This window comes from Xanthomonas sp. NCPPB 4037, from assembly GCF_041475695.2.
Taxonomy (GTDB): Bacteria; Pseudomonadota; Gammaproteobacteria; order Xanthomonadales; family Xanthomonadaceae; genus Xanthomonas; species Xanthomonas campestris.
On sequence record NZ_CM191261.1, the window covers coordinates 4,006,238 to 4,063,740 of the forward strand.

49 protein-coding genes and 2 other RNA genes (2 of these 51 running past the window's edge) are annotated in these 57,503 nt (G+C 66.0%); 19 read left to right on the forward strand and 32 right to left on the reverse strand.

Annotated elements, in window-relative coordinates:
• A protein-coding gene (locus ACCQ01_RS17740; RefSeq protein ID WP_225042471.1) for an SDR family NAD(P)-dependent oxidoreductase crosses the window boundary here: on the reverse strand, positions 1-661 show its 5' portion. The gene continues 101 nt to the left of window position 1, outside the view; 661 of the gene's 762 nt are visible here — the first part of the coding sequence; the start codon lies at positions 659-661; its stop codon lies off the left edge, out of view.
• Between the two features lie 103 nt (positions 662-764).
• On the opposite strand from ACCQ01_RS17740, the gene ACCQ01_RS17745 reads away from it, so the two are divergent.
• Complete coding sequence (locus ACCQ01_RS17745) at positions 765-1,676, forward strand: LysR family transcriptional regulator (protein WP_228431129.1); 912 nt, start codon at positions 765-767, stop codon at positions 1,674-1,676.
• Positions 1,677-1,968: 292 nt separating this feature from the next.
• Here the strand turns inward: ACCQ01_RS17745 and fhuE are convergent, their stop codons facing one another.
• The 14 genes from fhuE to ACCQ01_RS17815 form a co-directional block, all read right to left on the reverse strand.
• On the reverse strand, positions 1,969-4,161 hold the full coding sequence (gene fhuE, locus ACCQ01_RS17750) for a ferric-rhodotorulic acid/ferric-coprogen receptor FhuE (protein ID WP_228431131.1): 2,193 nt from the start codon (positions 4,159-4,161) through the stop codon (positions 1,969-1,971).
• A 653-nt stretch (positions 4,162-4,814) separates the two neighbouring features.
• Complete coding sequence (gene tkt, locus ACCQ01_RS17755) at positions 4,815-6,815, reverse strand: transketolase (RefSeq protein WP_014508806.1); 2,001 nt, start codon at positions 6,813-6,815, stop codon at positions 4,815-4,817.
• Between the two features lie 238 nt (positions 6,816-7,053).
• Positions 7,054-8,334: a dicarboxylate/amino acid:cation symporter gene (locus ACCQ01_RS17760; RefSeq protein ID WP_170873886.1), complete on the reverse strand. Its 1,281-nt coding sequence runs from the start codon at positions 8,332-8,334 to the stop codon at positions 7,054-7,056.
• A 566-nt stretch (positions 8,335-8,900) separates the two neighbouring features.
• Entirely contained in the window at positions 8,901-10,640 is a 1,740-nt protein-coding gene (locus ACCQ01_RS17765) for a BatD family protein (protein ID WP_228431133.1), read from the reverse strand.
• Complete coding sequence (locus ACCQ01_RS17770; RefSeq protein ID WP_228431134.1) at positions 10,637-12,451, reverse strand: VWA domain-containing protein; 1,815 nt, start codon at positions 12,449-12,451, stop codon at positions 10,637-10,639. The genes ACCQ01_RS17765 and ACCQ01_RS17770 overlap by 4 nt, the downstream gene beginning before the upstream one ends.
• The gene (locus ACCQ01_RS17775) at positions 12,442-13,449 is read right to left on the reverse strand and encodes a vWA domain-containing protein (RefSeq protein ID WP_011038327.1); all 1,008 of its coding nucleotides are present in this window, start codon (positions 13,447-13,449) and stop codon (positions 12,442-12,444) included. The genes ACCQ01_RS17770 and ACCQ01_RS17775 overlap by 10 nt, the downstream gene beginning before the upstream one ends.
• Positions 13,446-13,901 (reverse strand): DUF4381 domain-containing protein, encoded by a 456-nt coding sequence (locus tag ACCQ01_RS17780; RefSeq protein ID WP_040940739.1) that lies wholly within the window; start codon positions 13,899-13,901, stop codon positions 13,446-13,448. Before ACCQ01_RS17780 ends, ACCQ01_RS17775 begins: the two co-directional genes overlap by 4 nt.
• The gene (locus ACCQ01_RS17785; RefSeq protein ID WP_019237289.1) at positions 13,898-14,869 is read right to left on the reverse strand and encodes a DUF58 domain-containing protein; all 972 of its coding nucleotides are present in this window, start codon (positions 14,867-14,869) and stop codon (positions 13,898-13,900) included. Before ACCQ01_RS17785 ends, ACCQ01_RS17780 begins: the two co-directional genes overlap by 4 nt.
• Positions 14,870-14,889: 20 nt before the next feature.
• Entirely contained in the window at positions 14,890-15,909 is a 1,020-nt protein-coding gene (locus ACCQ01_RS17790) for an AAA family ATPase (protein WP_011038330.1), read from the reverse strand.
• A gap of 152 nt (positions 15,910-16,061) precedes the next feature.
• Positions 16,062-17,933: a type IV pilus secretin PilQ gene (locus ACCQ01_RS17795; protein ID WP_228431136.1), complete on the reverse strand. Its 1,872-nt coding sequence runs from the start codon at positions 17,931-17,933 to the stop codon at positions 16,062-16,064.
• 19 nt (positions 17,934-17,952) lie between these two features.
• The gene (locus tag ACCQ01_RS17800) at positions 17,953-18,486 is read right to left on the reverse strand and encodes a pilus assembly protein PilP (RefSeq protein WP_011038332.1); all 534 of its coding nucleotides are present in this window, start codon (positions 18,484-18,486) and stop codon (positions 17,953-17,955) included.
• The gene (locus ACCQ01_RS17805) at positions 18,483-19,148 is read right to left on the reverse strand and encodes a type IV pilus inner membrane component PilO (protein WP_011038333.1); all 666 of its coding nucleotides are present in this window, start codon (positions 19,146-19,148) and stop codon (positions 18,483-18,485) included. The genes ACCQ01_RS17800 and ACCQ01_RS17805 overlap by 4 nt, the downstream gene beginning before the upstream one ends.
• On the reverse strand, positions 19,145-19,939 hold the full coding sequence (locus ACCQ01_RS17810; RefSeq protein ID WP_228418379.1) for a PilN domain-containing protein: 795 nt from the start codon (positions 19,937-19,939) through the stop codon (positions 19,145-19,147). Before ACCQ01_RS17810 ends, ACCQ01_RS17805 begins: the two co-directional genes overlap by 4 nt.
• Positions 19,939-20,997, reverse strand: coding sequence for a pilus assembly protein PilM (locus tag ACCQ01_RS17815; protein ID WP_016944654.1), 1,059 nt, complete (start codon positions 20,995-20,997; stop codon positions 19,939-19,941). Before ACCQ01_RS17815 ends, ACCQ01_RS17810 begins: the two co-directional genes overlap by 1 nt.
• Positions 20,998-21,212: 215 nt before the next feature.
• Between ACCQ01_RS17815 and ACCQ01_RS17820 the strand changes: the two genes are divergently transcribed.
• Both ACCQ01_RS17820 and ACCQ01_RS17825 read left to right on the forward strand, forming a co-directional pair.
• Positions 21,213-23,639 carry a penicillin-binding protein 1A gene (locus tag ACCQ01_RS17820; protein WP_228431138.1) on the forward strand — a complete coding sequence of 809 codons (2,427 nt, stop codon included), beginning with the start codon at positions 21,213-21,215 and terminating at the stop codon, positions 23,637-23,639.
• 434 nt (positions 23,640-24,073) lie between these two features.
• Complete coding sequence (locus tag ACCQ01_RS17825; protein ID WP_012437499.1) at positions 24,074-24,724, forward strand: hypothetical protein; 651 nt, start codon at positions 24,074-24,076, stop codon at positions 24,722-24,724.
• Between the two features lie 122 nt (positions 24,725-24,846).
• Here ACCQ01_RS17825 and ACCQ01_RS17830 read toward each other — a convergent pair whose 3' ends face one another.
• The 11 genes from ACCQ01_RS17830 to kdgD form a co-directional block, all read right to left on the reverse strand.
• Positions 24,847-26,136 (reverse strand): citrate synthase, encoded by a 1,290-nt coding sequence (locus ACCQ01_RS17830; RefSeq protein ID WP_016944651.1) that lies wholly within the window; start codon positions 26,134-26,136, stop codon positions 24,847-24,849.
• A 229-nt stretch (positions 26,137-26,365) separates the two neighbouring features.
• Entirely contained in the window at positions 26,366-26,608 is a 243-nt protein-coding gene (locus tag ACCQ01_RS17835; RefSeq protein WP_011038339.1) for a type B 50S ribosomal protein L31, read from the reverse strand.
• 72 nt (positions 26,609-26,680) lie between these two features.
• A complete protein-coding gene (locus ACCQ01_RS17840) occupies positions 26,681-27,619 on the reverse strand; it encodes a nucleoside hydrolase (protein WP_228431140.1) in 939 nt (312 codons plus the stop codon).
• Positions 27,620-27,747: 128 nt separating this feature from the next.
• Entirely contained in the window at positions 27,748-29,889 is a 2,142-nt protein-coding gene (recG, locus tag ACCQ01_RS17845) for an ATP-dependent DNA helicase RecG (protein ID WP_228431143.1), read from the reverse strand.
• Positions 29,890-29,907: 18 nt separating this feature from the next.
• Positions 29,908-30,288, reverse strand: coding sequence for a RidA family protein (locus tag ACCQ01_RS17850; RefSeq protein WP_011038342.1), 381 nt, complete (start codon positions 30,286-30,288; stop codon positions 29,908-29,910).
• A 137-nt stretch (positions 30,289-30,425) separates the two neighbouring features.
• On the reverse strand, positions 30,426-31,967 hold the full coding sequence (gene garD / locus ACCQ01_RS17855; protein WP_228431145.1) for a galactarate dehydratase: 1,542 nt from the start codon (positions 31,965-31,967) through the stop codon (positions 30,426-30,428).
• A 33-nt stretch (positions 31,968-32,000) separates the two neighbouring features.
• Complete coding sequence (locus tag ACCQ01_RS17860; protein WP_228431147.1) at positions 32,001-33,272, reverse strand: OprD family porin; 1,272 nt, start codon at positions 33,270-33,272, stop codon at positions 32,001-32,003.
• A 77-nt stretch (positions 33,273-33,349) separates the two neighbouring features.
• Positions 33,350-34,705 carry a glucarate dehydratase gene (gudD, locus tag ACCQ01_RS17865; protein ID WP_228431149.1) on the reverse strand — a complete coding sequence of 452 codons (1,356 nt, stop codon included), beginning with the start codon at positions 34,703-34,705 and terminating at the stop codon, positions 33,350-33,352.
• Between the two features lie 19 nt (positions 34,706-34,724).
• Positions 34,725-36,089 (reverse strand): MFS transporter, encoded by a 1,365-nt coding sequence (locus tag ACCQ01_RS17870; RefSeq protein ID WP_228431151.1) that lies wholly within the window; start codon positions 36,087-36,089, stop codon positions 34,725-34,727.
• A gap of 114 nt (positions 36,090-36,203) precedes the next feature.
• The gene (locus ACCQ01_RS17875; RefSeq protein ID WP_228431153.1) at positions 36,204-37,784 is read right to left on the reverse strand and encodes an aldehyde dehydrogenase (NADP(+)); all 1,581 of its coding nucleotides are present in this window, start codon (positions 37,782-37,784) and stop codon (positions 36,204-36,206) included.
• Positions 37,784-38,701, reverse strand: a complete 918-nt coding sequence (gene kdgD, locus ACCQ01_RS17880; RefSeq protein ID WP_042597610.1) for a 5-dehydro-4-deoxyglucarate dehydratase — start codon at positions 38,699-38,701, stop codon at positions 37,784-37,786. Before kdgD ends, ACCQ01_RS17875 begins: the two co-directional genes overlap by 1 nt.
• Before the next feature lie 296 nt (positions 38,702-38,997).
• Here kdgD and ACCQ01_RS17885 point away from each other — a divergent pair, with 296 nt between their 5' ends.
• Entirely contained in the window at positions 38,998-39,867 is an 870-nt protein-coding gene (locus ACCQ01_RS17885; protein WP_012437489.1) for a LysR family transcriptional regulator, read from the forward strand.
• A 61-nt stretch (positions 39,868-39,928) separates the two neighbouring features.
• Positions 39,929-40,003, forward strand: a non-coding RNA gene (locus ACCQ01_RS17890) — sX9 sRNA.
• Positions 40,004-40,058: 55 nt separating this feature from the next.
• Here ACCQ01_RS17890 and ACCQ01_RS17895 read toward each other — a convergent pair.
• The 4 genes from ACCQ01_RS17895 to ACCQ01_RS17910 all read right to left on the reverse strand — a co-directional run bounded on the left by ACCQ01_RS17895 (position 40,059) and on the right by ACCQ01_RS17910 (position 44,540).
• A complete protein-coding gene (locus ACCQ01_RS17895) occupies positions 40,059-42,230 on the reverse strand; it encodes a RelA/SpoT family protein (RefSeq protein ID WP_050911301.1) in 2,172 nt (723 codons plus the stop codon).
• A 141-nt stretch (positions 42,231-42,371) separates the two neighbouring features.
• A complete protein-coding gene (gene rpoZ / locus ACCQ01_RS17900; protein WP_002812428.1) occupies positions 42,372-42,671 on the reverse strand; it encodes a DNA-directed RNA polymerase subunit omega in 300 nt (99 codons plus the stop codon).
• Between the two features lie 244 nt (positions 42,672-42,915).
• Positions 42,916-43,527, reverse strand: coding sequence for a guanylate kinase (gene gmk / locus ACCQ01_RS17905; protein ID WP_011038351.1), 612 nt, complete (start codon positions 43,525-43,527; stop codon positions 42,916-42,918).
• Between the two features lie 152 nt (positions 43,528-43,679).
• Positions 43,680-44,540, reverse strand: coding sequence for a YicC/YloC family endoribonuclease (locus tag ACCQ01_RS17910; RefSeq protein WP_228422779.1), 861 nt, complete (start codon positions 44,538-44,540; stop codon positions 43,680-43,682).
• A 112-nt stretch (positions 44,541-44,652) separates the two neighbouring features.
• Here ACCQ01_RS17910 and rph point away from each other — a divergent pair, with 112 nt between their 5' ends.
• The 8 genes from rph to ACCQ01_RS17950 all read left to right on the forward strand — a co-directional run bounded on the left by rph (position 44,653) and on the right by ACCQ01_RS17950 (position 52,339).
• Positions 44,653-45,378: a ribonuclease PH gene (gene rph / locus ACCQ01_RS17915; protein WP_011038353.1), complete on the forward strand. Its 726-nt coding sequence runs from the start codon at positions 44,653-44,655 to the stop codon at positions 45,376-45,378.
• Positions 45,375-45,767 carry a VOC family protein gene (locus tag ACCQ01_RS17920; RefSeq protein ID WP_228431155.1) on the forward strand — a complete coding sequence of 131 codons (393 nt, stop codon included), beginning with the start codon at positions 45,375-45,377 and terminating at the stop codon, positions 45,765-45,767. Before rph ends, ACCQ01_RS17920 begins: the two co-directional genes overlap by 4 nt.
• Complete coding sequence (rdgB, locus tag ACCQ01_RS17925; RefSeq protein ID WP_040940726.1) at positions 45,764-46,363, forward strand: RdgB/HAM1 family non-canonical purine NTP pyrophosphatase; 600 nt, start codon at positions 45,764-45,766, stop codon at positions 46,361-46,363. Before ACCQ01_RS17920 ends, rdgB begins: the two co-directional genes overlap by 4 nt.
• A gap of 16 nt (positions 46,364-46,379) precedes the next feature.
• Positions 46,380-47,537: a radical SAM family heme chaperone HemW gene (hemW, locus tag ACCQ01_RS17930; protein WP_228431157.1), complete on the forward strand. Its 1,158-nt coding sequence runs from the start codon at positions 46,380-46,382 to the stop codon at positions 47,535-47,537.
• A 67-nt stretch (positions 47,538-47,604) separates the two neighbouring features.
• Positions 47,605-50,034 carry a DUF1631 domain-containing protein gene (locus ACCQ01_RS17935; protein WP_228431159.1) on the forward strand — a complete coding sequence of 810 codons (2,430 nt, stop codon included), beginning with the start codon at positions 47,605-47,607 and terminating at the stop codon, positions 50,032-50,034.
• A complete protein-coding gene (locus ACCQ01_RS17940) occupies positions 50,031-50,375 on the forward strand; it encodes a PilZ domain-containing protein (RefSeq protein WP_042597600.1) in 345 nt (114 codons plus the stop codon). The genes ACCQ01_RS17935 and ACCQ01_RS17940 overlap by 4 nt, the downstream gene beginning before the upstream one ends.
• 211 nt (positions 50,376-50,586) lie before the next feature.
• On the forward strand, positions 50,587-51,912 hold the full coding sequence (pepQ, locus tag ACCQ01_RS17945) for a Xaa-Pro dipeptidase (protein ID WP_228431161.1): 1,326 nt from the start codon (positions 50,587-50,589) through the stop codon (positions 51,910-51,912).
• A 28-nt stretch (positions 51,913-51,940) separates the two neighbouring features.
• On the forward strand, positions 51,941-52,339 hold the full coding sequence (locus tag ACCQ01_RS17950; protein WP_014508836.1) for an XVIPCD domain-containing protein: 399 nt from the start codon (positions 51,941-51,943) through the stop codon (positions 52,337-52,339).
• Between the two features lie 237 nt (positions 52,340-52,576).
• Here ACCQ01_RS17950 and ACCQ01_RS17955 read toward each other — a convergent pair whose 3' ends face one another.
• A complete protein-coding gene (locus tag ACCQ01_RS17955) occupies positions 52,577-53,908 on the reverse strand; it encodes an aminopeptidase P N-terminal domain-containing protein (protein WP_228431163.1) in 1,332 nt (443 codons plus the stop codon).
• A 12-nt stretch (positions 53,909-53,920) separates the two neighbouring features.
• A complete protein-coding gene (locus ACCQ01_RS17960) occupies positions 53,921-54,463 on the reverse strand; it encodes a YecA/YgfB family protein (RefSeq protein ID WP_040940720.1) in 543 nt (180 codons plus the stop codon).
• 235 nt (positions 54,464-54,698) lie between these two features.
• On the opposite strand from ACCQ01_RS17960, the gene ACCQ01_RS17965 reads away from it, so the two are divergent.
• The 6 genes from ACCQ01_RS17965 to rpiA all read left to right on the forward strand — a co-directional run.
• The gene (locus tag ACCQ01_RS17965; protein WP_011038363.1) at positions 54,699-54,920 is read left to right on the forward strand and encodes a TIGR02449 family protein; all 222 of its coding nucleotides are present in this window, start codon (positions 54,699-54,701) and stop codon (positions 54,918-54,920) included.
• The gene (locus ACCQ01_RS17970) at positions 54,917-55,213 is read left to right on the forward strand and encodes a cell division protein ZapA (RefSeq protein ID WP_042597594.1); all 297 of its coding nucleotides are present in this window, start codon (positions 54,917-54,919) and stop codon (positions 55,211-55,213) included. The genes ACCQ01_RS17965 and ACCQ01_RS17970 overlap by 4 nt, the downstream gene beginning before the upstream one ends.
• 97 nt (positions 55,214-55,310) lie before the next feature.
• A non-coding RNA gene (gene ssrS, locus ACCQ01_RS17975) (6S RNA) lies at positions 55,311-55,494 on the forward strand.
• Positions 55,495-55,776: 282 nt separating this feature from the next.
• Positions 55,777-56,367 (forward strand): 5-formyltetrahydrofolate cyclo-ligase, encoded by a 591-nt coding sequence (locus ACCQ01_RS17980; protein ID WP_228431164.1) that lies wholly within the window; start codon positions 55,777-55,779, stop codon positions 56,365-56,367.
• On the forward strand, positions 56,364-56,840 hold the full coding sequence (locus ACCQ01_RS17985; RefSeq protein WP_161960933.1) for an EVE domain-containing protein: 477 nt from the start codon (positions 56,364-56,366) through the stop codon (positions 56,838-56,840). Before ACCQ01_RS17980 ends, ACCQ01_RS17985 begins: the two co-directional genes overlap by 4 nt.
• A 94-nt stretch (positions 56,841-56,934) precedes the next feature.
• Positions 56,935-57,503, forward strand: partial view of a ribose-5-phosphate isomerase RpiA gene (gene rpiA / locus ACCQ01_RS17990; RefSeq protein ID WP_076053946.1) — the 5' portion only. It continues 79 nt past the right edge of the window; only the first 569 of its 648 coding nucleotides appear in the window; the start codon lies at positions 56,935-56,937; its stop codon lies off the right edge, out of view.

Consider the following 57,503-nt stretch of genomic DNA (forward strand, 5'->3'; position numbering starts at 1 on the left):
GCCCCGGCCGGCCCAATGCAGTGACCGAGGCCACCATCGCGTTCACCTGCGCGTTGTCGCGCACGCTGCCGCCGTTGAAGTCGGTTTCGATCGCGCCCGGGGCCAGGGTATTGGCGGAAATACCGCGTGCGCCGAGCTCCTTGGCCAGGTAGCGCGTAAACACTTCGATGCCGCCCTTCATCATGGCGTAGGCCGAAGACCCCGGCAGCGCGAAACGCGCCAGACCACTCGAGACATTGAGAATGCGCCCGCCGTCGGCAATCAACGGCAACAGGGTCTGGGTCAGGAAATACGGCCCTTTCAGATGGATGTTCACCAGCGCATCGAACTGGTCCGCGGTGGTGTCGGCGATGGGCGCGTGCAAGCCGGTGCCGGCGTTGTTGACCAGCGCATCGAACTGGGTGCGCTCCCAACCGGCCAGCACGTCTTTGAGCCGCGCAGCGAAGTCGGCAAACGTGGACACATCTGCGGTATCCAGTTGCAGGGCCTGCGCGCGGCGGCCCAGTTGCTGGATGTGGGCCACCACCGCGGCCGCGTCGTCGGCCTGGCGGTGATAGGTCAGCACGATGTCGTGGCCGGCAGCGGCCAGCGCGTGTGCGGCGTTGCGGCCCAGGCCGCGGCTGCCGCCGGTGATCAGGGTGATGGGCGTGGTGTTGTGCATGCCGTGCTCCGGGAGTGAATGGACAGGGCGCAGGTTATTAGCCTTGTGGCATAACATAAATCGCCACATCCTGATTGCACCGTTCACTCTCAGCGACCAATCCATGGACACGATGGACACGCTCCGCGCATTTCTGCGCGTTGCCGAGCTCGGCAGCTTCACCCGTGCCGCCGAAACGCTGGGCCTGCCGAAGGCCAGCGTCTCCACTGCCGTGCAGCGGCTCGAAGCCTCGCTGGGCACCCAGCTCCTGCATCGCACCACCCGCCGCGTGCAACTCACCGCCGACGGCACCGCGTTCTACCAGCGCAGCCGCGATCTGCTCGACGACATGGACGAACTGCAGGGCATGTTCCAGCGCGACCACAGCCAGTTGCGCGGGCGCCTGCGCGTGGACATGTCGGCCGGCATCGCGCGGCAGTTCGTGATCCCCGCGCTGCCGGCCTTTCTTGCCCAGCATCCGCAGCTGGAGATCGAAATCAGCGGCACCGATCGCCGCGTGGACCTGGTGCGCGAGGGCTTCGATTGCGTGGTGCGGGTTGGCACGGTGGAAGACACCAGCCTGGTCGGCCGGCCGCTGGGCGTGCTGCGCATCATCAACGTGGCCAGCGCGCAGTACCTGGCGCAACGTGGCGTGCCGCACACCCTTGAGGATCTGGCGCAGCACGATCTGGTGCACTACGTCTCCACGCTGGGCCAACGCTCGCCCGGGTTCGAATACCACGACGGTGCGCAGTACCACTGGCTGCCGATGCGCGGCCCGGTGACGGTGAACAACGGCGATGCCTATCTTGCTGCCGCACGTGCGGGGCTGGGCATCATCCAGGCACCGGCCAGCCCGCTGCAGCCGCATCTGGACAGTGGCGTGTTGGTGGAGGTGTTGGCGCAGATGGCACCGGAGCCGATGCCGGTCACGCTGCTGTATGCGCAGCGCCGGCATCTGCCGCAGCGCGTGCGTCTGTTCATGGACTGGATTGCGCAAGTGATGGCGCCGCATCTGGAGCCGCATTTGTCTTGAATCAGCGTCGGCGCGGGTGTGGCGCTACAGCGCTGGCGCTCGCGCCATGTAGACGGGCGTCGGCATGCCAATCTGGCACTACTTTAAGTGGCAACAGTGTCGCAAGCGTTCGCGTCTCGCAGAATCTCAACGCAAAAATCCTTGTTCCTGGCTACGTGGAAAACGCAGTCGCAGTCGCAAGAGAACGATAGTTACAGATCAGCACTGCACAAAAAAAAACACAGGCATCTCTGCGAGATGCCTGTGTGATTGCCAAGCCCATCAGACCTTGAAACGCCCGGGGTGTGCTTGATTAGAACGTGTAGTTGAAGGTCAGCATGCCGTTGCGCGATGCACCCCATGCGCCGTAGCCGCCATTGAATTGCGCGTAGTAACGCTTGTCGAGCAGGTTGTCGACATTGAGCTGCACCGAGAACTGCGGAGACAGGCGATACCGCGCAAACGCGCTGACCAGGGCATAGGCACCCTGCTGGAACGCGCCGTACACCGGGTCCACGTAGTACGAACGGTTCTGCCAGTTGACGCCGCCACCCACGGTCAGATCGCTCCACGCACCTTGCGGGGTGTAGCTGTTGAACAGCTTGAGGGTGGTGCGCGGCAGCTGCGTATTGATCGACGTGCCGCTGTCATCGCGCGCGGTGTAATGCGAGGCACCAAAGGTGGTGTTCCAACCGGCGGTCACACGACCGGAGATCTCGAAGTCGAAGCCTTCGCTGACCACGCCATTGGCGGCCTCATAGGCCGATTCGCTGCTACCCGGAACGAAGCCGCCGGTGGCCACGCCCAGGTTGTCTTGTTCGATGCGGAACACCGCAAGCGAGGCGTTGAGCTTGTCGTCGAACCAGGCAGCCTTGACGCCGGCTTCGTAGCCCTTGCCGGTCAGCGGATCCAGGTAGCCGCCGTTGGCATCGCGCAAGGTCTGCGGGTTGAAGATTTCGGTGTAGCTGACGTAGGTGGACCACACATCGTTGATGTCGTAGACCAGGCCGGCGTACGGGGTGACTTCGGTCTGGGTGTCGGAGAACGGTACCAACCCCTGCACGGCATCGAAGTTGCCGCCGTCGATCTGCCAGTCGGTATAGCGCGCGCCCACCAGCAACGTCAACGGGTCGGCCAGCGAGAAACGGCCCGCCACGTAGGCGGCTTTTTGCTTGATCGTACCGGTGCTCTGCACCGTGCGCGGACTCCAGTTGGGTTCCGGATACGCGCCATTCCAGCCGAAGTAGGTATCCAGCGGCGCCGGGAAATCGAAGGTGCCGTTGTTGGTGAATTCACGGCGGTTATAGCTGGCACCGGCCACCAGGTGATGCTCGCGGCCAAACAGCTGGAACGGGCCTTCCGCGTACACGTCGGCGCCGTCGGCCTTGCGCTCGGTGAGGTAGTTGCCCGAATACGGCACGACACCGCCGCCGGTGGCGCGGTCGAAACCGAAAATCGTATAGAACGGATAGAACAGATGATTGGCCGCTTCGGTCTTCTCATGGCTGACATTGGCCTTGAGCGTCCAGCCGTTGTCGAAGCCCTGCTGCAGGCTGGCGAAGGTGCGCTGCAGACGCGTATCCCAGAACGTCCAGTCGGCGGCCGGATTGAACGAGCGGTCGTAATTGGTGCGCGTGCCGTCGCTGAAGAACAGCGGGAAGCCGCCCCAGGTGACGTCGTCCGATTCCTTCTTCTGGTACTCGTAGCCCACGCTCAGCAGCGTGCTATCGGTGAGGTCGGCATCGATGATCGCCGAGCCGATCTTCTTGCGCAGGTTGTAGCGGTCCATGTCCGATTCGCCGTCCTGGTAGACGCCGATCACGCGTGCGCGCACATTGCCGCCGGGGCTGAGTGGCACGGTGACATCGGCCACGCTGCGGGTCTTGTTGAAATCGCCGCCACCCACCGACACGGTGCCGGTGAACTCGCGGCTGAGCGCGTGCTTGCGCACCAGGTTGATCGAGGCGGACGGATTGCCCGATCCGGTAAGCAGGCCGGTGGCGCCGCGCACCACTTCAACGCGGTCGTACAGGGCCACGTCCAGCGCCGAGTCGCCGTAGCTCCAGGCCTGCTCCATGTAGGCCGGGATGCCATCGAACTGATAGTTGTCGATGTAGAACCCGCGCGCGTAGAACTCCAGGCGCTCGCTGTCGCTCTGCGCCACCGAAATGCCGGTGACGTTGTTGAGCACGTCGGTGATGCTCTGCAGGTTCTGGTCGTCCATGCGGTCGCGGGTGATGACCGTGACCGACTGCGGAATCTCGCGCAGCGACAGGTTCATGCGCGTGCCGGCGGTGGTCTTCTCCACCGTGTAGCCGCGCTCGCCGGTGACGTTCACGCCATCAAGCGTGGTGACCTCGGCATCGGCGGCGGCGGCCTCAGCAGCGGGCGCTTCGGCCAGGGCTTGGCCGGCCGTCATCGTGCACAGCGCCGCGAACAGCGCGCGTGGCAGGACATGGCGGCGCGCGCCCACGGAAGGAAGACGCATCTGGGTACTACGGTTCATCGGGGGACTCCAACGCAGACGGATTGGGCCGCACGCGATCGCAGCGCCGGCAACAAAAGAGGGAGGAACGGGTGCCATACCACCGGCAGTGCCATTTTAATGGGAATGATTCACATTTTAAATAGCAAGCCAGACCTGTTTTGGCATCCCAGCAAGGGAAGCGAGCGCTACTTGTGGCTGGTTCATACCCTGCTGGAGCGGGTCAGTCCGACACGGTGCCGGTGCCAGCGACTCGCCACGTCGGTCGAGCCCGCGATCCCATGGCGCGGCATCTCCACTGGATCTGCTCTGCAGATCCGCATGGCGGCGTCACGTGATCCTGCGGCTATCGAGCAAACAAAGCCCGCATGGCGCGCGCTTGCTTACAACGCGCTTGTCCGCCCAGGCAGATCAGTACTCAGAGTCATTGCGGCCGAGTTCGCCCATGCGCAACACTCGACGCGGATGCCGCGCACCAGCGGAACAACGGACCCTCGCCCAGCGCATGCCGGGCGCCAACGCACCAGGGAGCACTGCCAGCGATTCACCACGCCGCCACGTCTTGGAATGCACGTGGCGGTGCATGCTGCCTACCTGCAGCATCACCCATCGCGCAGACCTTCCAAGAAAAAAGCCGGCTTTCGCCGGCTTTTTTCAATCAACACCACAACACATTACAGCGCCTTGGCGGCCTCGACCACGTGCTCGGCGGTGATCTTGAAGTACGCATACAGCTGGTCGGCCGGTGCCGACGCGCCGAACGTGTCGATCCCGATCACCGCACCGTCCAGGCCCACGTACTTGCGCCAGAAGCCGGTCACGCCCGCTTCCACCGCCACGCGCTTGCGCACGGCATTGGGCAGCACCTGCTCGCGGTACGCGGCATCCTGGCGATCGAACACGTCGGTGGACGGCATCGACACCACGCGTGTCTTCAGCCCGGCCGCATCCAGCGTCTTCTTCGCTTCCACCGCCAAGCCCACTTCCGAGCCGGTGCCGATCAAGATCACGTCGGGCGCGCCGCCTTCGGCATCGGCCAACACGTAACCGCCGCGTTCGATCAGTTTGATCTGCTCGGCGCTGCGCGGCTGGTGCTGCAGATTCTGGCGACTGAACACCAGGCAGCTCGGGCCGTCCTTGCGAGTGATCGCGGCCTTCCAGCTCACCGCCGACTCCACCGCATCGCCCGGGCGCCACACATCGTTGTTGGGGATGTAGCGCAGCGAGGCCAGGTGTTCGACCGGCTGATGGGTCGGGCCGTCTTCGCCCAGGCCGATCGAGTCGTGCGTGTACACATGGATCGCATGCGCCGGATTCAACGCGCTCATGCGTACGCCGTTACGCGCGTAGTCGCTGAACACCAGGAAGGTGGCGTCGAACGGGATGAAGCCGCCATGCAGCGCCAGGCCGTTGGCAATGGCAGTCATGCCGAATTCGCGCACGCCGTAATACACGTAGTTGGCGTTCGGGTCGTCGGTGGCGACCGACTTGCTGGCCTTCCACAAGGTGAGGTTGGAATGCGCCAGGTCGGCCGAGCCACCGACCAGCTCCGGCAGCAGCGGTGCGAACGCTTCGATTGCCAGCTGCGATGCCTTGCGCGAGGCGATGGTCTGGCCATCTTCCTGCGCCTTGGCGATGTAGGCATCGGCCTGGGCGATGAAGTCGGCCGGCAACTCGCCACGCGAACGGCGGGTCAGCTCATCGGCCTGTTCGCCGTACTGCTTGGCGTACTTGTCGAACAGCTGCTCCCACTCGGCCTGACGCAGCGTGCCGGTGCCACCTGCGCGCCAGCCGGCGTAGATCTCTTCGGGAATCTCGAACGGGCCGTACGGCCATTCCAGCGCCTTGCGCGCGCCTTCCAGCTCTTCCTTGCCCAGCGGTGCGCCGTGTGAGGATTCCTTGCCCGACTTGGTGGGTGCACCGAAGCCGATCTTGGTGCGGCAGCAGATCAGCGTGGGCTTGTCGCTGTTTTCCAGCGCCGCCTCGATGGCCGCCTTGATCTTCTCGGCGTCGTGCCCGTCCACATCACGGATCACATGCCAGCCATAGGCTTCGAAGCGTGCCGGGGTGTTGTCGCTGAACCAGCCGGCAGTGTTGCCGTCGATGGAGATCTGGTTGTTGTCCCAGAACGCGACCAGCTTGCCCAGGCCCCAGGTACCGGCCAGCGAGGCGGCCTCGTGCGAGATGCCCTCCATCATGCAACCGTCGCCCATGAACACCCAGGTGCGGTGGTCGACGATTTCCAGCTCAGGCCGGTTATAGCGCTGTGCCAGCAACTTCTCGGCCAGCGCGAACCCGACTGCATTGGCAAAGCCCTGCCCCAGCGGCCCGGTGGTGGTTTCCACCCCAGGGGTTTCGCTGCGCTCGGGGTGGCCGGCGGTCTTGCTGTGCAACTGACGGAACTGCTTGAGCTGCTCGATCGGCAGGTCGTAGCCGGACAGGTGCAGCAGCGCGTACTGCAGCATCGACCCGTGTCCGTTGGACAGCACGAAACGGTCGCGGTTGAACCACTGCGGATTGTTCGGGTTGTGCCTGAAGAAATCGTTCCACAGCACTTCGGCGATATCGGCCATGCCCATGGGCATGCCGGGGTGGCCGGACTTTGCGGCTTCGACCGCATCGGCGGCGAGGAAACGGATGGCGTTGGCCAGCTGGCGGCGGGTGGGCTGGGTCATGGGCGTCTATGGAAGCGGAGGGGAACACCGCTGGAAGCGGAGACCGGTATTCTCCCACAGAGCGTGTTAGGGGAATCAGCAGCCGGGAATGGAGAAACGGGAATCGGGAATCGGATGCAGTGTTGCAAGTTGGCCGCTAACGCCACTCACACCACCGCTACCGCTGCGATGCGCAGGACTTCGCAGTACGCGCCCCGATCGCAACAGCCCGCTCTAACGATTCCCGATTCCCGATTCCCTACTTCTCCCCCTTAGCCACCAGCGTCGTCAACGCCAGATCGCCGGTGACATTCAGCGCGGTACGACACATGTCCAGGAAGTGATTGACGCCCAGGATCATGCCGATGCCGACCGGGTTGACCCCGACCATCGCGCAGATCAGCGCTACTACCGGCAGCGAGCCGGAGGGTACGCCGGCGGTGCCGATGCCGCCCAGAATGCAGACGATCATCACCATGAATTGCTGGCCGATGCTCAGGTCCACATTGAAGAACTGCGCCAGGAAGATCACCGTCACGCCTTCGAACAGCGCGGTGCCGTTCTGGTTGGCGGTGGCGCCCACGGTGAGCACGAAGCGCGAGACCCGCGGCGGCAGCCCCATCTCGTCGGCCACGCGCAAGGCGGTTGGCAGGGTCGCATTGCTGGAGGCGGTGGAGAACGCCATCAGCGTGGCCTCCTGCGTCTGCCGGAAGAAGCCGATCGGCGAACGCCCGGCGAACTTCACCGCCAGCCCGTAGCTGACCACCATGTGCAGGCCCAGCGCCAGCACCACCACACCGACGTAGGCGCCCAGGCGAATCAGCAGATCGAAGCCGAACAACGCGGCCAGATTGAACATGAAACAGGCCACCGCGTACGGCGCCAGGCGGATCACCAGCCCGATCAGGGTCATCGAGATCTCGAAGATGCCTTCGATGCCGCGCTTGAGCGTGGCCACTTTTTCGTCGGCGGTGAGCACCATGCCCACGCCGAACATCACCGCGAAGAACATCAACGACAGGATCGCGCCATTGCTCGAGGCCGCCGCAATCACGTTGTTCGGCACGATGGAAAGCAGCATGTCCATGCCCTGCGGCTGATTGCCGGAGCTGGAGATGATTTCGCGGGTGCGGTCGGCATTTTCCTGGATCAACTGGTTGGCCAGTTGCGGGTCCACGCCTGCGCCGGGCTTGAGCACATTGACCAAAACCAAGCCCAGCAACACCGCAATGCCCGACAACACCACCGTGTAGCCCAGCGTGCGCCAGCCCACCCGGCCCAACGCGCGGATATCGCCCATTTCCGCAATGCCGACCACCAGCGCCGAAAACAGCAGCGGTACGATCAGCATGAAGATCAGATTGAGGAAGATCTGCGAGAACGGCGTGGTGACGTACTTGGTCACCAGCCGCACCCACTCGGCATCGCTCCCGGCCAGGTAGTACACGGCCAGACCCAGCACCAGGCCGATGGCGAAGCCAATGCCCATCTTCCAATGCAGGGGCAGGCCTGGGCGGCGCGCGGCTGGGGATGCGGTCATCGGGACAGGCCTTGGTCTGGACACAAAGGCCGGAGCTTAACAAACACCACCGGCGCGGCCACCTACCCAAGGCGCCCCATGCGCGCATCCTTAGGGTAGGCCCGCCTCTCGACACCATGTGCTGCAGACGCTGGAGCGGGCAGCAAACAGCGCTCATCTTGCACAACGCCAAAGCGCAGCCGCCAAGGCGCAAGCGGCACCGCAGCAGCGCCGGTGTGCCCTACCCGACCTGTCTTTAGTGTTGAAACGACGCACCGACCAGCGTGCCAGGCCCTTGCCCGCCCACCGTCGCGGGACCTTTGGCGGCATGGATGCCGCCAAAGAGCTACAGGGACGTACTTGCGGCGTGTCCCGCGACGGTGGGCGGGCAAGGGCCCTGCAGCAGCCCCGCAGCCATAACGCTCTGCGCGCTCTTCATCCCGCACACCTATTGCCGTACGCAGCCGAAACTCAATCAGTCATCACGCAAGACCACGCGGCAGCGCTGGCAGCGGCCGGGTCCTGCGCACCCGACTTAACCTTGCCGTGGCTCGTCTGTCGTGTCGCTGTCGCGGCAGCGCAAGCAATCAACGCGCAGGCGGATACAGCGGTGCCAGCACCTCCGGCTCTGCTGCCGTGGCGTGATGCCAGCGCGGGCCATTGGCGAACGCCTCGCGCAAGGCAGCGCGGGCTGCAGTCACATCGCCATCGCCACCCCAACGGGCGCGTTGCATCTGTGCCACCGCCGCGCGCTGAGCCGGGTCGCTCAAAGCTGCCAGCACACTGTCGATGTCGGCAACGCCGGCCATGCCGCACAGCACCGTGGCCACATCGTCCATGCCACCGGTATCGAGCGCACGGCGCAGGTCGGCCACGCTATGGGTGGCGCGCCTGCCGGGCGCCGGCGCAGCAGCACCAGCACCGGCGGCCACCGTGCGCGCTCCAACGCGACGACGACACAGCGCCCAGACCAGGGTGGCAATCCACAGCACCGCGAAACCCAACGCCGCCGCGATCCAGCCCCACGGGCGCGAGGCTGCAGGGGCGCCCTGCAAGCGCAGCGTACTGGCCGCCGGCGCAGGTACCACGGCCTCGCCAGCTGGCTGGCTGGCAGGCGAAGGCGCCGCTGCGGGCGCTGCGAATGCACCGCTGCCCGCCGCCACATCCAGCGTGAGGTCCGGCAGCGATGCCGTCTTCGCCGCTGCCGCGCCCACATCCCACCACGCCACCTGCAGGCCAGGAATCAACAGTGGGCCTGCACGATTGGGCACGATCGAATAACGCCGCGTCAGCCGCAGCTGTGGCGAGCCATCGACAAACCGCTCCTCGTACTGCGCCGGTTCGGCAAACACTTGCGCGTCCGGCACGCTGGGCGTCGGCAGCTCCGGGAACTGTGCCTGGGTGGCGCCGCGTGCGCTGGCTTCCACCACGATCTGCGCTGCCTCGCCGGCGGTGGCCCGCTGCGGCGTGGAGGTGTAGCGCAGCGTCAGGCTGCGCAACGGCAACCACGGCTGCGGCGCATTGGCCGGCTGCGCGCGCACCTGCAGCGGAATGCTGGCGCTGCGCGCGTTCAATTCGCCATTGCCGCGCCCGAAATAATCGTCGAAGAACCCACCCACCGCGCGCCCGTTGAAGCGGGCCGGCGGCACCACCAGGCGGCCGCTGCGCTCGGGAACCAGCAGGTAGCGCCGCTCCACCACGTTGTACTGCCGCCCGTTGACCGCCCTGGCCGAACTCACATCATCGCCAACGCGCTGCAGCGACGCGCCGTCCGGGGCTTGCAGATCCAGTTCGCCAGAGGCCAGCTGGGTGGCGTAGTACAGCCGCACCACCACGCCCACGCTCTGCTGCACGTAGGGCTGTGGGTCGTCCACCTGGGTTTCGACGAACGCTTCTTCGTTGCCGCGCGCCGCGCTTGCGCCAGCGGCCCCAGGAGCGCCGGCATCGACAGCCGTAGCCACCACCTGCAGCCGAAGCGGCTCGGTGCGCTCGTTGCCCACCCGGATCGCCGGCACGATGATCTCGCCAGTCTGGCGTGGCGTGATCACCACCCCGAACAACGCCCGGATGGTCACCGAACCATTGGTCACCTGCATCTGCTGGTTGGCGTTCTTGGCCCCCAGCCCGAACCCACCACGCAACGGGCCGTAATCGGGCTCGGCGCCGCGCTGGTCGGTTTCGATGTTCAAGGTCACCGCATCGCCCGCATCGATGCTGTCACGGTCCAGCCAGGCGCGCGTCACCGCGCCGGCGGGCAACGCCAGGATCGCCACGCTGCTGCTCAGCAGCCATATCGCCACCCGGCGCCAGTGCCCGTTACCCATCATTGTCCGTCCCGTTGCCTGCGTTCGTGTTCCAGCCTGAATTTGGCGCGCAACAGGCTGCCCGGATCATCCGGCACGCGCCGGATCCATGCATCCACCGCCTGCCGTTGCTCGCGCTGCTCCGGCGTTTCTGCTGCGGCTGCGGCGGCGGCCTGCTGCTCCTTGGTGGGCGCGCCCTTGGCACCAGCCTGCGCGATGGCCTGTTCCATCTTGCGGCGTTGCGCTGCATCGGCCTGCTGCTGGGCCTGGGCATCCGGCGTCTGCGGCGGGCTGTCGGGCTGTTTTTGCTCGCCCTGCCCCGCTGGCGACGGCTGGCCCGGCGTCTGGCCGTCCTTGGGCGGCTGCGAAGACGGCTTTCCGTCCTGGCCGCCCTTGCCATCCTGCCCGTCCTTGCCGGCAGTTTGTTCCGGCTTGCCCTGCCCGTCCTTGTTCTGATCCTGCTGTTTGTCGCCCTTGTTCTGGTTTTGCTGCGGCTTGCCCTTGCCGTCCTTGTTCTGCTGCTGACGCTTGCGCGCCGCGTCCACCGCGGCGCGGTTGGCGATGGCGTCCTGCAGCTGGGGCTGTTGCCGCAGCGCACGGTCGTAGGCGGCAATCGCATCGTCGTAGCGCCCCTGACGGGCCAGCGCATTGCCAAGGTTGTACCAGCCCTGGTCGGTGGGCACGGCCTCGAAGGCCTTCTGCGCGGCGGCGAAATCGCCCTTGCGGTAGGCCTGCACGCCGGCGTCCAGGCGTTGCTGCTGCACCTGGTCGGCGCGTTGCCACAACGTCCCTTCCGCCGCCTGCGCCGGTTCGACAAAGGGCCCGACACACAACAACGCCAGCACCATCACCGCTGCGCGCCGGCGGAACGCCAACAACGCCAGCGCCATCACCGGGAACAGCAACCAGTAGCCCTCATCGAGCCAGGTCTTGCTGCCGTTCGCGGCCGCGGCGGCATCGGCCGCGGGTTGTTGTGCCGGGTCCAGCACGCCCAGCGCACGCAGGTCGGCATCGTCAGCGGCAAGCGGTGCATAACGGCCACCGCCCTGGCTGGCGAGATCGCGCAAGCTCGCTTCGTCCAGCCGCGCCTGCGCGATCTCACCCGACGCGGCGCGGTAGGCCGCGCCACGCGCGCTGCCCACACCCAAGGTGGAGACATTAAAGCCGCGCGAGCGCGCGACCCGCGCCGCGCTTTCGGCCGACTCATCGGCACTGTCGCTCATCACCAGGATGTCGCCCTGCTTGAAGCCAGCTTGCGACAGCAGCTGCACCGCCGCCTCGATAGCGCGGTCCGCACGCTTGCCATCCACCGGCATCACCGACGGCGACAACGCATCCAGAAACAGGGCCACGTTGGCCGCGTCCTCGGTCAGCGGCGCCACGGTGAAACTCTCGCCCGCGTATGCCAGCAACGCCACATCGCCACCGGCACGCTCGCGCAACAGCGTGGCCAGCTTGGCGCGTGCCTGCAGCAACCGCGAGGGCGGCAAATCGTTGGCGTTGATGCTGGAGGACAGATCCAACGCCACCACCAACGGCCGGTTGGATTGATACACCGGCCGCTCGGTTTGCCGCCAACTGGGCCCACTCATCGCAACGACCGCCACGCTGTAGGCCACAACCGCGAGTACAAAACCAGACCACCCACGACGGCCGCCAGTCACCAGCAACTGCGGCAACAGATGCGCATCGACACTTTGCCGCCACACGTCCGCGTCGCGCTGGCGCAGGAACCACAGCACTGCCGCTGGCACGATCAACACCAGCGCCCACAGCAGTTGCGGACGCAGCAGATGCAGCGTGTGCAACGCAGTACTCAGCGTGTTCATCGCCATCTCCGCGGCAATGCGTAGGCCAGCAATCCGATCAGCAGTGCCGCTCCCAACGGCCAGTAATAACGCTCGACCTTCGGCTGCACCGATGGCCCGGCGGCCTTCACCGGTTCCAGGCGATCCAACTCGGCGTAGATGCCGGCCAGTTCCTCGGTATCGCGGGCACGGAAGAAGCGCCCACCGGTCTGCTCGGCAATCTTGCGCAGGCCGTCTTCATCGATATCGTCGCCACCACCGGCCGGAATCGGCACACCGAACAACGAATAGCTCCCGCTGCCACCGAAGGCGATGGTGTGCACGCGCACGCCCTCGGCCTTGGCAAGCTCGGCCGCCTTCAGCGGGTTGAGGACACCAGCGGTGTTGACGCCGTCAGTGAGCAGCACCACGACACGCTGGCCCTGGCGCTGCTCGCGCAGACGCTTGACCGACAAGGCAATGGCATCACCGATTGCGGTTTCGCGCCCGGCCAGGCCCACCACGCTGTCAGCCAGCTGATCGCGCACGCTGGTGAGGTCGGCGGTCAGCGGCGTCAACGCATAGGCACGCTGCCCGAATACCAACAAGCCCACCCGGTCGCCTTCGCGCCGATCCAGAAAGTCCGAGAGCACCGCCTTGGCCGCGGTCAGGCGGTCCACCACATTGCCGCCCAGCACCATGTCCGGTTCGCTCATGCTGCCGGACAGGTCCACCGCCAGCATCATCTGGCGTGCCTCCCGCGGCGGCTGGATCACTTCGCCCAGTTGTTGCGGACGCGCCAGCGCGGCACACAGCAAAAACCATCCCAGCCACGCCAGCCAGCGCGGCGCACGCAGCGATGGAATGCGTGGCGCACTTACCATCGCACGCAGCTGCTGGGCATACGGCACGCGCAATGCGGATGCCTGCGTGCGGCGCTGCGGCCAGAACCACATCAGCAACGGCAGCGGCATCAACCACCAGGCCCACGGCCACGCGCAGTGCGCCAGCGCATCCTGCCATTGCGACCACTGCAGCCAGTTCATCGCCGCCCCTGCATCAGGCGAAGGAAGCGTTGGCGTGCCAGCTGCTCCACCGCCGCAAGATCGCTCACTGCCGGGTCACGTTGAAACCCACCGTCCAGCAACACACGGCCGGGGCCCTGCGAAAACGCATGGCCCTTGCGGCCATCCAGCAATTGCAGCCAAGCATCGCCCTGCAGCCGATCGGCCTGTGGGTCAACCGTGCGCGCGGCACGCCGCAGCAACGCCGACAGCGCCGCCAGCCGCTGCGCTGGCGTGCTGGCCGCCTGCAGCGCAGCGTCGAAGGTCGCCGCCCAGCGTTGGGCGCGCCGGCGGCGACGCCACCACCACAAAGCCAACGTGCTCAGCACCAGAACGATTGCCGCGATCACCAGCCACCAGCCCAAGGCCAGCGGCCACCACGACGGTGACGGCGGCAGGTGCACATCGCGCAGCGGAAGGGTGTCGGGCGTCATCGCGATGACTCCCGCACTGAAGAGACGCCGCCGCCCAGCCAGGCATCACTGGCATCGGCCGTGGACAGACGGTGCAGGCGCACACCACGGGCCTGCAGCAGCGTCGACAACCGTTCCAGCGGCGCGACGAATTCGGCATTCCACTGCGCGCGCCCTGCCTGCGTGGTGAGGTCCACGGTGATCCGTTGCCCGCCCGCGTCGAAGGTGAGCGCACGCGCGGGCGGTGCCAGCTCCAGTGGATCCACCAGCACGATCACCACCACCTCGTGATGCAGGGCGAGCCCCGACCAGCGCGACTCGGGCACCGCGGCGGCACTTCGTGCATCGGCGAGCACGGTGAGGCGCGCGCCCGGGCGTAACAGGCGTGTCGCATGGTCGAGCCCGACCTGCAACCCGGCATCATCGGCCGGCGGCTGTGCATACCAGCGCGCCAAGGCATCCAGCACCGGCAACACCCCGCGCTGCCCGGCGCGTGGCGCAATCGGCGCTTCGCTCGCGGTGCCACGCAACGCGGCAATCCGGTCGCCCTGCCGCTGCGCCAGCCAGGCCGCCACGGCACCGGCGCGTGCTGCCTGCACCGACTTGTAGCGCACACGGGTGCCGAAGAAGAGCGCGGGCGCGGTGTCGGCCACGATCAGGCTCAACCGCTCGCGTTCGGCCTGAAACAACTTGGTGTGCGCGCGCCCGGTGCGTGCGGTGACGCGCCAGTCGATATGCCGCGCATCATCGCCGGCCACGTACTCGCGCGACTCGGCGTATTCCATGCCACGCCCGCGTGTTGCCGCCGGCACCGGACCCACCAACCCATGCCGGCCACGGCCCGGTTGATGCCGCTGGCGAGCGGCACCGCGCAACGCAATCAACTCGGCCAGCTGCGGACGCACGCCATCGCCAGCGACGGACAACGGGGCAGCAGCAGACGGCGAGGACGGCATCGAGGCGATCGGCTTCGGGCGAAAGGGCGGCATACCGCAGCGACGCTACCCGATCAGGGCAGCGGAATCTTTTCCAACAGCGCGGCGACCAGACGTTCGCCATCCCAGCCTTCGGCGGTCGCCTCGTAGCTGGGCAGCACGCGATGGCGCAGCACGTCCGGCGCGATGGCGCGGATATCGTCCGGGGTCACGTAATCGCGGCCGGCCAACCACGCACGTGCGCGCGCGCAGCGTTCCAGCGCGATCGAGCCACGCGGGCTTGCGCCCCAGGCGATACGCCGCGCCAGCGCAGGGTCGTAACGCTGCGCATCGCGCGACGCCAGCACGATCTCGATCAGGTAGCGCTCAAGCTGCGGCGCAAGATGCACATCCAGTACCACGCGGCGTGCGGCGAACACATCCTCCAGCGGAATCTTGTCCGGCACCGTCGCATGCTTTTCCAGGGTATCGCGCGCGGTTTCACGCGCCAGCCGCAGGATCTCGGCCTCCGCATCGGCCTGCGGATACCCGATCCGCACATGCATCAGAAAGCGGTCCAACTGCGCCTCGGGCAGCGGGAACGTACCCTCCTGCTCGATCGGATTCTGCGTCGCCATCACCAGGAACAGCTGCGGCAAGGCATAGGTATGCCGGCCCACCGTGACCTGCCGCTCGCCCATCGCCTCCAGCAGCGCCGACTGCACCTTGGCCGGCGCACGGTTGATTTCATCGGCGAGCAAAATCGGATGGAAGATCGGCCCGGGCATGAACTCGAAGCGCCCTTCCTGCGGCCGCCAGATCTCGGTGCCGGTCAGATCGGCCGGCAGCAGGTCCGGCGTGAACTGGACGCGCGCAAAATCGGTTTCCAGCCGTGAGGCCAGTGCGCGGATGGCGGTGGTCTTGGCCAGACCGGGCGCGCCCTCCACCAGCAGGTGGCCGTCGGCCAGCAAGGCGATCAGCAGCCGCTCGACCAACGCGGACTGCCCCACGATGCGTTGCGCCAGCGACTCGCGCAGCGCGGTGAATTGACCATGCAGCCGGTCCTCGGCGGGCGCGGCGGCGGCTTCTGGCGGAAGGAGCGGCGGTGCGTTCATAGACCCAGTGTGACCGATTCGAACGCGATTGGTTCACTGTGCGGGCGGAAGATGTTCAGTGAGTGACCGGGGTCATGCCTGATGCTCGTCTTCCGGACACAAGAAAGCCGGGCATGCATACGGCATGCCCGGCTTCTTCAGTGCGGTACGGATCAGCGAACAGCTGATGCGACGCGCAGGACCTTCGGCGTAATGAAGATCAGCAGCTCGGCCTTATCCTTGCTGCGACCGCGGCTCTTGAAGAGATTTCCCAAGAACGGGACGTCGCCAAGGAACGGTACCTTACTCACGCTGGCGCGATCAGTGAATTCGTAGACACCGCCAATCACTACAGTCTGACCATCGTCCACCAACACAGCGGTATTGATTTCGCGCCGATTGATGGAGGGGACCGTGCCGTAATTTGGCAATTCGATCAGCTGATCGATCTCGTCCTTCTTGACATTCATGTTCAAGAAAACCCGGTTGTCGTTGGTGATGGTGGGCGTCACCTTCAGTTCCAGCAAGACTTCCTTGAACTGGACGTTGGGCGTCGCGACTTGACCCGCCGTACCACCTGTCACCGTGACATAACCGATCTCGCGGCCCTGCTTGATAACGCCTTCGCGCTGATTGGATGTAACAATGCGCGGATTGGAAATCACCTCGCCACGCCCCTCTTGTTGAAGTGCTGACAGCTCCAGATCCAAGTTGAAGTTTGAACCCAGCAGCGTATAGGCGAGACTCGGCGCCGCTCCGTTGGTGAACGCACCAGCGGGAAGATTAACGTTCAACCCTCTGTCTGCAGCTGAGCCACCGCCGGCAGCAGTGCTGCCGATCGTAGCGACATTGCCACCATAGGTATGTGTGCCACCCAGGCCAAACTTTGCGCCAAGATCGCGTGCAAACGTGTCGGTAGCGATCACGATACGGCCTTCGATCAGCACCTGATCCACCGGACGATCGATATGCGAAATCAGCTCGCGCATCTGCGCGACCTTCTTCGGTACATCGCTGATCATCAAGGTGTTGGTACGTTCGTCGGCAACCAGACGACCGCGCGGCGACAAAAAGCCATTGTCTTGCTGGCTTTGTCCACCACCACCCTGCCCACCGCCGCCGCCAATGCCCTTGGCCTCGGTCAGCGCCTTAAAGATCAACGCCGCGTTGTGGTAATTGATCTGCACATAATCGGTGATCAGTTCTTCGCGGTTCTCAATCGCGATACGGGCGTCTTCCTTGTCCTGTTCGAACTTGGCCAGCTCCGGCTGCGGAGCAACCCAGACCACGCCGCCATCGCGGCGCTTGTCCAGGCCTTTGGCGCGCAGCACGATGTCCAGCGCCTGGTCCCACGGCACGTTCATCAGGCGCAGCGTGACGTTGCCCTGCACCGTATCGGAAGCCACGATGTTGAGGTTGGATTCCTCGGCGATCAGCTGCAGCACGGTGCGCACCGGCACGTCCTGGAAGTTGAACGTCACCGGGCGGCCGCTGTAGCCGCGCGCGGCGATCTGCGCGGCAGCCTGCGTCACCGCGCTGGCGCTCACGCCGCCAACGGCCGGCTGGCCCTTGCGGGGAGTGATTTCCACCACGTATTCGTTGCCGGTCTGGTAGGCCAGCGAGTCGAATGCACCCTTGGTCGACAGCACCAGCTGCGAGCCGCCACCGGATGGTTTGACCTCGACGCGCTGCACCGGGGTGGCGAAGTCAGTGACGTTGAGCGGGCGCTGCAGTTCGGCAGGCAGGCGGGCGTTGCTGATGTCGACCAGCACGTTGTCGCCCTGCGTGCGCAGGTCGGGGCTGGCGCCCTGGCCGTCGAACTGCAGGATCAGGCGGCCTGCGCCGTCATCGCCGCGCTTGAAGTCGATCTTGGACACCGCCAGGCTGGCCGGAGCGGTCTTGGCCGGATCCTGCGCAGGCTGGGCCAGCGCGGCGGCGGCAAACGAACTGCCGCTCGCCAGCGTCAGCGCGAACCCCAGCACGCAGGCCCGGAGCATTGCCTGGCGCCGGACCGGACGCAGGCGCTGGGCGTTGGAAAAAGTCATCGTGCTATCCCCTATCACTTTATTGATCATCCAATGCGAGCGCGGCAGGCCGTTCCAGCCATCCACCCGCACCGTCCGGTACAAGTTCAATCAGCTCGATGCGGTCTTCGTAGACCCCGGTCACCCGGCCATCGCTCTGTCCCAGATACACACCCGGCCGCACCCGGTAGGTCACCTTGTCAGGCGCCATGACCAATGCGATCAGGCCCGAGCCACCTCCAATGGTCCCCACCATGTCGAGGGCGTCGAGCGGGAAGGCTTCCAACGGCTCCTTGCGCCGGTTCGGATCCGGTCGCGTGCCATTGCCGCCTTCCGCGCTGACCCAGGCATCGCTGAACGGGTCGCGCATCACTTGCGCCGCGTATTCGAACGTTTCGAACTGCTGCATCACCGGCAACGGCTCCAGCGGCGGCGCAGGACGCGCACGCACTTCGGCCACCCAGGCTTCCAGATTCGGCGCATCGCCCGGAGTGCTGGTCACACCGCGGGTGCACGCCGGCAGCACTGCAATTAGCGCCACGCAGGACAGGATCTTGAGCAATTTCATGGTCATTGGCCGCCCTTCTTCGCCGCGTCGGCCGCAGCCTTTTCCTGCTCGGCCATTTCCTCATCGTCCAGATAACGATAGGTCTTGACCGTGCCGGACAGCTCCAGCGCCCCCCGTGGGGTGATGCCGGCCTTGGCGTCCTTGGGCTTGAGGTTGATGTCGTGCATGGTCAGGATCACCACGCGCGGCAGCGAGGCCACACCGCTGACGAAGGCGCCGAACTGGTGGTAGCTGCCCACCATGCGCAGGGCGATCGGCTTCTCGGCGTAGAACTCCTTTGGCGATTCCGGACCCGGCTGGAACAGCTCGTTGGACAGGCCGCTGGACAGCGCGGTCTGCGAGATGTCGATGATCAGATCCGGCATTTCGGTCTTGCTGGGCAGCTGACGCAGCATCTGCTGCAGCACCTGCTCCATCTGTGCGAGCTGCTGCTTGAGCGGCTCCAGATTCACCGCACGGCCCTGCTGGGTCTCGAACTCGGTGCGCAGCTGCGTTTCGGTGCCTTCTAGGCCTTCGAGTTCATCGCGCTTGCTGCTGATCAACAGGAACCAGGCCAGCACCATGATGAACAGGCCGACGACCACACAGAACACGATGCGCGCCTGCTGCGGCCAGCCGCCGATGTTGTTGAAGTCCAGATCGCTGAGCTTGAATGATTTCTTACTCATGACGCCGCCCCCTCCTGCGGCCGAGTGGCTTGCGCCGGTGCCGCTTGTGCGGGTGCAGGTGCAGGCGCGGCCGGTGCGGCCGGTGCGGCCGGCGCAGGCGTTGTTGCCGGTGTCGCTGCTGGCGCAGGTGCTGCGCCGGCTGGCGTGGCCGCCGGGGTTGCGCCCGGTGCCTGGCCGTCAACCGGCGCGGTACCGTTCTTGTCGGCCTCGTTCGGGTTGGCCAGCTTGACCTTCAGCGTGAACACGTACGGCAAGGTCTTGGTGTCCATCGACGAAGCCGCAGGCTGGCCGGCGGCCTTGTCCTGGCTCTTGGCCTCGATGATCGACAGGTCCGGATTGGTCATCCAACCCGAGCCTTCCAGGTTGCGCATGTAGGCACTGACGCGCGCGTTGGACTGAGAGCGCCCTTCCAGCGTGAGGATGTCGCCATCCTGCTTGATGTTGGTCAGCGCCACGCCATCGGGAATGGTGCGCACCAGCGAATCGAACAGGTGCACCATCTGCGAGCGATTGGCCTGCAGTTCCTCGATGACCTTCTTGCGCGCCAGCAGGCGGTCCTTCTTCTTGTCGAGTTCCTTGATCTCTTCGTTCTGCGCCTTGACCTTGTCGATCTCGGTGGTCAGGAACGCGTTGCGCTCGGTCTGCCCGCTGATCTGCCCGTCGTAGTAGAACCAGATCAGCGCCGACAACACCACGCCAGCGAGCGCGGCGAAGCCGAGCATCGAATAGAACTCACGCTCGCGCGCCTTCCGGCGCTCGGCGCGCCAGGGCAATAGATTGATTCTTGCCATCAGTCAAAGCTCCTCAGGGCCAGGCCGGTGGCGATCATCAATGCAGGCGCATCCAGCGCCAGCGCATGGGCCTGAACCTTCGGGCCCAGCGTCATCTGTGCCAGCGGGTTGGCGACCACGGTGGTCACGCCCAGCTGTTCTTCCACCATCTCCGGCAGGCGCGACAACGCCGCGCAACCGCCTGCCAGCACGATGCAATCGACGCGATTGAATTCGCTGCCCGCGTAGAAGAACTGCAACAGGCGGCTGATCTGCTGCACCGTCGCTTCCTTGAACGGTTCCAGCACTTCGACCTCGTAGCTCTCCGGCAGGCCGCCCTGACGCTTGGCCAGGCCAGCTTCCTCATAGGTCAGGCCGTAGCGCCGCATCACTTCGTCGGTGAGCTGCTTGCCACCGAACACCTGCTCGCGGCTGTACAGGCTGCGCCCTGAGCGCAGCACGCTCAGCGTGGTCATGGTCGCGCCGATGTCCACCAGCGCCACCACCGCATCAGCGGCGACCGGCAATTCACTGGCAACCAGGGCAAAGGCGTTCTCGACCGCGAATGCCTCCACGTCCATCACCTTGGCGACCAGGCCGCCGAGCTCCAGCGCCGATTGGCGCAGCTCGACGTTTTCCGAACGCGACGCCGCCAGCAGCACCTGGACCATGTCCGGGCTGTTGGGCATCGGGCCGAGCACCTCGAAATCGAGATTCACTTCCTCGATCGGGTACGGGATGTAGTTGGTGGCTTCCAGCTCGACCTGGGCTTCCAGATCGCTATCGTCCAGATCCGCCGGCATGGGGATCAGCTTGGTGATCACCGCCGAGCCAGCCACGGCCGCTGCCGCGTTCTTGGCCTTGCTGCCGGAACGGTTGATGGCACGGCGAATGGCTTCGCCCACCGCTTCGACTTCGACGATGTTCTTTTCCACCACCGCATTCGGCGGCAACGGTTCCACAGCGTAATGTTCCACGCGAAAACGATTTCCGCTGCGCGACAGCTGCAATAGCTTGACCGCAGTGGAACTGATGTCGACACCAATAAGTGGCGACTGACTCTTGGGTAAAAGCCCCACGGAAACTCCCCTGCCGACGGGCACTTGGACGCATGTGTTGCGTCCTCGCATTAATAATCAAATTTTAACAGTTGACAACCCCTTCACGCACGAAGCAATAGCCCCATGACGTGACCCCAGTGGTGTCTTCTGCGATCCCCAGAGTTCGGCCCCAGCCAAACCCGGCGTCATCTATACTCTGTGACCAAGAAATCTGCAATCGGAATCTCTCTTACATGCCCCGTATTCGCCGTTGGCTGGGCTGGATCCTGGCCACGCTCGTCGTGCTTGCCGTGCTTGGTGCTATTGCCGCCGGCGGCTTGTACTACGCCATTTCCTCCAAGTTGCCGGACGTGCAATCGCTCAAGCAGGTCGAACTGCAGGAGCCGATGTACGTGTACTCGAGCGATGGCCGGCTGATGGCCGTCTATGGCGAGACGCGCCGGTATCCCATCCAGATGAAGGAGGTTCCGGAGCGGCTCAAGCAGGCGTTCCTGGCCACCGAGGATGCGCGCTTCTACGAGCATGGCGGCGTGGACTACAAGGGCATCGCCCGCGCGGTATGGCTGCTGGCCAGTACCGACGCCAAGCGCGTGCCGGGTGGCTCGACCATCACCCAGCAGGTGGCCCGGCAGTTCTTCCTCAATTCCGAATACAGCTACACCCGCAAGCTGGCCGAGATCCTGCTGGCGCGCAAGATCGAGGGCGAGCTGACCAAGGACGAGATCTTCGAGCTGTATTTGAACAAGAGCTTCTTCGGTAACCGCGCATACGGCGTGGGCGCTGCGGCCGAGTACTACTACGGCAAGAAGATGGCCGACCTGAGCCTGGACGAGATGGCATCGCTGGCCGGCATCCCCAAGTTCCCGTCCAGCGGCAACCCGATCAGCAACCCGGAGCGCGCGCGCGAACGCCGCGACTACTACGTGCTGCAGCGCATGGCCGACCTGGGCTTCGTCACCCAGGCCGAGGCCGACGCGGCCAAGGCGGTGCCGATGCACGCCAAGCCGCACGAGCCGCCGGTGGAGGTCTATGCCCCATACGTGGCCGAGCTGGTGCGCCAGGAAATGATCGCCAAGTACGGCGGCGACGTGCTCAACAAGGGCTACCACGTCACCACCACCATCGATTCCACCTTGCAGACCGGCGCCGATGCGGCAGTTGCCGAAGGCTTGCGCCTGTACGACCACCGCCATGGCTGGCACGGCGTGGAGCAGCACTTCGACGTGGCCGCCGATGCGGATGCGCCGGCCCTGGCCAAGCATCTGTCGGGCGTGTTCACCCAAGGCGGCCTGCGCGCCGTGATCGTTGCGCGCACCAACGCTGACGGCGGTGTGACCGTCGTGCAGAGCGACAAGACCGAGCTGACCTTGCCGGCCAGCGCCAGCCGCTGGACCAACAAGACCCCGGCCAAGCTGCTGACCCGCGGCGACCTGACCCGCATCCGGGCCGGCGAAAAGGACGGCGAGTGGATCATCGATCAGCTGCCGCGCGGCCAGGCCGCGTTGGTGTCGCTGGACGCCAACAGTGGCGCGCTGCGCGCCCTGGTCGGCGGCTTCAGCTTTGCCGGCAACAAGTTCAACCGCGCCACCCAGGCACGGCGCCAGCCGGGCTCGAGCTTCAAGCCGTTCGTGTATGCGGCGGCCTTCGAGAAGGGCTTCAACCCGGCCTCGATTGTGCTGGATGCACCGGTGGTGTTCCGCGACCGCCGCGGCAAGACCTGGTCGCCGCAGAACGATGGCGGCGGCTTCCGTGGGCCGATGCGCCTGCGTGAGGCGCTGGTGCAGTCGCGCAATCTGGTGTCGGTGCGTTTGCTGGATGCGATCAGCGTCGATTTCGCGCGCAAGTACATCAGCCAGTTCGGCTTCCAGGAGGCCGAACTGCCGCCCAACCTGTCGATGTCGCTGGGCACCGCATCACTGACGCCGCTGTCGGTGGCACGCGGCTACGCGGTGTTCGCCAATGGCGGCTCGCGCGTGGACACCTGGATCGTGGACGAGGTGAAGGACCGCGACGGCAATGTGGTCTTCAAGGAAGTGCCCGCCGTGGCCTGCCGCACCTGCGCTACACAGGGCGGCACCGCCGCTCCGGTCAGCCAGGTGGTGGACGGCTTCAACTTCGGCGCACCTGCGCTGCCCAAGTCGATCGAGCCAGCCGCCGCGACCCCTGCCATGCCTGCGGAAACTGCCCCGGCAGCCACCGCCGAAACCAAGATCGCGCCGCGCGCCATCGACGAGCGCACTGCGTATCAGCTGGTCTCGATGATGCGCGACGTTGTCCAGCGCGGCACCGGTACCGCGGCCAAGGTGCTGGGACGCGAGGATGTGGGTGGCAAGACCGGCTCCACCAACGATCACCGCGACGCCTGGTTCTCCGGCTTTGGCGGCCCGTACGCCACCACGGTGTGGGTTGGTCGCGATGACTTCCGCTCGCTGGGGTATCGCGAATACGGCGGCAAGGCCGCGCTGCCGATCTGGATCGACTACATGCGCGTGGCCTTGAAGGACAAACCGCTCGCGGCAAACGACCCGCCCGATGGCATGACCCAGGCGACCATCAATGGCGCGGTGGAGTGGGTCAAGAACGAAGACCTCGACCGTCTGCAGGATTACGACTACGGTCTGCAGGAACAGCAGGACGAAAAAGCGTTCGACATCTTCTAAAGCTGTTCCAGACGGTGTGATGCCAGCAGCGGAGCCCAGGTGGCTCCGCTGTTTTTTTGGGCAAGCGATTGATGCGGCGTGATGCTGGGCGTTGCTGATCGGTTGCGATGGCCTCCTCCGCCATGCCGCATCTCGCTGCGTTATCGACGCACAGGGCACGCACGCTGCCTGGGCCAAGCCAGTTCTGCACTGAACGTCTGCGCGATGCCCCACAGCCTATCCGTGCTGCGAACGCCAGCGTTCGCTACGCCTGTATGACCCGCACCGCATGGTTTCATCGCCGCCGCGCGCAGCGCCCATGCGATGCCAGCGCGCGGTAGCCGATCACCTGCCAACGCCGCGTCCAGGCGGCGCTATCGCCCCAACGATTGTCATCGGCAACTTCACTACGCTCGTGTAGAGTCGAAGTCAGGTTCAGACAGGGGAGCCCGGCCATGCATCACGCACGCCAACACGCCGACACGCGCACCCGAGAGCGCCGTCACCGGCTCGCCCATGAGGCCGCCCGACTGATGGCCGAAGGCGGCATCCGCGATTTCCATCAAGCCAAACTCAAGGCGGCCAGCCGGCTCGGCATCCACGACGATGCATCACTGCCACGGAACCGCGAGATCGAAGACGCGCTGCGCGAGTATCAGCGTCTGTTCGCCGGCCCCGAGCATGGCGTGCGCTTGCGGCAACGGCGCGAGGCCGCGTTACGTGCGCTGGATTTCCTCAGCCCTTTCCAGCCACGGCTGACCGGCCCGGTACTGGATGGCACCGCCGACGCCAAAGCGCCGGTGCAATTGCAGCTGCACAGCGACGATGCCGATGCAGTGCAACGATTTCTCGAAGAACACCGTATTCCTGCCGAATTGCGCACGCGCCGGCTGCGCCTGGATCGCGAACGTAGCAGCGAGTTTCCAGTGTGGCTGTTCAGCGCGGAAGACCTGACCTTCGACCTGACAGTGCTGCCATACGACGCACTGCGCCAGGCACCGCTATCGCAGCTGGACGAAAAACCGATGGCACGCGCCTCTGCAGCGCAATTGCGGCAGTTGCTGGCGGACGAAGAGATCCAGGGTTACGTGCAGCCACTGCGGTAAGCAGCAGACCGCACCATTGCATCGCGCCAGGACCGGCCCGGCACTGCCCACAGCACTCCAGGCCGCAACGCAAAACGCCCCGCAATGCGGGGCGTTTGGTCAAACAACCAACTCCGGGGCGCTTAACGCTTGCCGGCGTCGGTGTAGTCGCGCTTGTCGTAACCGGTGTAGATCTGGCGCGGACGGCCGATCTTCATTTCCGGGTCGACCTGCTGCTCCAGCCAATGCGATACCCAGCCGGCGGTGCGGGCAATGGCGAACATCACGGTGAACATTTCCACCGGGATATTGAGCGCCTTGTAGATGAGGCCCGAGTAGAAGTCCACGTTCGGGTACAGCTTGCGCTGCACGAAGTAGTCGTCCTTCAACGCGGCTTCTTCCAGCTTCAGCGCAACTTCCAGCAGCGGGTCGTTGACACCCAGCTCGCCCAGCACCTTGTGGGTCATCTCGCGGATGATCTTGGCGCGCGGGTCGAAGTTCTTGTAGACGCGGTGACCGAAGCCCATCAGACGGAACGAGGAGTTCTTGTCCTTGGCCTTGGCCACGGCGGACTCGACGTTGTCAGCGGTGCCGATCTCTTCCAGCATCTTCAGCACGGCTTCGTTGGCGCCACCGTGTGCCGGGCCCCACAGCGCGGTGATACCGGCTGCCACGGACGCGTACGGGTTGGCACCGGTCGAACCGACGAGACGCACGGTCGAGGTCGAGGCGTTCTGTTCGTGATCGGCGTGCAGGATGAACAGCAGATCCAGTGCCTTGGCAACGACCGGGTTGATCTCCAGCGGCTCGCTCGGCACTTCGAACATCATGTGCAGGAAGCGGTCGACGTAGTTCAGGTTGTTGCGCGGATAGCGGATCGGCCAGCCGATCGAGTAACGGTACGCCGCAGCAGCCAGGGTCGGCACCTTAGCGATCAGACGGATGGCGGCCTGACGGCGCTGCTCCGGATCGTTGAGGTCCAGGGTGTCGTGGTAGAACGCCGACAGCGAGGCCACCGAACCGGCCAGCATGGCCATCGGGTGCGCATCGTGGCGGAAGCCACCGAGGAAGTTCTTCAGCGACTCATGCATCATCGTGTGATGCGTCACTTCGTGGTCGAACTTCTTGAACTCGTCCGCCGTCGGCAGTTCGCCATTCATCAGCAGATACGAAACTTCCAGGAAGCTGGACTTCTCGGCGAGCTGTTCGATCGGGTAGCCGCGGTACAGCAGCACGCCATTGTCGCCATCGATGTAGGTGATGGCCGACTTGCAACTGGCGGTGGCGGTGAAACCCGAGTCGTAGGTGAACAGACCGGTTTCTTTGGTCAGCTTGGAAATATCGACGCAATCATTGCCCAACGTGGGCTTGAGAACCGGCAGAACGACCGACTTGTCGCCGGCGTTGAGCGTGACCTGATCAAGATCGGACACTGTGTACGCTCCTTCAGTGGAAGGCGCCTGATCCCACATGGGCAGGCACGTGATGGAAGTCCAAGGCATCGCCTCGGATCACGTCATTATCGCACAGCAGCATTTTGGCCGTCGCTTGGACAGAAGTCGTAGACGCACCCGTCAGGGGCGCAAAAGCGAAGCGGGAATTCCCCAAAAAACAACGGCCGCGCAATGCGCGGCCGTTGCCGGTACAGCCCGTCCTGCAAGCTCAGCGCGCGTAGCGCTTCTGGAACTTGTCGATACGGCCGCCGGTGTCGATCACCTTGTGCTTGCCGGTATAGAACGGGTGCGATGCGGAGGAAATTTCCACCTTGATCAGCGGATAGTCCTGGCCGTCTTCCCACTTCACGGTCTCTTTCGAGCTCATGGTGGAACGGGTCAGGATCTTGAAATCCGAGGTCACGTCGTGGAAGACGACGTCGTTGTAGCTGGGATGAACGTTATCTTTCATGGACTTGGCGCCGGGCTGCCTGGGTAAGCCGGGCATTATAGCCACCGCCCGGCACCCGGTGCAAGCCGGGACCTAGCCGGCCGCCAGCGCCTGCCCGACCAGGCCGTAGAAGCGCTGGCGGTCGTAGTCCAGCAACAGGGTGGCGTTGTCGGCCGCCCCGCCCTGCCGGTTCCAGTCCACCAGGGTCATGCCGCGGGTGTGCGTGCCCGACAGTTCGATGTGCACCGGCCGCTGCTCCAGGCGCTGCGCGCCGTCCGGGTGCAGGGCGAAGGCCATCGCCAACGCGTCTGCGGCATACCAGTACTCGCCACGACTGTCCTCCGACCACAGCCGGGTCTTGCGGGAGATTTCTTCGTAGAAGCGTGCACGCGGCGAATCGGCCGCCAGCCACTGCTCCACATCACGGTGCAGCAGGCCGTGCGCGACGGTCGCCTCCCAATCGGCCACATCGAACTGCGGAAACCCGCGGAACACGATATGCGCCGCCTCCGGGTCGAAGCCGATATTGAATTCAGCCGCGGCGGTGATGTTGCCGTGCCCGGTCAGCGCCCCGCCCATCACCACCAGCCGCGCCACACGCTGTGGCAGGGTCGGGTCCAACGTCAGCGCCAGGGCGAGGTTGGTCAGCGGGCCAAGTGCCACCAGCAGCAACTCGCCTGCATGCACGTGCGACAGCCGCAGGATGGCCAGCGCCGCATGCTCGGCGTCCGCAGCGCGCGCGGCCGGCGGCAGGCCGACATCGCCGAAGCCGTCGATGCCATGCACATGCGCTGCGTCCACCGACGGGTGCAGCAGCGGTTGCGGGCAGCCCGCATACACCGGCACATTGGCGCGACCGGCCACCTCGCACACTTTGAGCGCATTGCGCACGGTGTGCTCCAGACCGACATTGCCCGCGGTGATGGTCAGGCCGACCACGTCATGGCGGGTGTCGTTGAACGCCATCAGCAGCGCCAGCGCGTCATCCACGCCCGGGTCGGTGTCGATCAGCAGCGGTATCTTTTTTGTCATGGGATTCGGAATTGGTCATTCGGGATTCGTTGCCGCATCTTCGCAAGGATCGGCGAGGCAAGCGAATTAGATGAGGCAGCAGCCCCGCTCTGACACATCCCCACTCCCAAATCCCCAATCGCCGCCGCTCACGCGGCCGCATACCGCACTGCGCCACCGATCCAGCGCGCGACCACGCGGTCGGCGATCTCCGGCGCTTCGTCGAGCAAGCGCTCCGCGAGCACCTGCACCCGCGGCAACAGGCCGGCGTCGCGGGCCAGGTCGGCGATGCGGAAACTCGCCAGGCCGGTCTGGCGCGTACCCAGCAACTCGCCGGGGCCACGCAGCTCCAGATCCTTTTCGGCAATCACGAAGCCATCGTTGGTCTGGCGCATGGTCTCCAACCGCTGGCGTGCCATCAGCGACAGCGGGCCCTGGTAGAGCAGCACGCAGCTGGACGCCGCCGCGCCGCGCCCGACCCGCCCGCGCAACTGGTGCAACTGGGCCAGGCCAAGGCGCTCGGCATTCTCGATGATCATCAGCGAGGCGTTGGGCACATCCACGCCCACTTCAATCACCGTGGTGGCGACCAGCAGATCGGTGCGGCCCTGCTTGAAATCCAGCATGGCCTGCTGCTTTTCGGCCGGCTTCATGCGCCCGTGCACCAGTGCCACGCGCACGCCCGGCAGTTGCGCCGAGAGCGTTTCGAAGGTGACCTGCGCGGCCTGTGCTTCGATGCGCGGCGGGCCGTTCTGCGCGCCCTTGTCGGTGTCTTCGCTTTCTTCGATCAGGGTGCAGACCCAGTACGCCTGCCGGCCTTCGGCACAGGCCGCGCGGATGCGCTCCACCAGCTCGGGCCGGCGCTCGGCGCTCAGCACGATGGTCTGCACCGGCGTGCGGCCGGGCGGCAGTTCGTCGATGGCCGAGACGTCCAGATCCGCGTAGGCCGCCATTGCCAGCGTGCGCGGGATCGGCGTGGCGGTCATCACCAGTTGATGCGGCACGCTGCCGGCAGCCGCGCCCTTGTCGCGCAGCGCCAGACGCTGATGCACGCCGAAGCGGTGCTGCTCGTCGATGATGGCCAGCGCCAGATCGTGGAAGACCACCGCGTCCTGCATCAGCGCATGCGTGCCCACCACCACCTGCGCCTGCCCGGAGGCCACCTCGGCCATCGCCGCGGCGCGCGCCTTGCCGGTGACCTTGCCGGCCAGCCAGACGATCCGCACGCCCAGCGGCTCCAGCCAGCCACGCAGGTTGGCCAGATGCTGCTCGGCCAGCAGCTCGGTGGGCGCGGCCAAGGCCACCTGTTTGCCGTGTTCGACCGCCAACATCGCGGCCAGCGCCGCCACCACGGTCTTGCCGCTGCCCACATCGCCCTGCACCAGCCGCAGCATCGGTGCCGGCTGCGCCAGATCGTGGGCGATCTGCTCGAACACGCGCTGCTGCGCGCCGGTGAGCTGGAACGGCAAGGCCTTGCGTAACTGCTGCACCAAGCGGCCACCGCGCAACTGCGGTGCGCGGAAGCGCTGCAGCGCGATGCGTTGCCGGCGCAGGCTCACTTGATGCGCCAGCAGTTCTTCGATGGCCAATCGCTGTTGCGCCGGATGTCCGCCGGCCAGCAGTTGCTGCGGGTCCGTGTCCACCGGTGGGCGATGCATGGTCAGCAGCGCGCTGCGCAGCGACGGCAGCTGTTCGTCCTGCAGCCAGTGCGGCGGCAGCAGTTCCAGCGCGGCCTCCGGCGGCAAGCGATCCAAGGCCTGGCCGATCAGCTTGCGCAGCGTGGCCGGCCCGACACCTTCCAGCACCGGATACACCGGGTCCAGGCAATCGCCCAGGCCCGCATCTTCATCCGGCGCCAGGACGCGGTAACTGGGGTGGACGATTTCCCAGCCGTTCTGGCCGGGCTTGGGCGTGCCGAACACGCGCAACCGCGTGCCCGGGGAAAACTGCGCAACCTGGGCCGCGCGAAAGTGGAAGAAGCGCAGCACCAGCGTGCCGTACGAGTCGTCCGACATCGCCACGCGCAACACCGGGCGGAAGCGGAAGCCGCGCTCCATCGCCTCCACACGCCCCTCGATCTGCGCCGGTACCCCGCCCTGCAACTGCGCGATGGTGGTCAGGCGGGTGCGGTCTTCGTAGCGTAGCGGCAGGTGCAGCCACAGATCCTGCAAGCTGAGAATGCCGCGCGCGGCAAATTTCTCGGCCACTTTCGGGCCGACCCCGGGCAAGCTGGAAAGCGGCGCCTGGCCAGCGACGGCCAGGCTTGGGGTGACGGAACGCGCGCGCGGCACGGCGAATCGCGCCTTCGGTCAGTCGAGCACCATCACTGCGTCGACCTCGAAGCCAGCGCCCTTGGGCAGGCCCGACACCTCGATGGTCGAGCGCGCCGGGAACGGCGCCTGGAAGTATTCCTGCATCACCGCGTTGACGGCGGCGAACTGGCCCAGATCGGTCAGGTACAGGCCCAAACGTACGATCTTGTCGAGCGAGCCGCCCGCCGCTTCGGCCACGGCCTTGAGGTTGTCGAACGCACGCCGCGCCTGCGCGCCGATGTCGCCGGGCACGATTTCGCCGGTGGCCGGGTCCAGCGGAATCTGCCCGGAGAAATACACGGTGTTGCCGGCACGCACGGCCTGGGAATACGGACCGATGGCGGCAGGCGCCTGATCGGTATGGATGATCTGGGACATGGGAACTCCGTCAACACTGAAAACGAACGCCCATTGTATCGGCGCACGCCAGGCACGGGCCATGGCAGCGTGGCCGCCGCCGACGCGCCCTACGCGGCAGCGCTCGGCGGCCATCAGCCATCCTCGGCAGCCGGCGCTCAGGTGATCGGCGCCGGATTGAACAAGGCCAGGTCGTTGTGCAGGCGGTGTTGCTCGGTCCAGGTGCGCTGCCCGCTGGCTACATCGAGATAGCGCTGGAACAGTTCCCAGCCGAGTTGGTCCAGCGTCTTGGCCCCGCTCGCCACGCCACCGGCATCGATATCCATCAGATCGGACCAGCGCTGCGCCAGCTCGGTGCGCGTGGCCACCTTGATCACCGGCACCATGCCCAGCCCGTACGGCGTGCCACGCCCGGTGGTGAAGACGTGCAGGTTCATGCCGGCGGCCACCTGCAAGGTGCCGCAGACAAAATCGCTGGCAGGCGTGGCGCAGTACTGCAAGCCGCGCCCCTTGACCCGCTCACCCGGCGGCACCACGCCGTTGATGGGCGACGAGCCGGACTTGGCGATCGAGCCCATCGCCTTTTCCACGATATTGGCCAGCCCGCCCTTCTTGTTGCCCGGGGTGGTGTTGGCGCTGCGGTCGGCCTGGCCGCGCGCCAAGTAGGCGTCATACCAAGCCATCTCGCGCACCAGCGCCTTGGCGACCTCGGCATTGGCGGCGCGTGGCACCAGCAGGTGAATGCCATCGCGCACTTCGGTGTTTTCCGAAAACATCACGGTCGCGCCAGCACGCACCAGCAGGTCGGCCGCGATGCCCAGGCCCGGGTTGGCAGTGACCCCTGAAAACGCATCGCTGCCACCACATTGCATGCCCACCACCAGCTCGCTGGCCGGCACGGTTTCGCGGCGGCGGGTGTCGAGGTGGCGCAGCCGTTCTTCGGCCATCTGCATGATCGAGCCAACCATGTCGGCGAAGCCCAGGCTGGCCTCCTGTAGCCGATAGATGCCGCTGTCGTCGGCGCTGGCATCGTCCGGCAGCAGGCGCTCGGGCGCGAGTTTTTCGCAGCCCAGGCCAACGATCAACGCCTGCCCGCCGAAGTTGGGGCTGCGCGCGATATTGCGCAGCGTGCGGATGGGAATGATGGCCTCGGGCGCGGTGATGGCCACGCCGCAGCCGTAGACATGATTGATCGCCACCACGTCATCGACATTGGGGTACTTGGGCAGCAGTTCGGCGCGGATCCGCGCAACCGCATGGCCCAGCACACCCACCACGCACTGCACGCTGGTCATGATGCCGAGAATGTTGCGGGTGCCGACGCTGCCATCGCGATTGCGATAGCCCTGGAACGTGTACCCCTCCAGTGGCGCGGCAGCAGCCGGTGGCTGCGGCGTCAGATCCAGTGCTGCCAGTTCCGGTGCGGTGGGCATCTCCAGCAACTGCTCGCTGACCCAGGCGCCGCGTGCGATGTCGTCGGCCGCAGTGCCGATGACCGCGCCCAGGCGGCGCACTGCCGCGCCCTTGCGCAGCGCCTGCAATGCAATCTTGTGACCTTGCGGAATGTGCTCGATCGCGGTCATCCCGTCCTGGAACGTGGCGCCCGGCGGCGCACCGCCATCGTTGACGACGATGGCGACGTTGTCCTGAGGATGCGCTTGCAGACTGAGCCAGCGCGGCAGTTGCTGGGTGGCGGACATCATGGGCTTACCTTGCAAACAGGGGGAGGAACATCATTGGCCAGGCGTATCGAACTGGCGCTTGTATTGCAGAATCAATCGATTCTCGTCGACGTTGCGCTGGTAGTTGGAGCGAAACGTGCCGTTGAACCAGATCACGCTGAAATGCTTGAGACGCGGGCTCTGAAACCGGTAGGTAGTGAGCACGTCACGCGCCCACTCGCGGCCTTCGCCTGCATAGGTCGCAGGCCGCGCGTCATCGCCGTGGATGTAGCGCGCCATGACGCTGAGCCCGGGGATGCCGATGCTCTTGCCATCGATGCTGTAGCGCAGCTGCCAGCTGCGCTCGCCGCGTTCGAGAAAGTCGTTGATGAAGGTCCAATTGAAGACATTGCCGTCGGTACCGCCTGGCCAGGGCATGGCGCTGGGGCCGGACAGGCGTTGATAGCCGGCACCGAATTCATGCCCGCCAGTGCGCCAGGACACCATGCTGCTGAACATGCGGTTGTCGATTGGCCCGGCACGCGATTGGCCGACGTCATCGGTGCGGAAATAGCGCAGGTCTACACGCAACTGATCCTTGCCGAAGGCGTGCGTCTGGATCAGGTTGTAGAGCTGCTGGCGGTAGATGTCTTCCATCAGCGCGCCCTGATAGCGTAGCTGCGTGCCGGGCGCAACGCTGTAGGTGGCCGACACCAGATTCAACGCATCCGCATCCGGGGTCCCCAGAAAACGGCGGTTCTTGTTGGTCAAGGTGATCGGCACGCGCGAATCGCCGTCGCGATACCAGGCACTGGTGAAACGCGCGAGCAGCAGATCGAGCTTGGGCACGTCCTTGGATTCCAGCGTCACGCCTTGAAACGTCTCCGGCATGATGCGGGTGATGCTGGCGCGTACCAGCGGCTCGTTGGGAATGAAGCTGCCCCACTTCAATTCGGTTTGCGAGGCGCGCAGCTTGAGTGTGGGCGCCACCCGCATCAGCGCGTGTTGCGCAGTGCCATCGTCGTTATTGGGCAGCAAGCCGGTGCCGCCCTCGGCGCGCACACCATCGAGCTTGAAGTCGCCGATGCCGAGCAGATCCAGGCCGGCACCGACGGGACCGCGGGTGTAGCCGCTCTTGGCGTCCACCACGAAGCCCTGCGCCCATTCGGCGCGCTTGCCCTGCCCTTCGCCACTGCGGAAGTCACGGTTGTAATAGAAGTTCAGCGCAGTGACGTCCACGCCCGCGCCATCCCAGAACCCATCGTCCGGTGCCTGTGCGCGTACGCGCCCGGCGGCACCAACCGCCAGCAGAGCGGCGCTGCCGAGTGCCAGTACGTGTTTCATGTCAACCGCCCTCCGCGGTGGTGAAGCGGTGCATGCAACCTGGCGCAATGCACCCATGTTGGCCTGCAACGCCACAGCTAGCGCACCAGGCACGGACGCTTGTTGTCGAATGCCCAGTTTGGAATCAGGCACTGCATGCCTGCCGCGTCGTCGCGGGCACCCAGGCTCAGGCTCTGATAGGTGCGATGCGCCGCATCCAGTGCGTCCATGTCCAGCTCGATGCCCAGGCCCGGTTTGGCAGGCACCTGGATCTGGCCGCCTGCAATTGTCAACGGCGCGTGCGTCAGGCGTTGACCGTCCTGCCAGATCCAGTGCGTATCGATCGCCGTTACGCGCCCGGGTGCGGCGGCGGCCACGTGGGTGAACATGGCCAGCGAAATATCGAAGTGATTGTTGGAATGCGAACCCCATGTCAGGCCCCAATCGCGACACATCTGCGCAACGCGCACCGAACCTTGCAGCGTCCAGAAATGCGGATCGGCCAATGGAATATCCACCGATTGCAGCTGGATGGCGTGGCCCATCTGGCGCCAATCGGTGGCGATCATGTTGGTGGCCGTGGGCAGGCCGGTGGCACGCCGAAACTCGGCCATGACTTCGCGCCCGGAATACCCATCCTGCGCACCACATGGGTCTTCGGCATACGCCAGCACGCCGTGCAGATCGCGGCACAGCGCGATGGCCTGCTCCAGCGACCACGCGCCATTGGGGTCGAGCGTGATACGCGCCTGCGGGAAGCGTGCATGCAAGGCGCGAATGGCCTCGATCTCCTGCTCGCCGCGCAGCACGCCGCCCTTGAGCTTGAAATCACGGAAGCCATATTTGTCGTAGGCGGCCTCCGCCAGTGCAACCACGGCCTCGGGGGTCAATGCCTCCTGGTCACGCAGCGATTCCCAGCGATCACGCGCGCCGCTGCCATCGCGGTAGGCCACGCTGGCCTTGCGGCGGTCGCCGATGAAGAACAGATAGCCAAGCACATCCACCGCGTCGCGTTGCTGGCCTTCGCCTAGTAACGCGGCCACCGGTTGCTCCAGAAATTGCCCAAGCAGGTCCAGCAATGCCGACTCGATCGCGGTGACCGCATGGATGGTGATGCGCAGGTCGAAGGTCTGCAGGCCACGGCCCGCACTGTCGCGGTCGGCGAAGGTTGCGCGCACCTGATTGAGGATGCGCTGGTAGTCGGCGATGGGCCGGTCAAGGATCAACCCGGCGGCCTCGCGCAACAGCGCGGCAATCGCCTCGCCGCCCGGCACTTCGCCCACGCCGATACGCCCGGAGGAATCATGTAGCACCAGCACGTTACGGGTGAAGTACGGTGCGTGCGCGCCGCTCAGGTTCAGCAGCATGCTGTCCTGCCCGGCGACCGGCACCACGCGCACGTCGGTGATGCGTGGTGTCGCGCTGCTGCGCGCACTTGAAGAATGGATGTTCATTGAAGGATCTCCGCGTGAGTCACAGCGCTGCAGGAAGGGGCATGGACGGACCGCCAGGCGGCGCCTTCAGCTCCACCCGCTTGATCTGGCCGACCACCACCAGGTAAGACACCACCGCCAGCAAGGCATTGAATCCAACGAACACCAGGGCCCACTCGAAGGTGCCGGTGGTGGAGACGATGTAGCCGATCACGATCGGCGTCGTAATGCCGGCCATGTTGCCGAAGGTGTTGAACAGGCCGCCCGACAGCCCTGCGATTTCCTTGGGCGAGGTGTCGGCCACCACCGCCCAGCCGAGCGCGCCAATGCCTTTGCCGAAGAACGCCAGCGCCATCAAGCCGACCACCATCCATTCGGCCTGCACGTAGTTGCAGCCGATCATCGTCACCGACATCAACATGCCAACCACGATCGGCGTCTTGCGCGCCACGGTGAGCGAGTAGCCGCGCCGCACCATGCGATCGGACACGTAACCGCCCAGCACGCCGCCGATGAAGCCGCACACCGCCGGCAGCGAGGCAACGAAGCCTGCCTCGAGGATCGACATGCCACGCTCCTTGACCAGATACACCGGGAACCAGGTCAAAAAGAAATACGTCAGCGTGGTGATGCAGTATTGGCCGATGTACACGCCCAGCAACATGCGATTGCCCAGCAGCTGCTTGGCGTAATGCCATTGCGCTCCCTTGACGTGCTGGCTTGGCATGTTGCGTTGCTCCATGTCCACCAGCGCACCGTTGCGCTGGATGTACTCCAGTTCCTGCGCCGACAAGCGCGGATGCTCGCGCGGTGCATAGATGGTCTTTCTCCACAGCGCAGCCAGCAGCACGCCGGCCGCGCCCATCACCAGGAACACGTGCTCCCATCCCCAGGCATGCACCAGCCAGCCCATCAGCGGCGCGAAGGCCACGGTGGCGAAGTACTGTGCGGAGTTGAAGATCGAGGCGGCCAGGCCGCGTTCGGCCGTGGGAAACCACGCCGCCACGATGCGGCTGTTACCGGGGAACGAGGGCGCTTCGGCGATGCCCACCAGAAAGCGCAGCACGAACAAGGTGGTGACCGCCCAGGCCACCGGCACCCAGCCAATAAATCCCTGCAGCACGGTAAACAGCGACCAGGTCAGCAGTGACAGGCCATACACGCGCCGTGAGCCGAAGTGGTCGAGCAACCAGCCTCCCGGAATCTGCCCGGCCACATAGGCCCAGCCAAATGCCGAGAAAATGAAACCCATCTGCAGTGCATCGATGCCCAGCGAGTCCTGCACGGCGGAGCCGGCAATGGACAAGGTGGCGCGGTCCGCATAGTTGATCGTGGTCACCACGAACAACATCAGCAAGATCAGATAACGCCTGCGCGGAACTGTCTTCGAATCGGGAGCCATCATCGTTCCTCACCTATGACGATGGAAGCGCAATGCGCTTCGATACTTCAGGGCGCCTGGGAATGGCGTGCCGGACCCTCCTCCGGCACGCCTCAGGCAGGGGCGTGTGCAGCGTGCTTAGTCGTGTCCCAGCGCGCCATCGACGCGTCGCCATAACTTGAGTGGATTGCCATCTGCCACGGCCGCGGGCAGCAGTTCGGCCGGAAGGTCCTGGTAGCAGACCGGGCGCAGGAAGCGGTCGATCGCCAGCGTGCCCACCGAGGTGCTGCGGCTGTCGGAGGTGGCCGGGAACGGGCCGCCGTGCACCATGGCGTGGCAGACCTCCACACCGGTGGGCCAATCGTTGAACAGGATGCGGCCGGCCTTGCGCTCCAGCACCGGCAGCAGGGATTCGGCCAGCGCCATGTCGTCCGCCGCCATGTGCACGGTGGCGGTGAGTTGCCCCTCCAGGTGTTCGCTCAGGGCACGCAACTGCGCGCCGTCCTTGCAGCGCACCAGCAGCGACGACGCACCGAACACTTCGGCCTGCAGCGCTTCATCGGCCAAAAATGCGTCGGCATCGGTGCCGAACAATGCCGCAGGGCAGCGCCCGGCTTCCGGTGCGGCACCACGTGCCAGTGTGCTGACCTTCGGATGCGCGGCCAGACGCTGCACACCCTGCGCATAGGCCTGGCCGATGCCTGCGGTGAGCATTGCTGCCGGCGACACCGCCTGCAGCGTTTGCGTTGCCGATGCGATAAACGCATCCAGCGCCGGCGAATCGATCGCCAGCAGCAGACCGGGATTGGTGCAGAACTGGCCGGCGCCCAAGGTCAGCGAGCCGACAAACGCTTTGCCCAGATCCGGTGCGCGTGCCTGCAACGCCTGCGGCAGCAGATACACCGGGTTGATCGCACTCATTTCCGCATACACCGGAATCGGCTCGCGGCGTGCGGCGGCAATCTGTATCAGCGCCATGCCTCCGGCGCGTGAGCCGGTGAACCCCACCGCCTTGATCCGCGCGTCGGCGACCAGTTGCGCGCCAATCTCGATGCCGGCATCGAACAACAGCGAGAACACACCCTCCGGCAACCCGCACTGCGCCACCGCCGCCTGGATCGCGCGGCCCACCAGTTCGGAGGTGCCCGGATGCGCGCTGTGCGCCTTGACCACCACCGGGCAGCCCGCCGCCAACGCCGAAGCGGTGTCGCCGCCGGCCACCGAGAACGCAAGCGGGAAATTGCTGGCGCCGAACACTGCCACCGGCCCCAGCGCGATGTGCCGCTGGCGCAGGTCTGCACGCGGCAACGGCGTGCGCTGCGGCAGTGCCGGGTCGATGCGCGCCTGCAGCCAGCTGCCTTCGCGGACCACGCTGGCGAACAGGCGTAGCTGGCCCACGGTGCGCCCACGCTCGCCTTCCAGGCGTGCACGCGGCAGGCCGCTTTCGCGCATGGCCCGTTCGATCAGGCCATCGCCCAGCGCCAGGATCTGCTCGGCGATGGTCTCCAGAAACTGCGCACGTGCCTCCAGCGTGGTCTCGCGGTAAGGATCGAAGGCCGCTTGCGCCAGCGCGCAGGCCTGCTCCACATCCGGCGCGGTGGCCGAGCCGAACACCGGTTGCAGCGCCTCGCCCGTGGTCGCGTCCACGCCCTGCAAGGCAACGCCGGCACCCTGCACGCTGCGCTGGCCGATCAACGATTCACCCAGGATCGCGTGCATCAGCGGCGCCCTCCGATGAGCTGCGTGAGTTGGGCGAATTCGTCTTCGGTCAGATCGGCCAGCGGCGTACGTACCGGGCCGGCCGGGCGACCCACGGCACGCATGCCGGCCTTGACGATCGACACCGCATAGCCGGCGCGGCGATTGCGCAGCACGGTGTACGGCAGCACGAAGTCGTTGAGCTCGCGGTAGATGGTGGCGTGATCGCGCGCGCGCACTGCCGCATAGAACGACAGCGCCCATTCCGGCAGGAAATTGAAGATGGCCGACGAATACGTGGTCACCCCCATTTCCAGGTACGGCAGCGCAAAGGTTTCGGCCGTCGGCAGGCCGCCGACGTAGAGCAGGCGATCGCCCAGCCGCGCGTAGATACGCGTCATGCGGTCCACATCGCCGATGCCGTCCTTGTAGCCCACCAGGTTGGGGCAGCGCTCGGCCACCCGCGCCAGCGCCACGTCATCGAGCCGGGCATTGGCGCGGCCGTAGACAATCACGCCCAGCGAGGTCGCCTTGCAGACGCGCTCGACATGCTCGGCCACGCCGTCGGCATCGCATTCGGTGAGATACGGCGGAAACAGCAAGATGCCATCGGCATCGTTACGCTCGGCCGCCTGCGCCATGGTCACGGCGATCGCGGTGCCGTAGCCGGCCGGCGCGATCACCGGCATGCGCCCGGCGGTCTGAGTCACGGCCGCGCGCACTGCGCGGTCCACTTCGTCCAGGGTCAGCGAAAACAACTCGCCGGTGCCGCCGGCAGCAAACAACCCGGCGGCCGGGTGCGAGGACAGCCAGTCCAGATTGCTGCGGTAGGCGGGCTCGTCGAAAGCCATGTCGGCATCGAAGTGCGTCACCGGGAACGACAGGAGTCCGGCACCAAGCGCTTGGGCCATTTCCGAAGGTGTGTATCTGCTGCTCATGAGGCGAACGGTCCTAGGCGGGGGTGGAGTGATGCTAGGAAGACGCATCGTTGCCGGTCCAAACCAAAGGACGTATTGTTTGATACATAAATTGAATCGATCGAGCCACGATTGGTGCTAGTCCATCGCAAATACCTGCTTTTCCAACGGTTTTTGGCGGCACTGTAATTACGTGAGCCGCTTTCAGTACGGCTGTCGGTGTCACCTGCGCCGTATTCATCTGCATTGCGGGCCCGCCGATGTTGCAGTTGCAGCATCGAATTGCCCGCCAGCGAGCGTCGAGAGGTCATAGCGCCATGTTCGATCTGCAACAGTTGCGCTGCTTTGTCGCGGTCGCCGACGAGCTGCATTTCCGGCGCGCGGCCGAGCGTTTGAACATGACCCAGCCGCCGCTTAGCCGGCAGATCCAGCTGCTGGAACACAACGTCGGCACGCCGCTGCTGGAGCGCAACAGCCGCCATGTGCGGCTGACCCAGGCCGGACGCAGCCTGCTGGCCGAGGCGCGCGCGATCCTGCGCCTGGCCGAGAACGCCGGGCTGCGGGCGCGCCGCATTGGTGCAGGCGACGCCGGCAGCGTGTCGGTGGGCTTCACTGCCGGCGCCAGCTACCGCTTCTTGCCGGAGGCGATCGCACGCTGGCGCAGCGAGGCGCCGGATGTGGATCTGCAACTCAAGGAGATGGTCAGCCTGGCGCAACTCGATGCGCTGGATGCCGGCCGGCTGGACATCGGCCTGCTGCGTCCACCGATCCAGCGGCCGGGCCTGCGCAGCCGGTGTGTGGCGCGCGAGCCGCTGATTGCCGCGCTGGCCGAGGATTCGCCGCTCGCGCAGCGTGGCAGCCTGCGTCTGCAGGATTTCGACCAGCAACCGCTGGTCAATTACGCGCCCGACGAAGCGCGGTATTTCTACGACCTGCTTGCGCAATTATTCGGCGCGCGCGGGATCGCGCCACGTTCGGTGCAATACGTCAGCCAGATCCATTCGGTGCTGGCACTGGTGCGCGGCGGCATGGGCATGGCGCTGGTGCCGGAAGGTGCCAGTGGCCTGCGCTATGCGGGCATCGTCTATCTGCCGCTGCAGGACGACGCGCCGGCAACGCCAGTGGAACTGCATCTGGTCTGGAAGCAGGACAACGACAACCCGGCCTTGCGCAACTTCATCCACTAAAAGCAGCTATCAAAACGACTGCGCAGCCGCCAGGCGGGCGCGGCCGGTGCTCGAAATCGGCATGTACCTACGTAGACGCCGGTTTCTCCGCGCCGTCCGCACCTACCTGACGGCTGCTCGCTACGTTTTGTTAGCCGCTTAAGCGTGGCGCATCGCCGGCCTGCGCCGACATGCGCCGCAGTGGTGCGCGGCTACTGCCGGCCCACGCTCTGCACCACGTGCAGCCGACGCAGGCGGCGCATCACCTCGGCCAGATGGCGGCGGTCGCGCACCTGAATGTTGAAGCGCAGCACCGCCGCATTGAAATCGCGGTCCAGGTAATCCACCCGCTCGATGTTGGACTGGCTCTGCGCGATCGCCGCAGCCAACTGCGCGAGCACGCCAGTGCGGTTTTCCACTTCCACCACCAGCGCGGTGTCGTAGTCGCCGGTGACATTGGAGTCCCAGTCGATCGGCACCCAGCGTTCGGGCGATTTACGCAGCTCGGCCAGGTTGGGGCAGTCCAGCCGGTGCACCACGATGCCTTTGCCGGCGGTGTGGTAGCCCATGATCTCGTCGCCGGGAATCGGCTGGCAGCAATTGGCGAAGCTGATCACGCCACGCTCGCTGCCATCGATCAGGATCTTTTCGTGCGAATGCTTGGAATGGCCGCCGCCGCGCAACTCGGCGTAAGCCATCAATGCCTGCGCGGCCTGGGTGGGCATCCAGTTGCCCAGCGCTACATCGGCCAGCAAGGCCTCCAGGCGCGGGTAGCGGTGCTCGTTGAGAAACGCATCCAGGCGCCCCTTCGGCAGCCGCTCCAGCGAACTGTCCATCGCTTCCAGCGCGCGGTCGAGCATGCGATGGCCCAGCTGCACTGCGTCTTCGTGTTCGAGCTGCTTGAGCTGGTGCCGGATCGCCGTGCGCGCCTTGCTGCTGACCACGAATTCCAGCCACTGCGGCTTGGGCGTGGCCGAGCGCGCGGTGATGATCTCCACCGCCTGCCCGCTGACCAGCTTGGTGCGCAGCGGCACCAGCTTCTTGTCCACGCGCGAGGCGACCGCGCGGTTGCCCACATCTGTATGCACCGCGTAGGCAAAATCCAGTGCGGTGGAATTGCGCGGCAGCGCCAGGATCTTGCCCTTGGGCGTAAACAGATAGACCTCGTCCGGGAACAGATCGACCTTGACGTTGTCCAGGAATTCCAGCGACGAGCCGGCCGCGCGTTGCGAATCGATCAGCTCCACGATCCAGTCGTGCGCACGGCTCTGCGCGCTATTGGGCGCAGCGGAGCCGACCTTGTAGGTCCAATGCGCAGCGACACCGCGCTCGGCGATCAGGTCCATCTCTTCGGTACGGATCTGCACTTCGATCGGTGAGCCGTATGGCCCAAACAGCACCGTGTGCAGCGATTGATACCCGTTGGCCTTGGGAATGGCGATGAAATCGCGGAAGCGCCCGTCCAGCGGCTTGAAGGTGGCATGCACCGCGCCGAGTGCGTGGTAGCAATCGGCCACTGAGCGCACTACCAGGCGAAAGCCGAACACATCCATCACCTGGTCGAAGGATTTGTTCTCTTCGTGCATCTTGGAATAGATGCTCCAGGGCGTCTTGATGCGGCTGACCAGGCGATGCTCCAGCCCTTCCTTGGCCAACCGCTGCGACAGCTGCACCTCCACCTGCGCCATCGATTCGCGCCGCACCACCGGCTGGCTGCGGATGTGTTTTTCGATGATGGCGTGGCGCCACGGATACAGCGCGCGGAAGCCCAGGTTCTGCAGCTCGGACTTGATCAGGCTCATGCCCAGGCGCTGGGCAATGGGTGCGTAGATTTCCAGCGTTTCGCGTGCGATGCGGCCGCGCGCTTCGGTGCTCTGCGCGCCCAGCGTACGCATGTTGTGCAGACGATCAGCCAGCTTGATCATGATCACGCGCAGGTCGCGCGACATCGCCAGCAACATCTTGCGGAAACTTTCCGCCGCCGCTTCCTGGCGGTCGCGGAACTTGAGCTTGTCCAGCTTGGTGACGCCATCGACCAGCTCGGCCACCGCCTCGCCAAATTCCGACGCCAGTTCTTCGCGCGTCAGCGGCGTGTCTTCAATGGTGTCGTGCAGGATCGCGGCAATCAGCGATTCCATGTCCAGGCCGAGCTCGGCCAGCACACCGGCCACGGCAACCGGATGGGTGATGTAGGGCTCGCCCGACTTGCGGGTCTGGCCGGCATGCGCGCTGGCGCCAACTTCCCACGCACGGCGCAGGATCGGCAGCTGCTCCTTGGGAAGGTAGCTGGCGGCGCGTTCGAGGTGCAGGACGTAGTCGGGAATGGCCGCGTCGGTAGACGCAGCGGTCGCAACGGTCGCCTGGGCAGTGGGGCCTGGGTTCATGCCGGAAGACTATGCCAGCGCGGCAGTGACGGCAAACGGTTGCATGCACTTACTCACTGCACACACGGTCAAAACGAAAACAGCCCGCGAAGGCGGGCTGCTTGGATCGATCGCAACGATGCAGGCGATCGCGCGCCTGGATCAGTCGTCGTTCTTGGACATGTCTTCGTCGGCGACCACTTCGGCGGCGGCCCATTCCAGGGCTTCGCGCTCGGCGCGCTCGCGCTCGGCCTTCTCGACTTCATCGATCAGTGCATTGTCGATCCGGCGTGCGGCGATTTCGCGCAGCGCCATCACGGTGGGCTTGTCGCTGGCGTCGGCGTTCTCGATCAGCGGCTGCACGCCGTTGGCGAGCTGACGCGCACGCTTGGAGGCCATCATGACCAGCTCAAAACGGTTGTTCACGACTTCCAGGCAATCTTCTACGGTAATGCGGGCCATGCGGGCTCCCGGCGACCAGCAACGGCCGCGCATCGAATGAGGGAAAGGGGGCGGAGTGTACGCCCGGGTCGCGGTGGCGGCAACCGGTGCTTATTCAGTTTCCTTTGGAATCAGCCGCTTGGGGCGGCTTGCGGCCGCTGGCGTGTGACGCTGCGGCGCGCGTTGGCGCTGCCTGCTGCGCCCAGTTCGATGCGGCGAGCAGCGGGCCGGCACTATGCGGTGCCCCGCCCGCTAGCTGGCAGATTCAGTCCAGCAACGCCTGGATCAGCCCGGCATGGCGTTGCTGCTGGGCCTGCCGACGCAGCCGGCTGGCGGTGAAGATCGCGCACATCTCCGACACCGCGGTGTCGAAGGTCTCGTTGATGATCACGTAGTCGAATTCCTCGAAATGCAGCATTTCCTCGCGGGCGGCGGCCAGGCGTTGCGCCATCACGTCCTCGCTGTCCTGCCCGCGCTTGCGCATACGCTCGTCCAGCGCCTGGCGCGACGGCGGCAGGATGAACACGCTCACCGCGTCCGGCACCTTCTGCCGCACCTGGCGTGCGCCCTGCCAATCGATCTCCAGCAGCACATCGTGCCCGGCCGCCAGCTGCGGCTCCACCGACTGCCGCGCGGTGCCTTTCCAGTCGCCATGCACCAGCGCGTACTCGAAGAAGTCACCGGCTTCGATCATGCCCTGGAATTCCTCGGCAGAGACGAAATGGTAGTGCTCGGCATGCCGCTCGCCCGGGCGCGGCGCGCGCGAGGTGAAGGAGATCGACAAGGCGATCTTGGGGTCACGCGCCAGGGTGGCGTTGACGATGCTGCTCTTGCCGGCGCCGGAAGGGGCCGCAACGATATAGAGGGTGCCGCGCATAGGGTCAGGGATTCGGGATTGGGGAGTCGGGAGTCGCGAACGTGCTGCGGACCGGTACCACCGGGGTCGATATGCTACCGGTATTGGCCGCCGTCCGCCGGGGCACGGGATTTGCTCTCAACCACTCCCGAATCCCCAATCACCAATCTCGGCTACTCGATGTTCTGCACCTGTTCGCGGATCTGGTCGATCAACACCTTCAGGTCCACCGCCGCGTTGGAGGTGCGGCTGTCCACCGATTTGGAGCCTAGGGTATTGGCTTCGCGGTTGAATTCCTGCAGCAGGAAATCCAGGCGCCGCCCGACCGGCTCGGACTGCTTGAGCACGCGCCGGATCTCGCCGATGTGGCTGGACAGGCGGTCCAGTTCTTCATCCACATCGAGCTTTTGCAGCCACAGCACCAGTTCCTGCTCGGCGCGGCCCGGGTCCACCGGATGCGGCAAATCGGCCAGGCGGGCCGCCAATTTGGCGCGTTGGCCTTCGCGGATCACCGGAATCAGCGTGCGCACTTCGCCAGCAATACGCTCGATGGCATCCACGCGCTCGCTGATCGCCTCGGCCAGCTTGGCGCCTTCGCGCTCACGGGCGGCCACAAACCCGGACACCACCTCGTCCAGCAACGCCAGCGCCTGCGCCTGCAGCGCCGGTGCATCGACATCCTGCACCTGCAACACGCCAGGCAACTGCAGCAGATCGGTGAAGCTCACCTGCAGCTTGGGCATGCTTGCATCCAACCGCGTGGCGAGCGCGCCCAGTTCCTGCAGCAGCGCCTCGTTGACGGCCAGTGCCTGGCCGCTGTCGGGCGCGCGCAGGCGCAGCGCCAGGTCCAGCTTGCCGCGGCTGTTGCGGGCCGCCACGCGCTCGCGCAACAGCGGCTCCAGCGCACGCAATTCTTCGGGCAGGCGCACGCCCACTTCAAGAAAACGGTGGTTGACCGAGCGCAGCTCGCAACCGAGCGTGCCCCATGGCGTGATGCGTTCGCCGCCGGCGAACGCGGTCATGCTTCGGATCATCGTGAGTCCAGTGCCTGCAAAGCGCGAATGGTACCCTAGCAGGCCATGCCGGCCGGCAGCAGCCCGCCGCGTACTGGCCTGACGACCACCTCCCGACTTCCGGATCCAACGCATGTCCTTCTCCCGTCCCAGCGGCCGCACGGCCGACCAGCTGCGCCCCGTGCGCATCGAACGCGCCTTCACCCGTCACGCCGAAGGCTCGGTGCTGGTCAGCTTCGGCGATACCCGCGTGCTGTGCACCGCCAGCGTGGAGAACCGCGTGCCGAACTTCCTGCGCGGCAAGGGCGAAGGCTGGGTCACTGCCGAATACGGCATGCTGCCGCGGTCCACCCACACCCGCTCCGACCGCGAAGCCGCGCGCGGCAAGCAGGGCGGACGCACGCTGGAAATCCAGCGTCTGATCGGCCGCGCACTGCGCGCCTGCGTCGACCGCAATGCCCTGGGCGAACGCACCATCACCCTGGACTGCGACGTGCTGCAGGCCGACGGCGGCACTCGCACCGCCGCCATCACCGGCGCCTACGTGGCGCTGGCCGACGCGGTGAACCTGCTGCTCAAGCGTGGCGACATCAAGAAGCATCCGCTGATCGGCGCAGTGGCTGCGGTCTCGGTGGGTATCTACCGCGGCGAGCCGGTGCTGGATCTGGATTACCCGGAAGACAGCGACTGCGATACCGACATGAACGTGGTGATGAACGACGGTGGCGGCTTCATCGAGTTGCAGGGCACCGCCGAAGGCCATGCCTTCCGCCGTGACGAACTCAACGCCCTGCTCGCACTCGCCGAAAAGGGCGTGGGCGAATTGTTCGAACTGCAACGCGCCGCACTCGCCGGATGAAGCGCCGCATTGCCCTGACCACCTTGCTGGTTGCCGATTACGACGCGGCGATTGCCTGGTACACCGGCGCACTGGGCTTCCAGGTGCTGGAAGACCGCGCGCTCGGCGAGGGCAAACGCTGGGTGGTGATCGGCCCGGGCAGCGCGCAGGACGCCGGCTTGCTGCTTGCGCAGCCGGCCGACGCCGCGCAGCAAGCGCGGATCGGCGACCAGACCGGCGGGCGCGTGGATCATTTCCTCTACACCGACGACTTCTGGCGCGACCACGCTGCGATGCAGGCGTTTGGCGTGGAATTTCTGGAAACCCCGCGCGAAGAACCGTATGGCACCGTGGCCGTGTTCCGCGACCTGTACGGCACCAAGTGGGATCTACTGGAGCCCAAGCAATGAAACACCTGGTCCTGGCCAGCGGCAACGCCGGCAAGCTGGAAGAACTGCGCGCCATGCTCGCCGATCTGCCATTGCAGATCGTGGCGCAAGGCGAGCTCGGCGTGGAGGATGTGCCCGAAACCGGGCTCACCTTCGTCGAGAACGCCTTGATCAAGGCACGCCACGCCAGCGCGGTGACCGGTCTGCCGGCACTGGCCGACGACTCCGGGTTGATCGTCGATGCACTCGGCGGTGCGCCCGGTTTGTACAGCGCGCGCTACGCGGGCAGCCCGACCGATGCAAACGCCAACAACGCAAAGCTGCTCGAGGCCATGCGCGAGATCCCGGCCGAGCGCCGCAGCGCGCGGTTTTATGCGGTGATCGTGCTGCTGCGCCACCCGGAAGATCCGCAACCGCTGATCGCCGAAGGCAGCTGGGAAGGCGTGATCACCACCGCACCGCGCGGCACCGGCGGCTTCGGCTACAACCCGGTGTTCCTGGACCCGGTGCACGGCCTGACCGCCGCCGAGATGGACACCGCGCTGAAGAACCGCCTGAGCCACCGCGCAGTAGCGCTGGCCACGCTGCAGCACAAGCTGCACGCCCTGTCACTTTGATCCACGACACGCCGCTGTGCCCGACCTGATCCCACCGCCGCTCGCGCTGTACGTGCACCTGCCCTGGTGCGTGCGCAAATGCCCGTACTGCGATTTCAATTCGCATGCGGCCAAGGGCGCGCTGCCGTTCGACGACTACGTGGATGCGCTGATCCGCGACCTGGATGCGGACCTGCCGCTGGTGTGGGGCCGCGTGGTGCACTCGGTGTTCTTCGGCGGCGGCACGCCCAGCCTGTTTCCGCCCGAAGCGATCGATCGCTTCCTGCAGGCCGCCGCCGCGCGCCTGCGCTTTGCGCCCAATCTGGAAATCACCCTGGAAACCAATCCGGGGACCGCCGAGCACGGGCGCTTCGACGGGTACCGTGCGGCCGGGGTCAACCGGTTGAGCTTCGGCGTGCAGAGTTTCGACGACGTGGCATTGCAGCGCCTGGGGCGCATCCATGACAGCGCCGAAGCCGAGCGCGCGATCAAGCTGGCGCAGGACGCCGGCTACGACAATTTCAACATCGACCTGATGTACGCGCTGCCCGAGCAGACGCTGGCGCAGGCCGAGCACGATCTGGAACGCGCCTTCGCCCTGCAACCTACGCACCTGTCGCATTACCAGCTCACGCTGGAACCCAACACGGTGTTCTTCGCGCGCCCGCCGCAAGGCATTCCCGATGACGACGACGCCTGGGATATGCAGGAGCACTGCCAACGCCTACTCGCCGCGGCCGGCTATGCGCAGTACGAAGTCAGCGCCTATGCCCAGCCCGGGCGGCAGTGCGCGCACAACCTCAATTACTGGCGGTTTGGCGACTATCTCGGCATTGGTGCCGGCGCGCACGGCAAGATCAGTTCCGGTGCCGAGCAACAGGTGTTGCGGCGCTGGAAGCACAAGCATCCGCAGAGTTATCTGGCCAGTGCCGGCAGCGCGGCATCGATCGGCGGCGATGAGCACGTGCCCGCCGCGCGGCTGCCGTTCGAATACATGCTCAACCTGCTGCGCTTGCACGAAGGCTTCCGGCTGAGCGATTTCGAAGCCTGCACCGGTCTGCCGGCGCAGGTGCTGCAGGCACCGCTGGCACGCGCAATGGCGCAGGGCTGGCTGGTCGAACAGCATGGCCGCATCGTGCCGACCGAGCTGGGCCGGCGCTTCACCAACGACGTGGTGGAGCTGTTCCTGCCCTGAGCCGGACGCGGGCGGTCGCTGGCGAAACGTGCTACATAGCTCACGCTTCGAAACGAGCCCTGCACGGATGTCCACGCCCGCTTCTTCCCTGCCGCACGCCCTCACCGGCCCGATTGCCGACGCCCCGGTGTCTGCGCGTCGCCGCCGCCTGCTGGCCGCCGTGCATGCGCAATGCGCGCAAACCCTGGGCGGCCCGTTGCGGCTGACCATTGTCGAGCTGGAGCGCGAACTGCTGCACCAGGCCGAATTCGCCCGTAACAGCCAGCAGCAGGCCGAGGCGTATGCGCAGATGCGCGGGTTGCGCGAGCATGTGGAGCGGTTTCCGCAGGCGTTCCTGCACCACCTGGCGCAGGCGCTGGCCGAACTGCGCGCGCCCAAGGCCGCTGCGCCAGTGGCCGACGCGCCTACGCATCCGCAGATGTTGACGCTGGTGGAAGACACCGACATCGATCGCGACATCGTGCTCAACGACATCGCGCGCCGCGAAACCGCGCGACGTGCCGGTGTGTTGCAGTTGCTGGCGCAGCGCTTGGCGGTGGTCGGCGCGGTACCCGAATTCGAACTGGAAGCGGTGCCGCTGGGCCCCTGGGCCTTGTGCCGGGTATTGCGCCACTGCGGTGAGACGCTGGGCCTGAGTCTGGACGGCCAGCTCACGTTGTATCGCGTGTTCGAACGCCAGGTGATCGAGCGCCTGGGCGATCTGTTCGAGCGCATCAACGCCACGCTGGCCCACGAAGGCATCCTGCCGGGGCTGATCTATCACCCCTATCTGGTCAAGCCGACACAGGTGCAAAACCGCCGGTCCGCTCCTGCTGCGCAGGGCATGACCAAGGACGTGGGCGCGGGCAAGCGCACGCCGGCGTCACGGCCAGCCATCGGGTGGAGCGGCCAGGCTGCGCCGACCGCCTGGCAGAGCGCCTTGATTGAACCGTCCGCAGCGCCCTCGCCGGCATCGACTGCAGCGCAAGATCAAGCGACCACACCGGCGCTGGCCGATGCGGTGCAGGCGCTCGGCGGGCTGATGTCGTCCGCGCGCCAGGGCCAGGCGGGTGCAGCGCAGTCGGGAAATATGCAAACGCCCTCGTCGCTCGCGCAGCCAGGCGCCATGACCGCCGCAGCGACGGCCGCCGGACACTCCGCCAGCGCGCAGCCGCATGCTACCGCCGTGCCCAAGGCCGCGCTCAACGCGGCACTGGCCAGCCTGCAAGGCGCCATGGCTGCGCCTGCCGCCGCGTCGACCGCTGCACCGGCCGGCATCGAGGCAATCCAGCGCCAGCTGTTGGACGTACTGCGTACCCAGCACGGGCCGCAGGCTGCGCTGTCGGCGCAGGAGACCGACACCTTCGACCTGCTCGGCCTGCTCTACGCACAGATGCAGCGCGAGGTGCGTGAGCAGACCCCGGCGCAGGCGTTGTTGGCCAAGTTGCAGGTACCGGTCGTGCGCGCCGCGTTGGCCGATGCGCATTTCTTCGTGCGCGACCAGCACCCGGTGCGCGAGTTGCTCAACACCGTGGCCGAGTCCGGCGCCGTGTGGCTGGGCGAAGATGACGTCGACCCGCAGCTACTGCAGAAACTGGGCACTGCGGTCGACAGCATCGTGCATACCTACCAGGGCGATGAAGCGGTGTTCGCCGCCGCCAACGAGGACATCCAGAGCCATCTGCGCACGCTGGCCCGCAAGGCCGAGGTGGCCGAGCGGCGGCATGTGGACGCCGCACGCGGCAAGGAACGGCTGGAATCGGCCAAGCAGCAGGCGCAGGCGCGTATCGAACAGGTCTGCGAGGACGCGGCTCCGCCTCCGCGCTTTGTGCAATCGCTACTACGCCAGGCCTGGTCGGATGTGCTCACGCTCACCCTGCTGCGCCAGGGCGAGCAGTCGCCGGAATGGGACGAGCGCCAGGCGCTGACCGCCCGGATCGCCGAGGTCACCTGCCGCACCAAGGATCAACCCACCGATACCGCGCTGGGCAGCGAGGTGGAAGCCGCGCTGTTGCAGGTGGGCTACCACGGCGATGAAGCGGCGGCGATTGCGCGCCGCCTTTCCACGCCCGGCGGCGAAGACGCGCTGACCTCGCGCACCGAGCTGACCGCCAAGCTCAAGGCACGCACGCGCCTGGGCGATCAAGGCGACAGCGCGGCGCGCAAGCAGAACGCAGTGCCGCGTTCCTCGGAGGAAGAGGCCTGCTACACGCAGCTGCGCAGCCTGCCGTTCGGCACCTGGTTCGAGTTCGTGGTCAATCAGCAAGGCGATCTGCGCCGGCAGCGGCTGTCCTGGTACAGCCCGATGACCGACCACGCACTGTTCGTCAATCAACGCGGGCAAAAAGTGGCCGACCATTCGCTCGACGGCCTGGCACGGCTAATGGCCGCCGGCCAGGTGCGTTTGCTGGTCGAAGAAAAATCGCGGCTGATCGATCGCGCCTGGCACGCCACTGTGCGCACGCTGCGCACGCTGGCCGGCCAATCCACTGCAGCGGACACAGAGGCGCGCGCATGATCCAGGACACCCGCCGCGCCCCACGCCGTCAGCCGATCGACCTGGTGCCGGTCACCGACATGCTCAGCGAGGCGCAGATCGGCCGGCTGGGCAATGTCTCGGAAACCGGCATGCTGCTGCTAGCCTCGGTACCGCTGCACGACGATGCGCTGTATCAGCTGCGGTTCGCCCTACCCGAGCGCGCCGGCCGCGCCACCGAAATCGATGTCGGCGTGCACCTGCTGTGGTCCGAGGCGGCCCACGCACCAGGCCAGGCCTGGGCTGGCTTCCGTTTCCTGACCATGTCCGAGCCGCACCGCCAACGCCTGCGCGCCTGGATTGCGGAAGAGCATCTGGTCTAGCGCTCGGGGGCGCGCCGATGCCTGACGCGTTCGCGCGGAGTTGCAGCGCCCCAGGTGAATGCATGACAGCACCCGGCGGGCAGATGCACGGCGGCGGCGGCGGCACGCAACCAACTCCCCCAGCTGCGCAGCTCACGCTCGCCGCACCAGGACAGCCTCACAACGATTGCGGCAAAATTGCGCATTGCCTTGCAACGCCGATCGAGCCCGTATGACCCAGCCATCCCTGAGCGCCCTGTATTCCGACCACCTGCGCACGCTCACCGCGCGCGCCGACCAGGCGCTGCAGCGTGGCGGCTTCGATCATCTGGTCATTCCCAGCGGCACCACGCATTACCAGCTGTTCGACGACCGCGACTACCCGTTTGCGGTCAATCCGCAGTTCAAGGCCTGGGTGCCGCTTACCCGCATGCCGCACAGCTGGCTGGTCTACACGCCCGGCAAGCGGCCGACGGTGATTTTCTATCAGCCGTTCGACTACTGGCACGTGGTGCCCGACGCGCCCAGCGGCTGGTGGGTGGAGCACTGCGACATCCACATCATCCGCACGCCGGAGGCCGCATTGCCGCTGCTGCCCGCCCGCACCGAGCGCTGCGCCATCCTGGGCGAAGCCGCCAGTGCGCTGGGCGCGTGCGTGCCCAACAACCCGGCCGCGGTGCTCGACTTCCTGGACTACCAACGCGCCTTCAAGACACCTTACGAACTGGCCCTCATGCGGCTGGCGCAGCAGTTGGCGGTGCGTGGCCACCGCGCCGCCGAGGCTGCGTTCCGCGCGGGCCAGAGCGAGTTCGGCATCCACATGGCGTACTGCAGCGCAGTCGGCCAGGACGCCAACGAATTGCCGTACGGCAACATCATCGCGCTCAACGAACACGGTGCGGTGCTGCACTACACCGAACTCGGCCGGCAGGCGCCGCAGCCACTGCGCAGCTTTCTGATCGATGCCGGCGCCTCGGCGCATGGCTATGCCAGCGACATCACCCGCACCTACGCCGCCGATGCCGGCAGCGAGTTCCAGGCGCTGATCGATGCGGTGGATGCCGCGCAGCTGCGCATGGGCAACGCGGTGCGTGCCGGCGTGGATTACAAGCAACTGCATGTGGACGCGCACCTGTCGCTGATGGGCATCCTGCACGACTTCGGCATCATTACGGTTTCGCCCGAAGCCGCACTGGCCACCGGCGTCAGCGCCGCATTTTTCCCGCATGGCCTCGGCCACCTGATCGGCCTGCAGGTGCATGACGTGGCCGGGTTTGCAGCCGGCGATCGCGGCGGGCGCATCGAGCGCCCGGACGGCCACCCGTATCTGCGCCTGACCCGCGTCCTCGAACCAGGCATGGTGGTCACCATCGAGCCCGGCGTGTACTTCATCGACATGCTGCTGGACGAGGTCAAGAAAAACGGCCATGCCGCCAGCGTGAACTGGGACCGCGTGGCGCAGTTCGCGCCGTACGGCGGCATCCGCATCGAAGACGAAGTGGCCTGCACCGACGGCGATCCGGAAAACCTGACCCGCCCGGTGTTTGCCGCACACTGATTCGCACTGCACAGCACGGAGCATCGCCATGAACGATCCACGCCAGACCTCGCACCCCGACCACCCGATGTACCAGCAGATCGAACGCGGCGTGCATGGGATCGACGCCGCGCACGGGCGCGCCCCAGACCAGACCAGTGCGCGACTGACCGCTGCCTTGTTGCCCCTGGCCAAAGAAGGCGGGCTGTCGCGCGTGGATCACGTGCTGATGAGCGAAGCGAACAAGACCGGCGTGCACGGCGGCGAAAACGTGTTCGTGGTACAGGGCGACCCAGCCAACCCGGCGCATCTGCGCGCGCACATGAAAACCGAGCAGGCACTGGCCACGCCCGAAGAACAGTCCTTCGAGCGTGCGCGGCAGATCGCTGCATCTGGCGAGGCACTGCAACAGCCAGAACGCACGCAGACGCCGCAGCTGGGTCAATGAAACCGGCGGCGCGTCATGCTTGCGACGCGCCAGGCACGGTCACATCGACCGCGCACGCGCCGCTTTGGACGCACACTGGCCCCGAGGCATCACGCCCATCGCGCATCTTGAATGCAATACGTTGCGCCGGCCGACCAAGCGCTTGCGGTGATGCATGGCGATGCCACGCGTCCAGCGTCTCTGTGAGGATGCTGACGGCAAGGCGGCTGGCGATCCTGACGATCGATCCGTCAGGGACTACGCGCGGAGGCCAGCCATCTCCGCTTCAATCTCGTCGGCGCTGCGCACAAGCGCATCTGTGAGCACACGATGGCCGTCAGCGGTGATCAGCACGTTGTCTTCGGTGCGGATGCCGATGCCGCGCCACTTGGCGTCCACGCTCGTATCGTCGGCTGAGACATACAACCCAGGCTCGATGGTGAACACCATGCCCGGCTCCAGCAGGCGCGACTCGCCCGCGAGGCGATACTCGCCAACGTCATGCACATCCAAGCCAAGCCAATGGCCGGTCTTGTGCCGATAAAACCGCTTGTAGTGCCCTTCGGCGAGGTTGCGCTCCAGCGTGCCTTTGAGCAGCCCCAGGCGCAGCAACCCTTCGGTCAGTGTCTGCACCGCCGCCAGATGACCGGCCTCGTAGGCAATGCCAGGTTGTGCCTGCGCCAGGGCGGCCGCCTGTGCGGCGCCGACCAGATCGTGCAGGGCACGCTGCGCCGCGCTGAAGCGGCCGTTGACCGGAAAGGTGCGGGTGATGTCGGCCGCATAGCCGCGGTATTCGGCGCCGGCATCCACCAGCACCAACTCGCCATCGCGGCTGCGCGCGTTGTTGGCGCGGTAATGCAGCACGCAGGCATTGCTGCCGGTGCCGACGATGCTGCCGTACGCCGGCCACGCATCGGCGGCGCGGAATTCGCGTTCGATCTCGGCCTGCAGTTGATATTCGTGCACGCCCGGGCGCGCCAACCGCATCGCCGCGCGATGCGCGCGCACGCTGATGTCGGCGGCCTGCTGCATCAGGGCGATCTCGTCGCGTGACTTGAACAGGCGCTGCTCGTGCAGCAGATGCCCCAACTCCAGGAACTCATGCGGCGGTTGCGCGCCGTGGCGCACCTGCTCGCGCACCCGCTTGAGCCAACCGATAAGCTTGAGATCGAAATCCACATCGCGGCCGAAGTGGTAGTAGACGCGGCTGCGTCCTTCCAGCAGGCCGGGCAGGATCTCGTCGACATCGTCGATGGGGTACGCATCGTCCATGCCGTACTGCGCCACGGCGCCTTCCTGACCGGCGCGCGGGCCGTCCCAGGCTTCGCGCTCGGCATCGCGCTCGCGGCAGAACAGGATCGCCTCACCGTGCTTGCGCCCTGGCACCAGCACCAGCACCGCCTCCGGTTCCGGAAACCCGCTCAGGTACCAGAAATCCGAATCCTGCCGGTACGGGTAATGGGTGTCGTGGCTGCGCACCCGCTCCGGTGCCGCCGGCAGGATCAGGATGGCCTGCTCGCCGGCCATCTGCATGAGCTGCTTGCGTCGGCGCGCATACTCGGCGGCGCCAATGCCGGTGAGCTTCTTCATATCGTGCGGCGGTCAGTTCAGGCGTTGGCGAAAACGCGGCCCCATCACGCAGTCGCCATGCAGCAACAGCACCGCCACGCGCACGAATTCCTCGATCTCGGCCAGGGCGGTGTCGTCTTCTTCGGCGGTATCGAAGTCGTCGCTGGACGCCTGCGCAAGCCGGGCCAGATCCTGCAGCGCTTCTTCGCCTTCTTCGGACAGTGCCGGGCGCTGCTGCGCAGCCAGGCCAAACCCGCCCAGAAACGCGCGGCACCAGTCGAACAGCGCATCGGTGCGGGCCGGCAGCGGTGCGCCGTCCTCGGTCAGCAGCAGCTCGAAGGCAAAGTCGCGGTCTTCCAGCTGCGCCACGGTGGCCTGCCGCATCTGGTCCAGGGCGCCGCCCTGCGTGGGGGCCACCTGCGCGGTGTCGGCCAGGATGCGCGCCAGCCAGTCGGCACTGTCGGCGCCGCCGCCGGACAGCCAGCCGCACAGGCCGCCATGCAGTTCCGCCGCGGAGGAAGCCAGGTCCAACTGGCGACTTTCGTGTTGCACAGCGGCTACATCGGGCAGATCCATCAGGTCATCCAGGCTGAGTCGAAAAGATGCCGGCCCGGGGCCGGCGATATGACTGCCCAGTGTACCAAGGCACCCGCCGCTCGCCCCACTGTCATGTTCCATGCAGCGTTCCACGCGGTGCGCCCGGCGGGCCGTCAACGCTGCGCCAGCCCTTGCTGCGGCTGCGCTTGCGGCGTTTACGGCCAGCGCGTGCAGGCGCTTGACCGGCGCGCGCACGCGCCCCTATCGTGGGCGGATGGACAACGCCGCCGCCCTCGCCCAGCTCCGCGCACTCGCCGCCCGTGTGGAGGCGTTGGTGGAGCGCACCCAGCGGCTCACCGACGAAAACCGCAGCCTGCGCCACCAACAGGAACAGTTGATCGGCGAGCGCGCGCAGCTGCTGACCAAGAACGAACAGGCACGCTCGCGCGTGGAAGCCATGATCGTGCGATTGAAGTCACTGGAGCAGCACACGTGAGCAACGAGCCGGTCAGCGTCCGTATTCTGGATCGTGAATACACGGTGGGCGTCACCGCCGAGGAACGCGAGAGCCTCACCGCCGCCGCGCGCCTGCTGGATCTGCGCATGCGCGAGATCCGCGGCAGCAACCGCATGGCGGCGGTGGATCGGGTCGCGGTGCTGGCCGCGTTGAATCTGGCGCATGAGTTGCAGCAGCTGCGCGAGCAGCAGGCCGTGTACGAACGCGAGCTCGCCAATACGCTGGACAGCATGAATCGGCGTCTAGATGGCGTGATCGATACACCGCGTTGAAGTGCAATACGCACTGTCATCGCAAATATGAATCTCCAGGAACGCATTACCGACGAATGGGCTAGCCATTGGGGCGCGGAGGTCTATAATTCACCTGCGTTCTCTGCTGTGAACGACGGTGTGCAAAACATTCGCCTTGTCCCTTAATTACGACCACGGGGGCGCGACGAAGCCGGGTGTGCAAGTCCGCCTTGTAGCGGGAAGCCCGATGGCCTCACAACGTCCCCACTTGAACCCCGGGTTCAAGGTCGTTTCGCACACATCGTCATGGCGGAGAATGCAATTTTTCTGAAACGGCGCCCTAGGGCGCCGTTTCTTTTTGTGCGTTGTCCAATGTCACGTGCGCACGCGCTCCGCGATGTGGTGACGCACTCACTGGTGTTCAATGCGCTCCCGCCAGTCACGTGGCCTGCGCCGCCTCGCACTTCCGCAACCGGGTGCGAACGCCGACCGCACCCTCCACGCGGCACGTTGTGGTCAGTCATCCACGCATCAACACCGCGCAGCTAGGCATGCGCGCGCCCGCGGCCGACAATGCCGCTTCCCTTTGCGCCGAGATCCCGATGTCCGACGACCGAGATGCGCTGCGTCAGCAGTTACGTGCCGCGCGGCGCAGCCTGCCCGCTGCGCAACGCCTCGCCGCCGCCGACGCGCTGGCCGAGCGCTTGCTGGCGCTGCCGTTTGCACCGCAGCAGGGCGCGGTGGCCGGCTACTGGGCGATGGATGGCGAAATCGCGCTGCACCGCTGGCAACTGAGCCTGCCACCAGGTGTGCGCTATTGCCTGCCGGTGCTGGACGGGCGCGTGCTGCGCTTTGCGCCGTGGAAGCCGAGCCAGGGCCTGGTCAGTAACCGCTATGGCATCCCCGAGCCAGACGTGGACCGTGCCGACACGCTGGGCCCGGAAGACATGGACCTGGTGGTGACGCCGTTGACCGGCTTCGACGCCGCCTGCGGGCGCTTGGGCATGGGGGGCGGCTGGTATGATCGCAGCTTCGCGTTCCGGCATCGCCAAGCGCCGCCGCCCTGGCTGGTCGGCGTGGGCTTTGCCGCGCAGCAGGTTCCCACCTTGCCCGTCGCCGCCTGGGACGTGCCGGTGGATGCCATCTGCACCGAACACGCCACCTTCCTGAAAGACGACACCGTTCCCGCATGACTGCCCGCAAGCGCTATTGGCTGATGAAGTCCGAGCCGGACACGTTTTCCATCGATGACCTGGAGCGCGTTGGCACCGAGCCGTGGAACGGCGTGCGCAACTACCAGGCGCGCAACTTCATGCGCGATGGCATGCAGGTAGGCGATGGGGTGTTCTTCTACCACTCCAATTGCAAGGTGCCGGGCATTGTCGGCATCGCCAAGGTGGCCAGCACCGCCTACCCGGACGAGACCCAGTTCGATCCGGCATCCGACTATCACGACCCCAAAGCCAAGCGCGAAGACCCGCGCTGGATGCTGGTGGACGTGGCGTTCGAGCGCAAACTCAAACGCACCATCGCGCTGGACGAGATCAAGCAGCACGCCGATGCCCTGGGCGACGGCTTCCCGCTGATCGCACGCGGCAACCGCCTCTCCATCCTGCCGGTGACCGCCGCGCAGTGGAAGTTGCTGCTGGCGATGGAATCGCCGTGATTCGGTAGTGGGCAGTGGGGATTGGCCCATCACCGCCCCGTATGACCCGCTCTGACGAATCCCAAATCCCTACTCCCTAATCCCGAGCTCCCAAATGTCCGAAGCAAAACGCCTGGCCGCCGAGAAGGCGATCGATTACGTAGAAGACGGCATGATCGTCGGGGTCGGCACCGGCTCGACGGTGGCGTATTTCATCGACGCACTCGGCCGCATCGGCCATCGCATCAAGGGTGCGGTGTCCAGCTCGGAACAGAGCACCGCGCGGCTGCGCCAGCACGGCATCGACGTGCTGGATCTCAACCACACCGGCACGCTGTCGCTGTATGTGGATGGCGCCGACGAGTGCGACCCGAACCGCTGCCTGATCAAGGGCGGCGGCGCGGCGCTCACGCGCGAGAAGATCATCGCCGAGGCGAGCGAGCGCTTCATCTGCATCGTCGACCCGAGCAAGCAAGTGCCGGTGCTGGGCAACTTCCCGCTGCCGGTGGAGGTGATCCCGATGGCGCGCAGCCTGGTGGCCCGGCAGATCCTGGCGCTCACCGGCGGGCAGCCGGTATGGCGTGACGGCGTGGTCACCGACAATGGCAACGTGGTCCTGGATGTGCACAACTTGCACATCACCGACCCGGTGGCGCTGGAGCGTAACGTGAACCAGATTCCCGG

Excerpts from the sequence above, each read along its gene's own strand:
- ACCQ01_RS17745 (WP_228431129.1), top strand. The coding sequence starts at position 765 with ATGGACACGATGGACACGCTCCGCGCATTTCTGCGCGTTGCCGAGCTC.
- fhuE (WP_228431131.1), bottom strand. The coding sequence starts at position 4,161 with ATGAACCGTAGTACCCAGATGCGTCTTCCTTCCGTGGGCGCGCGCCGC.
- tkt (WP_014508806.1), bottom strand. The coding sequence starts at position 6,815 with ATGACCCAGCCCACCCGCCGCCAGCTGGCCAACGCCATCCGTTTCCTC.
- ACCQ01_RS17760 (WP_170873886.1), bottom strand. The coding sequence starts at position 8,334 with ATGACCGCATCCCCAGCCGCGCGCCGCCCAGGCCTGCCCCTGCATTGG.
- ACCQ01_RS17765 (WP_228431133.1), bottom strand. The coding sequence starts at position 10,640 with ATGATGGGTAACGGGCACTGGCGCCGGGTGGCGATATGGCTGCTGAGC.
- ACCQ01_RS17770 (WP_228431134.1), bottom strand. The coding sequence starts at position 12,451 with ATGGCGATGAACACGCTGAGTACTGCGTTGCACACGCTGCATCTGCTG.
- ACCQ01_RS17775 (WP_011038327.1), bottom strand. The coding sequence starts at position 13,449 with ATGAACTGGCTGCAGTGGTCGCAATGGCAGGATGCGCTGGCGCACTGC.
- ACCQ01_RS17780 (WP_040940739.1), bottom strand. The coding sequence starts at position 13,901 with ATGACGCCCGACACCCTTCCGCTGCGCGATGTGCACCTGCCGCCGTCA.
- ACCQ01_RS17785 (WP_019237289.1), bottom strand. The coding sequence starts at position 14,869 with ATGCCGCCCTTTCGCCCGAAGCCGATCGCCTCGATGCCGTCCTCGCCG.
- ACCQ01_RS17790 (WP_011038330.1), bottom strand. The coding sequence starts at position 15,909 with ATGAACGCACCGCCGCTCCTTCCGCCAGAAGCCGCCGCCGCGCCCGCC.
- ACCQ01_RS17795 (WP_228431136.1), bottom strand. The coding sequence starts at position 17,933 with ATGACTTTTTCCAACGCCCAGCGCCTGCGTCCGGTCCGGCGCCAGGCA.
- ACCQ01_RS17800 (WP_011038332.1), bottom strand. The coding sequence starts at position 18,486 with ATGACCATGAAATTGCTCAAGATCCTGTCCTGCGTGGCGCTAATTGCA.
- ACCQ01_RS17805 (WP_011038333.1), bottom strand. The coding sequence starts at position 19,148 with ATGAGTAAGAAATCATTCAAGCTCAGCGATCTGGACTTCAACAACATC.
- ACCQ01_RS17810 (WP_228418379.1), bottom strand. The coding sequence starts at position 19,939 with ATGGCAAGAATCAATCTATTGCCCTGGCGCGCCGAGCGCCGGAAGGCG.
- ACCQ01_RS17820 (WP_228431138.1), top strand. The coding sequence starts at position 21,213 with ATGCCCCGTATTCGCCGTTGGCTGGGCTGGATCCTGGCCACGCTCGTC.
- ACCQ01_RS17825 (WP_012437499.1), top strand. The coding sequence starts at position 24,074 with ATGCATCACGCACGCCAACACGCCGACACGCGCACCCGAGAGCGCCGT.
- ACCQ01_RS17835 (WP_011038339.1), bottom strand. The coding sequence starts at position 26,608 with ATGAAAGATAACGTTCATCCCAGCTACAACGACGTCGTCTTCCACGAC.
- ACCQ01_RS17840 (WP_228431140.1), bottom strand. The coding sequence starts at position 27,619 with ATGACAAAAAAGATACCGCTGCTGATCGACACCGACCCGGGCGTGGAT.
- ACCQ01_RS17850 (WP_011038342.1), bottom strand. The coding sequence starts at position 30,288 with ATGTCCCAGATCATCCATACCGATCAGGCGCCTGCCGCCATCGGTCCG.
- garD (WP_228431145.1), bottom strand. The coding sequence starts at position 31,967 with ATGTCCGCCACCCAGCAACTGCCGCGCTGGCTCAGTCTGCAAGCGCAT.
- ACCQ01_RS17860 (WP_228431147.1), bottom strand. The coding sequence starts at position 33,272 with ATGAAACACGTACTGGCACTCGGCAGCGCCGCTCTGCTGGCGGTTGGT.
- gudD (WP_228431149.1), bottom strand. The coding sequence starts at position 34,705 with ATGAACATCCATTCTTCAAGTGCGCGCAGCAGCGCGACACCACGCATC.
- ACCQ01_RS17870 (WP_228431151.1), bottom strand. The coding sequence starts at position 36,089 with ATGATGGCTCCCGATTCGAAGACAGTTCCGCGCAGGCGTTATCTGATC.
- ACCQ01_RS17875 (WP_228431153.1), bottom strand. The coding sequence starts at position 37,784 with ATGCACGCGATCCTGGGTGAATCGTTGATCGGCCAGCGCAGCGTGCAG.
- kdgD (WP_042597610.1), bottom strand. The coding sequence starts at position 38,701 with ATGAGCAGCAGATACACACCTTCGGAAATGGCCCAAGCGCTTGGTGCC.
- ACCQ01_RS17885 (WP_012437489.1), top strand. The coding sequence starts at position 38,998 with ATGTTCGATCTGCAACAGTTGCGCTGCTTTGTCGCGGTCGCCGACGAG.
- ACCQ01_RS17895 (WP_050911301.1), bottom strand. The coding sequence starts at position 42,230 with ATGAACCCAGGCCCCACTGCCCAGGCGACCGTTGCGACCGCTGCGTCT.
- rpoZ (WP_002812428.1), bottom strand. The coding sequence starts at position 42,671 with ATGGCCCGCATTACCGTAGAAGATTGCCTGGAAGTCGTGAACAACCGT.
- gmk (WP_011038351.1), bottom strand. The coding sequence starts at position 43,527 with ATGCGCGGCACCCTCTATATCGTTGCGGCCCCTTCCGGCGCCGGCAAG.
- ACCQ01_RS17910 (WP_228422779.1), bottom strand. The coding sequence starts at position 44,540 with ATGATCCGAAGCATGACCGCGTTCGCCGGCGGCGAACGCATCACGCCA.
- rph (WP_011038353.1), top strand. The coding sequence starts at position 44,653 with ATGTCCTTCTCCCGTCCCAGCGGCCGCACGGCCGACCAGCTGCGCCCC.
- ACCQ01_RS17920 (WP_228431155.1), top strand. The coding sequence starts at position 45,375 with ATGAAGCGCCGCATTGCCCTGACCACCTTGCTGGTTGCCGATTACGAC.
- rdgB (WP_040940726.1), top strand. The coding sequence starts at position 45,764 with ATGAAACACCTGGTCCTGGCCAGCGGCAACGCCGGCAAGCTGGAAGAA.
- ACCQ01_RS17935 (WP_228431159.1), top strand. The coding sequence starts at position 47,605 with ATGTCCACGCCCGCTTCTTCCCTGCCGCACGCCCTCACCGGCCCGATT.
- ACCQ01_RS17940 (WP_042597600.1), top strand. The coding sequence starts at position 50,031 with ATGATCCAGGACACCCGCCGCGCCCCACGCCGTCAGCCGATCGACCTG.
- pepQ (WP_228431161.1), top strand. The coding sequence starts at position 50,587 with ATGACCCAGCCATCCCTGAGCGCCCTGTATTCCGACCACCTGCGCACG.
- ACCQ01_RS17950 (WP_014508836.1), top strand. The coding sequence starts at position 51,941 with ATGAACGATCCACGCCAGACCTCGCACCCCGACCACCCGATGTACCAG.
- ACCQ01_RS17955 (WP_228431163.1), bottom strand. The coding sequence starts at position 53,908 with ATGAAGAAGCTCACCGGCATTGGCGCCGCCGAGTATGCGCGCCGACGC.
- ACCQ01_RS17960 (WP_040940720.1), bottom strand. The coding sequence starts at position 54,463 with ATGGATCTGCCCGATGTAGCCGCTGTGCAACACGAAAGTCGCCAGTTG.
- ACCQ01_RS17965 (WP_011038363.1), top strand. The coding sequence starts at position 54,699 with ATGGACAACGCCGCCGCCCTCGCCCAGCTCCGCGCACTCGCCGCCCGT.
- ACCQ01_RS17980 (WP_228431164.1), top strand. The coding sequence starts at position 55,777 with ATGTCCGACGACCGAGATGCGCTGCGTCAGCAGTTACGTGCCGCGCGG.
- ACCQ01_RS17985 (WP_161960933.1), top strand. The coding sequence starts at position 56,364 with ATGACTGCCCGCAAGCGCTATTGGCTGATGAAGTCCGAGCCGGACACG.